The sequence below is a fragment of the Shewanella sp. SR43-4 genome, assembly GCF_014163845.1.
Taxonomy (GTDB): Bacteria; Pseudomonadota; Gammaproteobacteria; order Enterobacterales; family Shewanellaceae; genus Shewanella; species Shewanella vesiculosa.
Genome location: NZ_JACJEB010000013.1, coordinates 1 through 57,671, shown reverse-complemented (window position 1 = coordinate 57,671; position 57,671 = coordinate 1). Strand labels below are relative to the sequence as shown.

Genomic DNA, 57,671 nt, shown 5'->3' with positions numbered 1-57,671 from the left:
GATGATGGCGCAGCGTTTATACGAAGCGGGGCACATTACCTATATGCGTACCGATTCAACCAATTTAAGTAAAGAAGCGGTTGAAAATTTACGTGAAATGATTGCTTCTGAGTTTGGTGATAAGTATTTACCGGCTGAACCTATCCGTTATGGTAGCAAAGAAGGTGCCCAAGAGGCGCATGAAGCGATTAGACCGTCGAACGTTGCTGTGCAGTCTGCATCGCTAACCGATATGGAAAGAGACGCTCAGCGCTTGTATGAGCTCATTTGGCGTCAATTCGTGTCGTGTCAAATGACCCCAGCTCAGTATGACGCAACACGTTTAACCGTTACTGCGGGTGATTACGAATTAAAAGCCAGTGGTCGCACATTACGCTTTGATGGTTGGACGCGTGTTCAACCACAGATGAGTAAGAAAAACGAAGACGATAAAACACTGCCAGTAGTCGAAAAAGGTGACAAGTTAGTGCTTGAAACCTTATCGCCTAAACAGCACTTTACCAAGCCTGCACCACGTTACAGCGAAGCTTCTTTAGTTAAAGAGCTCGAAAAACGTGGTATTGGCCGTCCGTCAACGTATGCGACAATTATTTCAACCATTCAGGATCGCGGCTACGTCAAAGTGGATAATCGCCGTTTCTTTGCTGAAAAAATGGGTGAGATAGTTAGCGAACGTTTAGTAGGCAGTTTTAAAGAATTAATGAGTTACGACTTTACCGCAAGCATGGAGCAAACATTAGATGATGTTGCTCAAGGTAAGCTTGACTGGAAAAAAGTACTCGATGGTTTTTACGGTGACTTTACCAAACAATTATTGTTGGCTGAGTTAGACCCAGATGAAGGCGGCATGCGCCCCAATGAGATGGTATTAACAGACGACATTAAGTGTCCTACCTGTGGCCGTCCAATGGGGATCAGAACCGGTTCTACTGGGGTGTTTTTAGGCTGTTCTGGTTATGCTTTACCACCTAAAGAACGTTGCAAAACCACGCTTAACTTAACCCCAGGTGAAGAAGCGGTTAGCGACAATGAAGATGGTGAAACGGAAGCGTTACGGGCTAAACATCGTTGTGGTAAGTGTGGCACAGCGATGGACAGTTACCTGATTGATGAGACGCGTAAATTACATGTTTGTGGTAATAACCCCTCATGTGATGGCTACGAAGTGGAAGCCGGGCAATTTAAGATTAAAGGTTATGAAGGTCCAATTATTGAGTGCGATCGTTGCGGCAATAATATGGAACTGAAAAATGGTCGATTTGGTAAGTATTTTGGTTGCACTAACAGCGAGTGTAAAAATACGCGTAAGTTGCTAAGAAGCGGCGAAGCTGCGCCACCAAAAGAAGATCCTATTTTTCTACCTGAATTAAAATGCACTAAGTCAGATGCGCATTTTGTGCTTCGTGATGGTGCTGCTGGCATATTTTTAGCGGCAAGTACTTTCCCTAAATCGCGTGAAACACGTGCGCCATTAGTGGAAGAGTTAGTTCAGTATCGTGATCTGTTATGGCCTAAATATGCGTACCTTGCTGACGCACCTACAGAAGATGATGATGGTAATAAAGCCTCGGTTAAATTTAGCCGTAAAACCAAAGAGCAGTATGTTGCTACTGAAGTTGATGGTAAAGCCACCGGTTGGTCTTCTAAGTTTATTGGCGGTAAATGGGTCAGTGAAGCGACTAAGAAAAAAGCCAAGAAATAGTTTCTAGCTTTAGTTACTTCATCGTTGTTGATAAACGCTACCCGATTGGGTAGCGTTTTTGTTTGCGCCAGATAGGGGGGTTATTGCATTTTTGTATAGTGAATAGCTGGGCCAACGTGTTGTTTAGACTCTGACCAACAAGTTAATTTAGCCAAGCAGACACAAAAAAGCACTGATAATAATCAGTGCTTTTTTAGTGATAAAGTATTGCGTATTACCTCAGCGTTAAACCGAAATATCGCAAATTATTTGGCACTGTTTTGCGCAGCTTGAATCGCGGTTAATGCAATTGTGTAGACAATATCATCGACAAGTGCACCTCGTGATAAATCGTTAACCGGTTTACGCATACCTTGAAGCATAGGACCGATACTGATCAAATCCGCGCTCCGCTGTACGGCTTTGTATGTGGTGTTACCAGTATTTAAGTCTGGGAACACAAACACAGTAGCTTTGCCGGCAACAGGGCTGTTAGGCGCTTTAGATTGAGCGACGTTAGGCATCACTGCGGCATCGTACTGCAAAGGGCCATCGATAATTAAATCTGGACGTTTTTCTTTAGCAATTCGTGTGGCTTCGCGGACTTTATCCACATCAGAACCTGTACCAGAGGTGCCCGTTGAGTAACTGATCATCGCAACGCGAGGTTCAATACCAAAGGCTTTAGCTGATTCCGCTGACTGAATCGCAATATCGGCTAACTGCTCAGGATTAGGATCTGGGTTAATCGCACAGTCACCATAAACAAGCACTTGATCAGGCATCAGCATGAAGAAAATTGACGATACTAAGCTAGAACCCGGTGCCGTTTTAATCAATTGCAGTGGTGGGCGAATAGTGTGGGCTGTGGTATTAACAGCGCCAGACACAATACCATCGACCTCATCTTGTGCCAGCATCATAGTACCAAGCACCATGTTGTCTTCAAGTTGCTCACGGGCGACGACTTCGGTTAAGCCTTTGCTGCGACGTAATTTAAGCATTGGTTCTACGTATTTTTCACGCACGGTTTCAGGCTCAATGATCTCAATGCCATCACCTAAAACGACGTCTTGCAACAATGCAACGCGTAAAATTTCTTCGCGGTTACCTAATAACACACAGCGAGCGATACCGCGTTCAGCACAAATCGAGGCCGCTTTAACGGTTCTCGGTTCTTCACCTTCCGGAAGCACGATAGTTTTACGCGCAGCACGGGCTAATTCAGTTAACTTATAACGGAATGCTGGTGGCGATAATCGGTGTTCACGGGGAGAATCTTGAGTAACACTTTCAATCCATGTTTGGTCGATATGGCTGGCAACGTACTCTTGCACTTTCTCAACCCGTACAGCATCATCAACAGGCACTTCATGATCAAAGCGTTGAATATTGAGCGATGTCTGCCATGTATTTGAATCGATTAAAAATACTGGCAAACCAGTTTCAAATGCTTGCTCACATAGGTTCATGATTTCTGGTTCAGGCGAATAGCCACCAGTCAGCAATAATGCACCAATTTTCACACCATTCATGGCAGCTAAACACGCTGAGACTATGACGTCAGAGCGATCGCCTGAAGTCACTAAAAGTGAGTTGGTTTTGATGTGAGTGACCAAGTTTGGAAGACTGCGAGCACAAAATGTCACCCGGCGCATACGACGAGTATGCATTTCACCGGCATTAATGATTTTTGCATTTAAGTGCTTAGCTAAATCAGATGCGCGTGGGGCAATTAACTCTAAATTATATGGCACACTACCTAATATGCGCAGTGGACTTTTACCCGGCAGTTGGAACATCCCTGAGCTATCAACCGCGTTCATGTTTTTATCATCAAAGACTTCTGATAAATCAGGACGTGTACGACCTTCGTTGTCAACGGGGGCACCAATTTTATTGATGATAGCGCCAATTAAGCGTTTATTTTTCTGCCCACCCCAAGAGTTAAAGGCGATTTCTAAGCGATTCATTAATCCATTAGGCGTATCGTTGCCTGGGGTTGCGATGAAAATAACATCTGCATCTAATGCTTTAGCAATTTCGTAGTTAATGTCATCAGCAAAAGGGTGACTTCGTGTTGGCACTAAGCCTTCAATCACTAAGGTTTCAGTATTGTTGGCGCATTCCGACGCGCGGGCAATAATCTGTTCCAATAGGACATCAGTTTGCTCTGAGCGGATTAAAGCTTCAGCGTGTTCCATTGAAAAAGGCTCTAACGGATTAACCGTAGGAGAAGTACTTAAAATAGTGGTCGAACGCTCAGGACCTGTATCACCAGATCGAATTTGTGCAATAGGTTTAAAAAATTGCACTTTAACGCCTTTGCGTTCTAGGGCGCGAACCATACCTAAACTAAGCGATGTTAATCCTACTCCAATACCAATTGGAATAAGCATAATATTACGAGACATGACGACCTCTTATGTGCGTAGTGTTCATGATAGTTAACCGAATATAAACCTAATAGAGGTTTTACTTAGCTGTGATCAGCTTAATGGCATCTTCGGCAATAACCCACTCTTCATTTGTTGGTATGACCATAGCAATAGGGGTACCTGCTTGGGTTATTACACCCTGTTGGCCAAAACGAGCAGCTTTATTCAAGATGTCGTCAACTTTGAAGTTAAATATTTCTAATAAATTAAGGACTTTTTCACGAATAAGATTCGAGTTTTCGCCAATACCGCCAGTAAAAATGATGGCGTCTAAACGCCCTAATGGCACAGTGTAAGAGGCAATATATTTAGCTAAACGGTAGCAGAAAATATCCAAGGCTAACGTGGCCCCTTTATGGCCATCATGATACCCTTCTTCAATTCCACGACAATCATTAGTAAGCTCTGAAATGCCCAGTAAACCACTTTGTTTATTCAGTAGGTTGTTTACTTCATCCAGGGTATAGCCAAGTTGTTTGACTAAATGAAAAATAATCGATGGGTCTAAATCGCCACAACGGGTGCCCATGACTAAACCTTCAAGCGGGGTTAAACCCATTGAAGTGTCGACGCTTTTACCGCCTTTAATGGCTGCAACTGATGCGCCATTACCTAGATGAGCACAAATAACATTGATGTCTTTAACATCTTTGCCTAATACTTTGGCCGCTTCACGGCAAACGTAAAAGTGGCTAGTTCCATGCATGCCATAACGGCGAATACTATGTTCACGATATAATTTGTAAGGTAGGGCATAAATATACGCTTTCTCAGGCATGGTTTGATGAAATGCGGTGTCAAACACTGTCACTTGTGGCAACTGAGGAAAAGACGCTATCGCTGCGCGAATACCAATTAAATGGGCCGGATTATGTAGCGGTGCTAATGAGGCACAATCTTCGATGCCTTGGATGACTTCAGGGGTGATAATGACAGAGCGGGTAAATTTTTCACCACCGTGAACGATGCGATGGCCAATAGCCTTAATTTGTGCCGCCAGTTCTGGATGTTCCGCCAAGATGTTATTAACGATGAATTCTACTGCTTCGCGATGTGCAGTAAAGGCGCCTAATTTGGCTTCATTTTTACCGCCATTAAATTTCCATTTAATGCGCGAATCTTCTAAACCAAAACATTCAGCTAATCCAGAAATTTTATCATCGCCTGATTGAGCATCAATGATGGCAAATTTTAATGATGAGCTACCGCAGTTGAGCACGAGTACTAATTTGTCTGACATGTTAACGCCTTTTAAGTCAATGAAACTAAATAAAATAGTAAAATTCCATTTTGATTAAGGTTTATGAACATCATTCATAAACGCTACACTTTGGTGTTCTTTTGCTGATTGGCACAGTAAGCTAAATCATTAAAGTGTCAAATCGGCCAGTGCATTTTTGGTACGACACTGTATTATGGTAATGTTTCACTCATGTCCTAAGCAGTAAAGGTAACCGTATATTGAACATGAATCTGGTTAAATTACTTGGCGACGGTCAACGTTATATGAAGACTTGGCCAATGGTTAGGCAACTTGGGTTTTATTTCCCCGAGTACCGTGTCGTCAAAGCGACTCAGTTAGCGATCATCGCCATGCCGATTTTGGCATTAGTGGTTGCGGCCAGCCAACTCTACGTTTTAGGCTGGAATTACTTACCGCAAGCATTAACAACACTGCTCTTTTTTATTAGCCTGCCACTACAAGGCTTATTATGGTTAGGCTGGCGAGCGAGCCATCCATTGCCTTTATCGTTATTCGAGTGGGGCAATCAACTCAGTGCTAAATTGACCGAGATGGGTATCTATTGCCAACCCCTAGGTGCCAGAGCCTGTTATTCAGACATGGCCGCCATCTTGAAATTGGCTTTTGAACGTTTGGATCAAAGTTACTGGGAAGAACTCTAATCTATCTGCTTGGTAATCTGTTGCTCATTTAAGTCGGTTTATTTTTGTTATGACTAAAATGTAGCGCTAATGCCTCGATCTAAAAACACTTGTTGAATTTTTTGCATCGTCTCAGTACTTGGCGCTGCAATATCAGCCAAGGTGTATGCTTCGCCAAAGGCTTGCCATTTATGTTGACCTAACGGGTGATAAGGCAGTAGCTCAACTTTCTCAACATTATTCATCGGTTTAATAAACTCAGCTAATGCAATGGCCGACTCTACGTCTTCGGTAAATCCGGCGACAACGACATATCGGATCCAGGTTTTTATGTTTCGTTTAGCGAGATATTGAGCAAATTGTAATGTTCTATGGTTACTGACTTTTGTCAGTTCGATGTGTTTAGCATCATCCATTTGTTTTATATCAAGTAATACTAAATCGGTATTGTCGAGTAACTCATCAATCACAGGTTCGTATTTGCGCACAAAACCGTTAGTGTCTAAACAGGTGTGGACACCCTGATCTTTGCAGGCTTTAAATAATTCACTGACAAATTGAGCTTGTAAAATTGCTTCCCCACCACTGGCCGTAATACCACCACCGCTAGCGTCTAAAAAGGGTTGATAAGCAATAACTTGTTTCATTATTTCATCGACAGATATTTCTTTGCCGCCATCCAAATCCCACGTATCACGATTATGACAATATTGGCAGCGCATAAGGCAGCCCTGCATAAAAGTAATATAACGGATCCCCGGACCGTCTACGGTTCCGAATGATTCCACTGAATGAATGCGACCTAAGGTCATTATTATTCCTCAAATATCTATAAAAAAGGCTGTATCGATAATTTGTTACACATCGATACAGCCAATTTTAGCAGAGACTACATACTTTTAGTAAATGTACGAGTAATCACGTCTTGTTGCTGCTCTGGAGTGAGCGCATTAAAGCGAACGGCGTAACCTGATACACGGATTGTTAATTGTGGATATTTATCCGGATGAACAATCGCATCTTCTAACATTTCACGGTTCATCACGTTAACGTTTAAGTGTTGACCACCTTCACGATTTGGCTTGCTTAAGAAGTAGCCATCCATTAATGACGCTAAGTTAGTACGACGACCAGTGTCATCTTTACCTAATGCATTTGGCACGATAGAGAAAGTGTAAGAAACACCATCTTGTGCGTGAGCAAATGGTAGCTTGGCGACTGATGTTAATGAAGCAATTGCGCCATTTTCATCACGGCCATGCATAGGGTTTGCACCTGGAGCAAATGGTGCACCTGAACGACGACCGTCTGGAGTGTTACCGGTTTTCTTACCATAAACCACGTTTGAAGTGATGGTTAAGATTGATTGAGTTGGAATGGCATTACGATACATTTTCTTATCGCGAATTTTTGCCATAAAACGTTCAACTAAATCGCAAGCGATGTCATCTACACGAGCGTCATTGTTACCAAATTTTGGATAGTCACCTTGAATATCAAAATCAACGGCAATACCATTTTCGTCACGGATAGGCTTAACTTGAGCGTACTTAATTGCAGACAATGAATCGGCAGCAATTGATAAACCAGCAATACCACAAGCCATAGTGCGGCGCACATCGCGGTCATGTAATGCCATCAACGCAGACTCGTAAGAGTATTTGTCGTGCATATAGTGGATGGCGTTAAGTGCAGACACATATTGTGTTGCAAGCCAGTCCATTAAACCGTCAAGACGAGACATCACATCATCAAACTCAAGTACATCGGCAGTGATTGGATCTGCTTTTGGAGCAATTTGAGTTTTAAGTTTTTCGTCAACACCACCGTTAATGGCATATAACATGGTTTTGGCTAAGTTAGCGCGAGCACCGAAGAACTGCATGTGTTTACCCACAATCATTGGGCTAACACAACAGGCGATAGCGTAATCGTCAGACTCGAAGTCTGGACGCATTAAATCATCGTTTTCATATTGAATTGAGCTGGTGTCAATCGATACTTTTGCACAGTAGCTTTTAAACCCTTGTGGTAATTTTGTTGACCACAATACGGTAATGTTTGGCTCTGGGCTTGGGCCCATGTTGTACAAGGTATGTAAAAAACGGAAGCTAGATTTTGTGACTAATGTACGGCCATCAAGACCCATACCTGCGATAGACTCAGTTGCCCAAATCGGGTCACCAGAGAATAGTTCATCGTATTCAGGTGTGCGAAGGAAACGAACCATACGCAATTTCATTACGAAATGGTCAACCATTTCTTGGGCTTGCTGTTCAGTAAGAACACCATTTTTAATGTCACGTTCAATATAAGCATCAATGAACGTTGAAGTACGACCCAGTGACATTGCCGCACCGTTTTGGCTTTTCACTGCAGCAAGATAACCAAAGTAAGTCCATTGAATGGCTTCTTTAGCATTTTTGGCTGGTACAGAAATATCACAACCGTATTTAGCTGCCATGACTTTCATTTGGCCTAAAGCACGATGCTGCTCAGAAATTTCTTCACGTAATTGAATCACACTTGATAAGTCTTCGCCTGCTTCAAACTGCGCTTGCAGTGAACTGAATTGGGCAAACTTATCTTTCATTAAGTAATCAATACCGTATAAAGCAATACGGCGGTAATCACCAATAATACGACCACGGCCGTAAGCATCAGGTAAACCCGTTAATATACCTGATTTACGACAAGCCATAATTTCAGGGGTATAAACATCAAACACACCCTGGTTGTGGGTTTTACGTAATTCAGAATAAATGTAATTAACATCGCTGTTAAGTTCACGGCCATATGCTTTACATGAACCTTCAACCATACGAATGCCGCCATTAGGCAACATGGCACGTTTTAATGGTGCATCAGTTTGTAAACCGACAATAGTTTCAAGCTCTTGATTAATGTAACCGGCATTATGAGAAGTAATGGTAGAGACCATTTCAGTATCGAAATCGACAGGAGCATGAGTTTGGTTCTCTTGCTTGATGCCTTCCATAACTTTGTCCCACAAAGTTAATGTTGCATCTGTTGCACCTGTTAAGAATGACTCATCACCCTCATATGGTGTGTAATTTTGTTGGATAAAGTCACGTACATTAACTTCTGTTTTCCAATCGCCAGCTACGAAACCTTCCCACGCGTTGGCAAATAGTTCGGTTTTATCTGTCATTTACTTAACCCTCTGGTTGATTTTCAACGGATACTGTCTCAATTAGCACGAGCTGGTATCCGTGAGTATTTACATTCTGTCATCTAGGCGCATTCGCTAGATTGAGCTGTTAACATCTTCTGCGACATTGGTGGCAGAAATGTTCCGCCTGGTTTTTATAATGACGCTAATCGATATTGTTTTAGTCAATGAATTAATTGGTAAGACCATTTATCCATGAGTTGATAATAGCACAGCTAAATGACGATATCGGCAGCTTTTGATAATTGAATAACAAAAGTGTTAACTGGCTAACATATCTGTTTAGAATTAAGAGTAGCACACATTAATATTAGCCAATAAAAAAGCGAAATCGTTGCCGATTTCGCCTTTTAAGAGTGATATTACCAAGCACAACGCGATTATAAGAAGGCTGGGATACCTTCAATCATGCCTACTGCTAACATCGCCGCTAAACAAATCACGAATGCTAGCGTTGGGATCACGATACGGTCGGCAAACGATAATGTTTTAGGACGTTCTTTGTCACCAATTAAGCCGTTGTTATCAAGCAACATGGTTAATGCCCATGCTAATACCGGATTGGCTACAAATGAGGCAAAAATACAGATCCCTGCAGCTTGGCTACTGGTGGTGTCTTTAACCATCTGTAAGCCGGCTTCCAGTAACGGTAGGAACACACCGACTAACAACGCAATTGACATAACCGGGCGCCATACTGTGATATCCATAGGATAACCAATGACAGCGACAATAATACATAAGCTACCAAGCAAGATTGCGCCAGCAGGAATAGGACGTTTGGCTATTGCAGCAGGGATCATATAGGTTCCCCAAGAAGAGGTAATGTTACCGCCACCTACTGCTGTACCTACGATCTGTCTCACTGAACAGGTGGTCATGGTGTCATCGACATCCATCAGTACTTTTTCAGCCCCTTTTGGGTAATTTAATTCTTGGAAAATACGATGACCAAGGAAGTCTGGTGACCACATGGCAACAGCAAGAATAGCAAACGGTAATGATGCAATAAAATGGGCCATATTAGGTAAACCTAACTGCCAACCGTGTTCAGTTGAGCCCCACCAATACACAGGGTTTAAATTAGGAATCCCAGGCGCCGTGGTAAACTGCAAATCTAAGCCTGCACCAAAAGCAAATGCCAGTGCGACTGCTGCAATCGAACACAAAGGAATGGCTAACCAGCGTTTACCAAATTTAGCTAATGCTGCATAAATGATCACATTGATTAACAATATGGCAAAGGCAACATAACCGAGTGAGTAGTCCAAGTTATGCTTGGCTTGCAGCCCGCCAGCCCAGTCGAATAACGAGCCTATTTGACTTTTCGCTCCCATGAAGCCTAAGAACACTAATAAGCCGCCAGCCACGCCGCTACTGGTGAGATTGACCAGTTTCGAGCCACCTTTGAAATAACTTAAAATTAAGCCAAATATACCAATGAGAATTGCTAAGGCTAAAGGGTGGGCACCGGCGAGTGCGATAGTACCAATCAACGGGATCATTGGTCCATGGTTGCCGCCGAGGTTTGCCCTTGGGTTAATAAAACCTGAGCTAATAATACAGAACAGTAAAGCAGGGATGAGCATTTCTACCCGCACGACTTGGATAGCAAAGTCAGCGCCAAGATTGATGTGGTCCCACTTTTCGCTTAAGCCAGCAGCCCAAGCAGCCATTACTGCTGAATACATCACAGTAATACCAATGGTTCCTGCGATAGCTGGAACTAAGTCTTCCCATTCAAAGCGAAAATCACGCCCAGGGAGGTTAAGTCCCCAGCGTCTTGGTTTCATTATTTTTAGTTCGTTTTCTAAATAGGCATCGCGAGTATCAAATTCACTCGCAGGGCGGTGAAGTTCGCGATAGCTCGCTTCTTGTGCTTGTTTTTCTGAATTGCTGACAGTTTCTGACATAATTTCTCATTCTCCGAAAAGAACAGGTTAATCCATCAAATGATGAAGTTTAAGTGTGTTCCCTTGAAGTGATGGCGATATCCATAAGAGCTGCTTGCCAGTGAGCCGCTAATAGCTCTTATCACTTTGCTCATCTGCAATGCCTTTCATTTCTGAAGCATTACAGTGATGTCCTTATTTAAGTCTTTCTTGGTAAGACCAATTTACCTCACGAATTTTAGCATAGTGATTTGATTGCATCACTTGGTATCAATAAAGTTGATGTTTTGTTTGTTGGAAGTGAGAGCTGGATAACAAGTTGACTGCATTATTAGACGAAGAAATGAGTCTAAAAGTTAGCTCGCTTAGCCCTTTGCTGTTAAAAATATCATGCCACATCAATATAATTGATACAAAGTATCGTCATCGTTCAATCGTAGTTGATATCAAAGCAGGTTATAGCATCAATACTAGACAAAAAAATTTTGTTGAGATAAAAATTATCTCGGCTTATGCAAATCGTTTGAAGGTAAAACTGAGTATCGAGAAACTTGATACTGATGATAATGTCTAATCTTACTGTTGCTTAAAGCTCAATATTATTTTAATTAATATGACTGTTGCAGGAATAATTAACTCGAGCTGACGTTAATCGAGTTGACGTTTAAATACAATCGACATCTGTTAGCTGAGTTTACACCAACTTAGCCTGCCACAGCGTGATGTTATGAGGCAGGTTAGTCGGTCGTATCAAAATAGATGCAGCAAAGCAGGCGAGCATTACCTGTTACTATTGCGCTTAGCGCTAATGGAGTGGTGTTTAAGCTGCGAAGATAGAGGCCATGCCGATTAACAACCGGCACTAAATATGTTGTACAAGTTCTTGGTCAATAATGAAGCTTAACTGCGAGTAACACACTTTGCTTCTGCAATAAGGCAATCTCTGAGTGGGTTATCACCAGTATCTTGGCGCCAGATAAATGATAAATGTCGTTTTAAGTTTAATTCAGGCGTAGTTAACACAACTAATTCGCCATTGGCGACATCTTGTTCGACATCCAAATAGGGCAAGCAGCTTAAATACACGCCATTTTTAACTAAAGCTTTTAATAATCCGACGTGATCGTATTCTTTCCAGACATTTAATTTAACAATTACCCCATGGATGGCGGCATCAAAAATACGCCGAGTGCCAGCACCTGGCTCTCTTAAAACCCATTTGGCTTGTTCAAGTTGAGCGATGCTAGTGCGTTTGTTTTGCGCAAACGGGTGGTGCGGAGAGACAACAACAACCAGGTGATCATCAATCCATGGTTCTTGATGCAATCGACTGTCGTCAATTCGACCTTCAATAACCCCTAAATCAAATTGATAATCAAGTACCTCTTGTGCTACATGGTCGCTATTTTCAACGGCAATTTCGATTCTGAGCTCTGGAAAATCGTTATCAATTTTACTGATCAAGGCGGGTAATAAATGCTCCGCAGCGGTTTGGCTCGCGCACAGTTTTACTGTGCCACTAATAATATGTTGATCGTGAAGGCCCAGAGAGATTTGTTGTGCGTCTTGCAGTAGTTTTTGGGCCCTTGGACGTAACCATCTTCCCCAATGACTCAAGATAAGTCGATTTCCCTGGCGGATAAATAATGGTCGGCCCAATAAATGTTCGAGTTGGCTTAACGACATGCTAACCGCTGATTGACTCATTGACAGTTTCTTGGCTGCTGCGCTAACGCTCTCTAAACTTGCAACAGCATCGAAAACGGCTATTTGCTTAAGCGTATAATGCATGAGATCCCTTATTGGTGAAAAACAAGATATAAAACAATGTTTCCATGATCAGCTATTTTTGATCTTAGGTATACTTAACACTATAAAATTTGTGGCCTTGCTTCAATAATCATTATTTATCCGTTGGAAAAATCGCCATACCTGCTATCTAACAATGTTCACTTTTACAATGCTTAAATCTAAATGATGAAATTAACTGGCGGAGTGAGTAAGACAAAGGTTTACGATCTCTATAAGACGTTGCCTGAATTTTGATGGGCATCAGATTGTAATTGAATGAATTAACGAATAAAAAAACGGCATCCTAAGATGCCGTTTAACCTATCTAACCTTAGTGGTTAGATAAATAGCTAAGCGATCAATGTTTAAAACTTATAGCTAGCGGTAGTATGGAAGAAGCGACCAACGTTATCGTAAGCTGAGCTGGTGGTATCTGTACCTGTATAGCCGTAAGGCAAGTCACGGTTAAATACGTTATCGATACCAAACTTCAAGGTAATACCTGAGTTAAAGTTATATGCAACTGCCATATCACTGATAAAGTAATCACCAAATTCCATGTTGCTGTTTGGATTCGCATTTAATGCTAATTCTTTATCGGTATAAAGGCTTACACCCTCAACAAAGCGTGTTCTCCAGCTAATATCCCAGCTATCGATTGAGTAACCTAAGCTCCAGTTTGCTTGCCATTTAGCATAACCGGCAGTGCCTGCAAGTTCTTCAAATGTATCTGGCTCATCCTGGAATGAAAAGTCTTTACGTTTTAATAGGCGAGTCGCAATAAGGTTAGTGCGTACATCACCACTAAAGGCTTCAAAGTTATAACCAATATCAAAGTCGATACCAGCAGCTTCGAGCGACGCAATGTTTAACGAGAACTGTCTAATTTGAGTAATTTCATGGCTCGCTGGATCACGAGTAATTAAGCTACAGTACTCGTTATTCACACCAGTTTTAGAATCGACACAACGGTCAATAATATCTTGAGCACCAACGGCACTGATTGCGTTTTCGATCTCAATATTCCAGTAATCGGTAGTGATCGATAATCCATCGATAAAATCAGGTTGATAGACAATCCCTAGGGTAAAACTTTTCGATTCTTCTGCTTTTAGCTCGCGGTTACCACCACTTAATCCTTCAAGGGTTTTATCGTCGTAGTCTGCATCAAAGCCAGCTGGGATCCCTAAAGCGGCACAATTTGTCTGACGTTGAGTTGGATCTTCTAAATCATTTAAGTATTTAGCACGGCAAGAATCATTTACTGAGAAGAATGTTTGGCTTTCTGCACCATACAACTCACTAATGTTTGGCGCACGCATGGCTTCAGAGTATGTTGTACGAACGCGGAGTTGATCGTCGACCTCCCAGCTTAAACCTGTTTTCCAAGTCGTTGCATTGCCAATAGTACTGTAATCGGCAAAACGAATCGCAAGATCAAGATCTAATTGGCGCATCATAGGTAAATCGGCTAATAATGGTAGCGTGATTTCAGCAAAAACCTCACTGACATCAAAATCACCTTTATCTTCACCTAATGCATTAAAGAAAGTACCTGCCGCATTTGATGGTTCAAAAATCTCGCTCTCTTCTTTACGGTATTCAACACCGGTAGAGAAGCCTGCATAACCGGCAGGTAATTCAAATAAACTCGAGTTAGTTAATGAGCCACCAAGTACAGTTTGCTTAATAACTGAAGTACCTGTTGAAGTGGTATTTATATAATTGATTGCATCTTGACTTGGCGCGCCAAAACCAAAGATGTTAACCGGCACACAGCCAGCATCTCTAGCGGCTTGATCTCGACATACCGCAACACCATTTTCTAAAACTGAATCAAGTGCGTTGGTATAATTATCATAGATTAAGTTATTTTTATTAACCCGTTCTAAATCCGTTTGACCGTATATCGCATAGGCGTCGTAATCCCAATCTTGAAATACTATGCCTTCAAGACCGACAACATAGCGTTGGGTTTCACGAGTATCATCTTCAATGCGTGCACCCAAGTCCGTCATAAAACGACGGATATTGAGAGTGTCTAATGGCACAGCATTTCCGTCGCTATCTTTGTTTGCTTTCATTAAAGCAACAAGTTCAGGATTGATAAAAGCGTTATCAATTTTAATATTGTTAACCGGGTTACCAAAGAAAAATGCCGGTTGACCTTCATCTGTTGATTGGCTGTTAACGTATTTAGCTTCAAAATAAACGTTATGGTTATCATTAAGCTGGTAGTTTGCTTTGAAGTTAATATTGTAACGTTCAAATTCGGGTTGTAACTCAACAAATTGATTCAAGTTGGTTACATCGCAATTAGCACAACGAATGCCATCAACATTTTGACCACTATAGACATCTCTTAACGAGCCATCAGGATTAAAGCTTTTCCAACCGTCTAAATTGAAAGTGCCCGCATTACTAATGGTGTAATGACCAGCATTAGGTGTCCATATTTTATCTGGATCTGATGGGTCATTATTATCGGTAGGACGATTTTTATTTGCTAGACTCGAAAATGAAGTTGATGTTTGATCGCGATCAAAGGCGCGAAGTTGCTCTTGAGCACTGTATTCAACTGCGAAGGCAACATTACCATCACCTTGGGCGAAGTCAGTTCCATAAGATAAAGAAAAACGATCCTTATTGTGGCCGCTGTCATCAGCCCAACCTTTGGTTGCTGATACATCTAAACCGTTAATGTCTTTCTTTAAAATAAAGTTAACTACACCAGTTACCGCATCAGCGCCATAAATAGCAGATGCACCGCCGGTAATCACTTCAACTCTTTCAATCCAAACACTTGGGATAGTATTAACATCAACAGAGGATGTACCAGCAGAGCTTGATACATGACGTTTACCGTCGACTAATACTAGTGTTCTGGCGGTGCCCATGCTTCTTAAATCGAGCAAGTTAAGACCAGATGTACCAATAAATCGCCCAGAGTTGGCTAGCGAGTAGGTATTACCGAGTGCAGGTAATTGGTTTAGCGCTTCACCAATATTAGTTACACCTGTTGATAATAACTCGTCGCCAGTAATTACTGTAACCGGTGTTGGTGCTACAGCGCCTTCACGAATAATACGTGACCCCGTTACAGATATTCTTTCTACCGGTGCAGCAGCAGTGTCTTCTGCTGCAAAAGTATTAAAAGTAGTTGCAGCAGACAGTGCCGCACCACCGATTAGCGCTACGCGAATCGCATTGGCTAGTTGTGAATTTACTTGCATTTATCTCTCCCAGAATTATTTTTTATTATGTGATGATTTTTTTAAACATTTTTAATATAAAAATGAAACAAAATTACACCAATATGGATATAACCATAATGAGATTAAAATACAATACTTATAAATCAGCATGTTACCTAAATAGGCGTTAACACATTAAACATCTTTAATTAACAAAAAATAAGCAATTCAGTGTCTAAAATACTTGGATGTGAGTAATTTGATGCTAATTGGTTTCGTTATTTTGGTTTATTGTTGTATATATGTTTATTTGCTGAGGTGTTGAGCGGGTTTTAATTACTGGTTGTTATAGGATTGTAATTTTTGTTGGTGTAAAAAAAGATGAAATTATTTAATTACGCTGAAAATGATAGGGTAAATAATCCTTTTTAGACTAAGCAGTATTAGTCATTAATAGAGTTATGAATAACGCTATTAATAACTTAAGTGACTCATGCGATATTATTTTCTTACTAGGAAAGATAATTGAAGTGGTATTTATGCGGTTATCTTGATTTGTTATTCCTGTTTAATCGGTTGTTGATTAGTGGTTAATTTTTATTCGGTAATATCTAACTCACAAGAGCAGAAAAGTAGGCGAGGGGGTATTAGTATTCACGATAAAAAATGCCAGCAATTTGCTGGCATTTTTGGGTTAATTTAGTGCTTAACAATTAAATTAAGCTAACCGGTATTACTGCACGTTTTCACTGTCACTAAATTCACCAGCAAATAATGCTGTTGATAAATATCGCTCTGCGGCAGATGGAAGAATAACCACAATCATTTTATCGGCAAATTCTGGTAATGCTGCAATACGGTTAGCAGCAACAACAGCAGCACCAGAAGAAATACCTACAAGGATACCTTCTTCTTTCATTAAACGACGGGCCATTTCAATTGACTCGTCATTTGTAACGGCTTCTACGCGATCAATAAGAGATAAATCTAAGTTACCAGGAATAAATCCAGCACCGATACCTTGAATTTTGTGTGGACCAGGCTGTATAGGCTGTCCAGCTAAAGCTTGAGCAATAACAGGTGAGTCAACAGGCTCAACAGCGACAGAGGTAATGGTTTTACCTTGTGCTTTTAAGAAACGACTGACACCGGTCAATGTTCCGCCAGTACCTACACCTGCGACAAATACATCAACTTCACCATCAGTATCATTCCAGATCTCTGGACCCGTGGTTTGTTCATGAATTGCTGGGTTAGCAGGATTATCAAATTGGCCAAGTATTAGATATTTTTCTGGTGCTGATTGGCGAATTTCTTCAGCCTTCTCAATAGCACCTTTCATACCTTTAGCGCCTTCTGTTAGCACTAAGTTAGCACCTAATGCCTTAAGCAGCTTACGACGTTCTAAGCTCATCGTGTTTGGCATAGTTAAGGTTAATTTGTAACCACGCGCTGCAGCAACATAAGCAAGTGCAATACCTGTGTTACCAGATGTAGGTTCAATTAACTCGATATCTTTAGTGAGTAGACCTTTTTTTTCAGCATCCCAAATCATGTTCGCGCCAATACGGCATTTGATACTGAAACTAGGATTACGTGATTCTACTTTTGCTAACACATTGCCATTGCTGACGCGGTTTAAACGAACTAGCGGTGTGTTGCCTAAAGTGTATGAATTATCTTCGAAAATTTTGCTCATGGATTATTTGCTCCTATGGTTGCATTGTCTAATCATAATCTGCTTAGCAGGATTTAGAAGTGATAATTTGTTCTTCTTTATTCCTTTTAGTTATTAAGGTGTAAACCTTTATTCTAAAAAACCTCTATATGCTGCTATATTAGGCTTTTGGGGCGAATTATCATCATTCAATGGTCTGACCATCAGATAAATTTAATTTAGTATGCCAAGAATAAATCATAAAATACTAGAATGGCGTTAATCAGCAAAATGTTTCTATGTCGTGCTACCCAATTGACGAGCATGGTTTATTGATAAGGGAGAGTAAACCTTTCAATAAATTAGATCGATGAATTGATGTCGATCTCTCTGGCGCAGATGAACTTTCGCTAACTCATTCACTAAAAATGGTAGAGCAAAATGAATAAAGTTGTGATTTCAGGCAGTGGTTTATACACACCACCTTACAGTGTCTCTAACGACGAACTGGTTAACAGTTACAACAGCTATGTAGACCTATTTAATCAGCAAAATGCAGCAGATATCGAAGCCGGAGCCACGGTTGCAATGGCGTACTCTTCAAGTGAGTTTATCGAAAAGGCCTCTGGGATAAAAAGCCGTTATGTGATGGTGAAAGAGGGGATTCTCGATACCGATATCATGATGCCATTAATTGCTGATAAGTCTTCTGAATTATTATCTATGCAAGCTGAAATGGGGATTAACGCAGCCAAACAAGCCCTAGAGCAAGCAAACCTAACGGCTGAAGACATTGATTTAGTGATTGTTGCTTGTGCTTATACACAGCGGGCTTACCCGGCGATTGCGATTGAGATCCAGCAAGCTATGGGCACTAAAGGATTTGCTTATGACATGCTTGTGGCTTGTTCATCAGCGACTTTTGCGATTGTGAATGCGGTTAATGCGATTCGTGGTGGTACGGCAAACAGAGTATTGGTCATCAATCCTGAATTAACCTCACCACAAATCAATTTTCGTGATCGTGACAGTCATTTTATTTTCGGTGACGTTGCTACCGCAGTTGTGGTTGAGCGCGAAGAGTTATCGACCTCAAAACGTGCCTTTAGCGTATTGTCTATGCGTTGTTTAACTGATTACTCTAGTAATATTCGCAGTAATTTTGGCTTTGTAAATCGTTGCGATCCTGAAAATGCTACTACGGCTGATAAATTGTTTCATCAACAAGGTCGTAAAGTATTTAAAGAATTATTACCGATGATTTACCAGCATTTAGATGCCCAATTTACTGATGAGCAAATAAAGCCTGAAGAATTTAAGCGTTTATGGTTGCATCAAGCCAACATTAATATGAATTTGTTTGTGGTGAAAAAGCTTCTTGGTGACAATGTTGAAGCAGATAAAGCACCAATAGTACTCGATGAGTATGCCAATACCGCCTCTGCGGGATCGGTTATTGCTTTTCATAAATTTAATCAAGATTTCAAAACCGGTGACTTAGGTTTATTGTGCTCATTCGGTGCGGGTTATTCTATTGGTAGTATTGTACTTGAAAAGTGCTAATTGGCTGATAGGCCGTCATAAAGATGCCTACCTTGCTAGCGCCGATTGATTCAATATAATAAAAGTAGCTCTTGTTCTATGGCTAAGTGAGCCGATAAGATCTGTAATGAATAAGGCCGTTGATACTCAGTATCAACGGCCTTATTGCGTCTACAGCAACTTGCTTGGTGCTGGGGGTATTTCGTCATGGCAGAAATCTATCGCATTAGCTTACCCGTCACGGTTTTGTGATTAATGCTTACAGTAACCAAGCGTAGCTGACTTTCATAAAGTAGGTCTTTTCGTCTTGGGTTAATGAATCAATGTCATCATTAGCAATAAAGGCATCTGAGTAACCGAGATAGAATACGCTTTGGGGGTTGAGTTTATAGCCATACAGTAATTCATTACCCATATCTTGATAAAGTGAATCAGGGCGTTGGTAGCGGTATAAATCAGCATCGCGCTCAATACGCGTGTACACACTGCTAAGGCGGATAAAACTGTTTAGCGTCAGCTGCCAATTTAGGCGAACGTCACTGAGATTGGCTGTAAATAAACGTCCATCGTCAACGTCTAATACCTGGTAACGATGCGAGAGATCCAGCACAAGAGATTCGGTTAGTTTCCATTCCACACCTGGATTGAACATGGTAATTGTTGCCGGACGATCGTTGGCAAAATCAATATCATCGCCATAGTTTACATCCAGCTCGAGTTTGAGTGAACCAATGGGAGTAAAGTTAGTGTAAAACCAGCCTAAGGTTTCTTCAAACATGGTGGTATTGCCATCAATGTTGATGATGCTTGGATTATGACGCCGACCCACTCGTTCACGTTGTACGATACCTGAGGCGATATAGCTTTGTAGACCACCTTCGAATTCAACAAGCATTTCTGTTTCTTGTTCCAAACGCTCATTATCTTGGCTATGGCTAATATCCCAGTCGCCACCAAATGTTATTTTGCTGAAGAAGTTATTTTCTGGGTACCAAATATAGCCGCCGCCAGCAACAAACTTGCTCACATCGACTTTATCAATGAATCCCAAATCGGCCCTAAAATCGCGGCCAATAGATTGGTATTGTGTGTTGGCATACCAATTACGGCGTTCATGCTTGTAAGTGATGCTGTACATAGCATCACTAAATTCACCGTCTTTACGAGTACGAAGCACGCGCTCATTTATCGCACAATCTCCTCGGTCACAATCAAGTTGGCTTTGGCTACAATTATCGCCGCCACAAAATTGATTAAATAGCGCATCAGGATAGGCGGTTTGTGAGTGGGCATATTGAGCCGTTAATGTATCTTGCTTTGTCGGTTGATACTTGATGTCGGCGCTAGCGACATAGTTATGGTATTCATTCGCCTGCTTCAAAGTCACTAAACCACCGACTGAAAATTGCTTACTAGGATCGAAACGATATCGGGCTGCTAAGTTATGGCTTGGCTCGTCGATAACGGCAATGTCTGAGCTTAAATTACCGGGCACTAAAAACTGACTTTGGACATCATTGGCTGCCAGTATTGCAAATGTATGGTCGTCGGTTTTGCTCGTGAGTTTTAAGCCATAATCTGGCGAACTAATATTACGGGTGTGCAATAAATCCAGTTGAGTATCAAAGTAATCTTTATTATCGAGAAAAAAGGCTCGTTTTTCTGGAAAAAACAGCGCAAAGGTGTTGTTAACATCAAGCTGGCCAGCATCGGCTTCTACTTGAGAAAAGTCAGGGTTGAGGGTGGCATTTAACAATGTAGTCGGGGTGATTCCCCAACGTAAATCAACTCCAATATCAACATTATTTTCATCATTCCAAGGTTGGGATTGACCGACATCTCTTTGTTGACTTTGGTTAGCAACTATCGATGGTGTGAGCTGTAAATCTTTACCTTGAGTGGCACCTGCTAGGCCTGATGCCGTACCTAATTGGCATAACTGACATGATACATTGCGGTCAATTTGGTGGGTGGATAAACGATGGGTTTCATTGCGAGGGTAAAAGCGGATCAGCTCAATGCCCCAGGTTTGGATAGGGTTAGTACCATCAAAATTAAATAATCTTAATGGCAGCTGCACTTCAACTTGAAAGCCGTTCGCGGTGAGCTTGCCTTCACTATACCAAATACCGTCCCAGGCATCACTTTCTTGGCCTGTGAGTTCATTTTCAATGGAGTCACTTTGGACGCCATAAGGATTAATAAAAAATTGATACGCTAAACGAGCATTGTTGAAGGTATCCAGTTTAATCCCCACCATGTCATCGCCCCAGGATTTATCGCGGTCACGTAAGTTGACCCGAATATTATCGGGATTAGGGTCTTGGGCAGTAAATGCAAAATATAGGCTGGTGTTTGACGCATATACCTTGACCTTAGTACTGACTGGCGCGGCAGTGTTTTCTCCAGGAGAAGTTTCGTAATTAAGCATCACTTCAGTGGCTTGTTGCCATGCTGCTTCATTAAAGTCGCCATCAAGTACTATATCTTCATTGATGGTCGGAATGTCGAGGTGAAACTGTTGGCTGGAACCTGCAAGTGCAGCGAAGGATAGAAAACTGCTCAACATTAACCCGCAAGCAAGGTTATTCATTTGGCGTAAACGGTTGATTGGACGTGGGCTCTTGGCTGAGGTTAACAAGTTGGTCACAGGTACTCTTTGATATTTTTGTTATTTGCGACATTATCTCAAAAAACCTATTAAAGCGGAGGTTTCGCCCGTGTTAAAATTACCGGTAAATTGTTACCAAGTGTTAAATCTTAATGGTAAATATAATAAAAAGCCCGCTGCTAAGCATCGGGCTGAGGGAGTATCAAGTCGATCTATTCTCCAATGACACCTTACTCATAAATCATCTCTGAAGGTATGCCATTAGACTGTTAGATTAGTATTTATTCATCGAGGCCAATAACAGCCGATTAATCCGGAGCGATAATATTGTTTTTGTAGGCTTGACGATATTTATCTACCCACATCGCAGTTGCGCCGCAAATGGCTACAGGCATAACGATAAAGTTAACAATAGGGATCATCGAAAATAAGGTCACCGATGCCCCGAAACTGTAGCTTGAACCTTTAGTGTTCTTAAGGGCAAACTTCATATCATCAAAACTGACTTTGTGGTTGTCAAAAGGATAGTCACAATATTGAATCGCCATCATCCAAGCGGTAAATAAAAACCATAAAATAGGTGCAGCTGTTTGACCAATGACCGGCACCCAAAACAACACTAAAAATAATAATGCTCTGGGTAAATAGTATTTCAGTTTGATCCATTCTCGGCCTAACACACGGGGCAAATCTTTCACCATATCGACAGATGTGCCGGTATTTAAATTTTTACCTGTTAAGTGTTGTTCAACCTTTTCGGCCAATAAGCCATTAAAGGGAGCTGCCAGCCAGTTCATCACTGAGCTGAATATAAATGACATGACCACTAACATGGTTAACAAGGCTAATGGCCATAAGAAAAAATGTAACCAACTTAAGTAGTCAGGGAGTTGGCCATTCATCCAATCGAATAGCTCAGTCAATTGGCCCAAGGCAAAATACATTGCCCCAGCAAACAGCAGTAAATTTATCATTAACGGGATAAACACAAACGAGCGTAACCCCGGCTGTTTAATTAATTGAAAGCCTTGCATAAAATAATTTACACCGCTCTTTTTAACGGTCTGAGTGTTGTTTACCATTTAACGCGCCTTTTTTATGACTCATAACATTGATTTTGACCAGCCAGAGACAATAAAACAAGTGATAAACAGGATCAATAGGATAAAAATCGTTACAAAATGCGGCTCAATTGCTAAAGTGAACTGCTTTTTCCTTTTAATGCGTACCTGAACTGGCAACATGAGATTAAAACAAATAAAACTTGCTGGATTTAAGTCGTTTGTAGACCCAACAAAAATCCCATTTGATAATGCCTTATCGGCCATTATTGGCCCTAACGGCTGCGGCAAATCCAATGTGATTGATGCTGTACGCTGGGTACTTGGGGAAAGTAGTGCCAAGCATTTACGTGGCGATTCGATGACCGATGTTATTTTTAACGGTTCATCTTCGCGCAAGCCTATTTCGGTGGCTGGGGTAGAGCTTGTATTTGAAAATACCCAAGGACGACTTACTGGTCAGTACGCCAGTTATCAAGAAATATCGGTTAAGCGCCAAGTCAACCGCGATAGTGAATCAAGTTACTTTTTAAATGGTCAAAAGTGTCGTCGCAAAGACATTACCGACTTATTTATGGGGACCGGTCTTGGGCCACGAAGCTACGCAATTATCGAACAGGGGACGATTTCACGTTTAATTGAATCTAAACCTCAAGAGTTGAGAGTATTTATTGAAGAAGCCGCCGGTATTTCGCGTTATAAAGAACGCCGCCGTGAAACTGAAAATCGGATTCGTCATACCCGTGAAAACCTTGAACGTTTAAATGATATTCGGGTTGAGCTCGGCGCTCAGTTAGATAAATTATCGCAACAAGCTAAAGCGGCGTTGCGCTATCGCGAATTAAAACACAGCGAACGCCAGTTACATAGCCAGCTCCTCGTTATGCGCTATCAACAACTATTACAGCAAACCGACAAGCTCGACACCGAAACGGCTGCAGGTGAACTGAGAGCTGAAGCGTTAGCCAAGAATGCCCAGCAGGGCGATACCAGTGTTATTCAGCTGAAACAGCAATTGGCTGAACTCAGTGATGCCGAACATAAACTGGTTGAACAGTATTACCAAGCTGGCAATACCACCACCAAGCTTGAGCAACAGCTTGCGCATCAACAGCAACAAGATAACCAGCTGCAACAACAAATTCAGTCGTTACAACAGCAAGTTGAGCAAGCTGAGGAACATATTGTCAGGATGACTGACGTTCACCTGCAGTTAGTTGAACAAGTGAATACTCATCAACCCGCTTATGATCAGGCAAACCAGGCGCTTGAGCAGATCGATGAGCAGGTGTTTGCTATTGAAGAAGCTTGTGATGATCAGCAACGCCAGCTAACCCAGTATGCCGAAACCTTGGCGAGCAATAAAATGCAGTTGGCACTGAGTCAATCAACCCTCAGTCATCAACAGCAAAGTGTTCGGCAAGACGAGCAGCGTTTATCTCAATCTCAAAGCGAATTCGCTGCTTTAGCACAACAGAATAACCATCAAGAATTGCAACTCAGTGAGACCCAATTAGCCAAATTTGATCAACAACTTACTGATAAACAGCTACAACACAGTCAACTTAAATTGACCTTAGTTGAACAGCAGCAAGCTGTGACTGAAGCAAGCGAAACCTATCAAAAACTCAAGCAATCGGTGACTCATCATCATTCGCGCTTGCAGTTTATTGACGAGCTATTGGCTGAGCACACTCAAGATGAGGGTCAACAATTATGGCAAGTGATTGAGGTGGTGCCCGGCTGGGAAAAAGCGGTCGATAAAGTCTTACAAGGGTTAAGTCAGTTACCTATTTTAGCTGAGGACATAACGTCTTTGGTAGATGAAACCAGTCCAATCGTGGGGTTTGAACAGCAAGAAACCGTGGTTTATCCTGCTTTGACCACGCCGGTGAATTTAGCGCCTTGGTTACAACACGTGGTGTGGGCGACGAGTATGGCTGAAGCCAAAGTGTTATTGCCGACATTAGCCCCCGAACAATATATTGCCACCCAAGAAGGTTTTTTGATTGGCCATGGTTTTGTGCTTAATCATACTCAGTCGGGGCAATCAGCTATTGTGCTCAGCCAAGAGCGCTTAAGTTTAAGTCAGCAGCTAGCAGAACTTGAGCAACAGCAGGTATCGTCTCAGCAATCACTGACATCATTAACTCAACGGGCCGCAACTACTCAGCTAGAACTGAATCAATGCCAACAAGCCTGTCATCAGTTACAAATAGAGCAGACAAAACTGCACTCTTTGGTCACGAGTTTAACTCAGCAAGTCGCTGATAAACGTCAAAAGCAACAACAATATAGTCAGACTATAAGCAAACTTACTCAGCAAATAGACGATAAACACATACAAGTTGATGCGTTTGAAGAGCAGATCCTTATTCAAGAAGAAGCATTGTTACAGGCAATGAATCAACACGAGCTGGCCCAACAAGCTTGGCAAACGAGTCAAGCTAAGCTTCGAGAAACCAAAGCTATTCGCTCTGATGCTGCTAATCGTGTTAAGCACCAGCAAGCACAAGTGCAACAGCATGTCACTGAACAAGCATTGAGCGAGCAAAAATTAAAGCAAAAGCATGAAAAAAAGACTGAATTAATCAACCAATTGACTCAGTTACAACAAATGTTACTCGACAATCAGCAGCAACGCGGTCAACATGATTTGAGCCAACTTTCAACTCAGTTAGCTCAAGTACTCGAGCAGCAGCAAGCTCTGCAGCAGCAATTACAGCATAATCGTTCTCAACAAGCAGAGCTGCAAACCAGCTTAGACAGTTTAGTATTGATGCAAAAACAACAGCTTGTAGTGCTACAGGACTTGACTCAAAAGATAAGCGCGTTAAAGTTACGTCGTGAAGGTTTAAAAGGGCAGGCCAATGGTCAGCTGCAATTACTCCAAGAACAGCAAATCCAGCTGCAACAAGTGATTGCCGACATGCCAGAGCAGGCATCTATTGACGCTTGGTCGCAACAGCTTGAAAAAGTGAAACAGAACATTTTACGTCTTGGTGCTATCAACCTTGCAGCCATTGAAGAATTTGAATCGCAACGAGAGAGAAAAGCGTATTTAGACAGTCAGGATGACGACTTAAATAAAGGGTTAGCGATATTAGAAGACGCTATCCGTAAGATAGATAAAGAAACCCGCAGTCGTTTTAAAGCAACATTTGAAACGGTAAATCATGATTTAGGTCTGCTATTTCCTAAAGTCTTTGGTGGGGGAAAAGCGTACTTGGCCTTAACGGGTGATGACCTTCTCGAAACGGGGGTTACCATCATGGCGCAGCCGCCAGGTAAGAAGAATAGCACCATACATTTACTTAGTGGTGGAGAAAAAGCGTTAACCGCTTTATCATTGGTCTTTGCCATTTTTAGACTGAATCCAGCACCCTTTTGTATGCTAGATGAAGTTGATGCACCTTTGGATGACGCCAACGTCGAACGTTTTTGTCGGTTACTGAAAGAAATGTCACAAAGTGTGCAATTTATTTATATCAGTCATAATAAAATAACAATGGAAATGGCTGATCAACTTATTGGCGTTACTATGCATGAACCTGGCGTTTCAAGAATAGTCGCAGTGGACATTGAAGCCGCAGTCGCCATGGCTGACGCGGTATAAATTAGGAAGACAGGGAATCTATGAAAGATCTACAACTGGTGTTATTCGTATTAGGCGCAATCGCAATCATTGCGGTGTTAGTGCACGGTTTTTGGTCGATTCGTAAGCAACAACCTAAGTCAATGAAACAAAGTCCTATGGCTGGGTTTTATAAAGAACAAGCTAAACGTATCGACTCTGACGGTTTTGACGCCGATGGTATTGGCCCGGTGCGCGTGCGTAAACCTGGCGAGGTTGAAGAGACGGTCATTAAGCCGATATTAAAAACTAATTTAAGCCAAAAGCCTCATTCAAGTGATGCAAAGCTTTCCAACACACCCTTGCAAGACTCGCTCCGTCAGCCCGCGATTAAGCCATCTGAGCCTAGCCATGCTGAAGCTAAAACTGCGCAACCAACACAACAGACATTGTTTGTTGAAGATGATCTTCAAGCTGCTGTGACGCCAAGCGTATCAATGAATACGCCTAAAAAGATATTTAATCCTTCAACCAGTACAGCCAAGTTAGAAAGCTATACCGGTAAGCCTCTGGCAGCCAAAGCCGAACCCCATAAAGCAACGCAAATGGCAGAGCCAACACCTGCCGCTGAGATTAACCCTGAGGTTAAGTTAGACAATAACGCTAATTCAACTCAGCCAGCTGATGCCCCGGCTGATGAACCGCTAGAGCCGACCGATGTATTAGTACTGCATATCGTGGCAAAAGAAGGTGAACAAATTAAGGGCGCTGAATTGTTACCAAGTTTGTTATCGCTTAATTTTAAATTTGGTGACATGGACATTTTTCATCGTCACATTGATAACGCTGGTACAGGTAAAGTACTGTTTTCACTTGCCAACATGTTAAAGCCAGGCGTGTTTGATCCAGATGAAATGGAGCAGTTTGTGACTCAAGGTGTGGTGTTATTTATGACCTTACCTGGATACGGCGATCCAATGATGAACTTTACCATTATGTTGAACTCGGCTTATCAAATTGCCGACGATCTCAATGCACAATTACTAGATGGACAACGTCAACCTTGGACCGATGGGACCAAAAAAGAGTATTTACGACGACTCAATGCGGCGTAGGTTGATGTTTTTATTAAGGCCGCAGCAGCGGCCTTAATTGTTTTATACCTGTTCATTTTTATAAGAAAATTACGGTTACAACTCGTATTACGGATACCACAATGCACGCTATTCAAACTGAAATGGATCAACTCACTCATACTATTAATCAGCATAATATTCGTTATTACGTTGATGATGCTCCGTCAATTCCCGATGCTGAATACGATAGATTAATTAAGCGCTTAACTGAGCTAGAGCAAGAGTATCCGCAATTTAAGTCAGTTGACTCACCGACACAGCGAGTCGGTGGTATGGCCTTGCAAAAGTTTGCTCAAATTACCCACCTTAAACCAATGCTAAGCCTTGATAATGCTTTTGAACAAGCCGACTTTGCTGCCTTTAACAAGCGTATCACTGATAAAGTCGATAGCGTTGATTATGTCTGCGAACCCAAACTCGATGGTCTCGCGGTGAGTATTACTTATCGTTTGGGTCTGTTTGAGCGAGCAGCAACACGGGGTGACGGCAGTGTCGGTGAAGACATTACTGAAAATGTGCGCACTATCCGTTCCATTCCTCTTAAATTACGTGGTGAAGGATTTCCCGATCTTGTTGAGGTGCGTGGCGAAGTGTTTATGCCTAAAGCGGCGTTTGAGGCATTAAACCAACGTCAAATCAGCAAAGGTGACAAAGTGTTTGTGAATCCGCGTAATGCGGCTGCAGGGAGTTTACGCCAGTTAGACAGTAAAATTACCGCTGCACGCGCACTAGGGTTTTATGCTTATGCACTCGGTGTGGTTGAAGGTGAATCACAACCGATGCAAACCACTCATTTTGGCCAGTTAACACAGCTAAAACAATGGGGGATACCGGTTAGCAATGAAGTGAAAGTGACTGAGTCATTGGAGCAAGTGTACGCTTATTATGCTGACATTATGGCCAGACGCACTGCACTTGAATATGAAATCGATGGCGTAGTCATCAAGGTTAACGACATTGCTAAGCAGCAAACTCTTGGTTTTGTCGCTAAAGCCCCTCGATGGGCCATAGCCTATAAATTTCCTGCTCAAGAAGAAATGACTTTACTGGAGTCGGTTGACTTTCAGGTCGGCAGAACTGGCGCCGTTACCCCAGTAGCCCGTCTAAAACCAATATTTGTTGGTGGCGTGACGGTATCAAATGCTACCTTGCATAATGCAGATGAAATCGCTCGCCTTGGGGTTAAGATTGGCGACACTGTGATCATTCGCCGCGCTGGCGACGTTATCCCACAAATTGTTGCGATAGTCCCAGAGCAGCGCCCTGATGATGCTCGAGATATTGTGTTTCCTCTGCATTGTCCTGTTTGCCAAAGTATTGTTGAGCGTTTAGAGGGCGAAGCCGTTGCGCGTTGCAGTGGTGGTTTATTTTGTGAAGCGCAACGTAAAGAAGCGATCAAGCATTTTGCCTCGCGTAAAGCGTTAAATATTGATGGTATGGGCGATAAAATTGTCGAGCAACTTATTGATAAAGAATTAGTTAAAACCCCTGCCGATTTATTTACCCTAACGGCTTCTGCGGTGACCATGTTAGATCGCATGGCAATGAAGTCGGCGACCAATATCGTGGCGGCAATTAAAGATGCTAAAACCACTACCTTGGCGCGTTTTTTATATAGCCTAGGTATTCGAGAAGTCGGTGAAGCAACCGCAGCTAATTTGGCACAACACTTCGCTGATTTTGAACTAATCCGCAGTGCCAGTGTGGAACAGTTACTTGAGGTGGCAGATGTTGGTGACATTGTTGCAAAGCACATTCGTCAATTTTTTGCTCAGCCACACAACATCGAAGTAATACAACAATTGCTTGCTGCGGGTATTACTTGGCCGGTTATAGAACAAGCCGATGAGTCACAATTAAGCCTAAAAGGTCAAACATGGGTATTAACTGGCACATTGACTCAACTTAATCGTAATGATGCTAAAGCCCAATTACAGGCCTTAGGTGCAAAAGTGGCCGGCAGTGTGTCTAAGAATACCGATTGTGTTGTTGCTGGTGAAGCTGCTGGCTCTAAGCTTGCTAAAGCACAGGAGTTGGGGGTTAAGGTCATCGACGAGCAAGGTTTGCTGGATTTACTCAATGGATCAAACTAACCGAGCTGATATTGATGCTAATAAAGATGTTTTATTTATACTTGTGACAGCCGATAAGAGGCTATTGTGAATTTTAGTAATATTACTTGGCTTGATGATCGCGGTCATATTAAACCACCGTTGTTTTTGTATTTAATCTTAGTTTTTTTAGCCCGTGGTTGGTGTATTTTTATCGCCTCACTCACCCAGTTTAATGACCGCGCTGGTTTAGTTCGGTTGTTTTATCCTGAAAAAAGCGACTTTGTCTTAGCATTAATTGCTGGCGTTGGCGCCGTGTTGCTTTATGGACTTATTATTGCCGAACGAAAACGCAGTTGGCCGATACTCATTCCACTGTTTAAGAACAGTGGTTGGTTTTTATGGGCATTGCTTATCCTTGATGGCATATTTTTATTCCAGCGGATGATGCACGATGACTTTTTGTTTAAAATTGGCTATTCAATTGACGCACTTTTTCTTTTTTGGTCAGTGATTTATGTATTAAAGTCAAAACGATTATACTACTACTTTGCCGATTGGACTGAAGATGAGACCGAGGCGCAAGTTGCAACGTCATCAATAGATGAGAGTAAACAAGATACGAAATAATGTACGCCTAGGCATAAATGCACTATATTTGATCATCACCAAAGGTAAAGATGTAAGACCTTGATACACATAAGTCTATTTGTGAAAATGTCAGTGTAACAATGGCACTTTCATTACCGCCATCATTCGGCGAATGTGAAAAGGATCGATATTTTGGCTAAAGCAGAATTACTAAAAATACCTGTTTCGCAAATGGTGCTCGGGTTAACCGTTAAGCTGCCTTTATCTTGGACTAGCCATCCTTTTTTCCGCAGTAAAGTTAAGCTTGAAAAACAAGTCCAAATTGAGATGATAAAAGGTCTCGATTTGTCATACGTTTATGTGATTGAAGGTCATGATTTATTGCCGCAAATTGCAGAACCTGAAGACATCGAATTACCTGAAGAAGTGGTTGCTGAAGAAATCGATTATCGGCCATTAGCAAAAAAGAGTATGCGCGTTAGCCAACAACATTTTCTTAAATCAGTTAATGATAGTCGAACCGTGTTTGGCAAAATCGTTAGCGATCCTGAAGGCGCTTATCGGGAAGCGGCCACTTTAGTCGAAGATTTAGTTGATCATTTGTATGAAAGCGAAACCCCTCATTTAACCTTAGTGGGCAGCGGTGAAACCGATATCAGCGTCACACAGCACGGTATTTCAGTGGCGGTTATTTCTATGCTGATTGCTCATACTTTATCACTGACTAAAAGTGAGGTGCGTGACATTGCATTAGGCAGTTTGTTTCATGATATCGGTAAACTCAAAGTGCCTGAAACCATTAGGCGCAAGCGGGGTGAATTAACCGATCACGAAAGTAACTTTTTGAAAATGCATCCTAACTTTGGTTATGACATTCTTAATCGAACCGGATTGTTTCCTGAAGCCATGCTGGATATTGTGCTGCATCATCACGAGTTTATTGATGGCAGTGGATTTCCTAATCATTTAACCGAAGCAAAAATTTTACAGACAACCCAAATAGTGTCTTTGGCCAATAGTTATGAAATCCTTTTACATCAACATCAGAGTCCACAAATTGCATTGGGCATATTATTTAAAACTCAAAGCAGTAAGCACAGTAACAATTTGATTTCGGTGTTAGTTAAAATATTAGGTATTTATCCACCAGGCACAATAGTTCGCTTAACCGACGACAATATTGCCAAGGTGATGATGACGACTACCGATGTCAAACAACCTCATGTATGGTCCTGCCATGACAGCGGTTCAGAGCCAAGCTTTCGATTTTTAATTGATGAAGATGTGCAAATAAAAGAAGTCATTAAGCTAGAAGACTTATCAGAAGGCGCGATTAAAACATTACAAGCTAACAGCCCAATCAGCTTTTATTTTAACCACTTTAATCACTAATACATCACCTAGTTACACTGAGAACACATGAATACAATTACCATTATCGGATGTGGTTGGTTTGGTTTCCCACTAGCCACACAGTTAGTTAAACAAGGTTTCAAGGTAAAAGCTTCAAAGCGTGATCCTGATGATTTAGCTCAGTTACAGCAAGCGGGTATCGAGGCTTATCAACTCGATTTGGCCCATATTATTGCTGATGCAAAACACTCATCTTTATTCGATGCCGATGCTATCGTGATTAATATACCGCCTGGACTAAGGCGCGGTGATACTGACTATCTTGCTTATTTAACTCAATTGAAAAACTTTATCGGTGAACGCCAATACCAAAAAGTGATTTTTATCAGTACGACAGGGGTTTATCCGTCGCTAGATCAAATCGTCACCGAACAAGATGCGGCGGCATTTAATGATAGCAGCGATATTTTACTACAAGCAGAAGCGATATTTTCTGCAATGCAAAACAGCTGTATTGTGCGATTTTCAGGCTTAGTTGGACCGAAACGTCATCCTGGACGCTTTTTTGCGGGTAAAACCGATGTGAGTGGTGCCAATGTTGCGGTAAATTTAGTGCATTTAGATGACTGTATTGCTGCCGTTAGCTTGATTTTGTCACGTAAAGATACCTCAGCTATTTATAATCTTACTGCAAATGAGCATCCTACTCGCGGTGAATTTTATGTTGCTGCGACCAAGCATCTGGGATTAATTGCGCCGCAGTTTAATCAACAGGAACAACCCAGTAAAATTATCGACGGTCAATTAATCAGCCATCAGTTAGGCTTTGAATATGCCTTTAGTAGTCCATTTAAAATGCTTGATGCTTGCTAAACTGGCATAGGCTATAATAGCCGATATATTTTGATAAAAAGGCGATTATTGTGACGACTCAAACTCAAGCGTTTGCATTACTTCAAGGTGATGAATTCGTAGAACTGTACAAAGTACTCAAAGTACTTGGTTTAGTTAACGGTGGTGGTGAAGCAAAGCATGTCATTACCGAAGGTCAGGTTACCGTTAATGGTGAAGTTGATACGCGTAAACGTAAAAAGTGTGTTGTTGGCGATATGGTATCGTTCAATGGTACAACAATTGAAATTGTTCCAGCAGAGTAAGGATTGATAAATGCAATTCCCAGAAGATGATAATGGCCAAATGTTGGCAGCAATGGCGGATGCCGGTATTGATCTTACTAAGTCAATAGAAGTCGATTTCTTCTTAGTGTTTGATGATCAACGTGATGCAGAGTCAGCGTTAGAGGCATTAAGCCAAACCGATATGCAAGGCGAGCTTGAGCTAAATTTTGATGAAGAAAACACTAAGTGGGAAGTGATTGTTTGCTTGCAAATGGTGCCAGAATACGCGGCACTGGTTGGTAAAGAGACCGAGTTAAATAGCTTTGCGCAAGAATTTGACGGTATTTCTGATGGTTGGGGCGTAATGCAAAATCAAGGTGGCGATGATGAATTTGCTGATGATGACCATGTACACGGTGAGCATTGTAAACACTAATATCGCCATTTAGTCATGATTAAAAATTGAATTGTCCAATTCAAAAAAAGCCGTTAATGCCCCGCATTAACGGCTTTTTCTTAGTTTATACAACGGAATTTAGTCATCTTCTTTTATGTCATTAATGACTTCTTTAGTTTCGTGACCAATGGCCTTTACGGCATCGCGCGTACCGTGACCGATTGCTGTGGTCACTTTTTTTGTGGTGTGACCGATTTCTTTGCCAGTGTGTTTTAATTCAGCGCAAGCTGACAAGCCAAGAAGCAGGTTGATCGACACCAGTATTACGACGACTTTTTTACACATTGTGGTGGCCTTATCAATAATCTAATATTAAATGTATCATCAGTTAACGATATTGCTATTTCAGCATAACGGGCTTGATGATTAAAGGGTAAAATCATGAATTTAAATGCCACATTGATTGGCCAAATTATTTTCGTTCTAACCTTGGTTGTGGTGTTTTTCACCTTAAAGTTTGCCAAAGGTAAAACCACTAATTTACCGCTAGTCGGATTTTATGCCTTAGTGTTAAACATTGTTTTTGCTCCAGCAGGTTGGATATATTGCTGGTATTGGTCAACAAAGCCAACTCTTTAATCAACAAACGGCTTGTTAACTACGATTAAGGGTAATGTCCGACACATAACCATGCTCAGTAGCGATTAAAGCTTGTTTAAGCATCGTGGCGGCTTCTGCTGCAGTCATAAAGCTTGAAGTATCGATGTCTTTGCCACTGGTTTGCCAAAAGTCGGTTGCCATGCCTCCGGGATAAACGGCAACTAATTTCATGGGACTGTCTTTTAATTCTAGTCGCAAGGATTCAAGCAACCCTTTTACAGCCCACTTAACAGCACAGTAGGTTGACTCATTTGCTTTGCCAGCCTGCGCTGCCGTCGACATGACTACAACAACCGTCACCTTGTGATGACGATAACGACTTACTAGCTCTCGTAATAGTAGAATGCTTGAGGTGAGGTTATTGTTAATTAGTTGATTAATCGCATGTGGAGATTGTTGTTCAATTGGGCCAAAGTAACCACTACCTGCACAATGAATTACCCGACTAGGCGGCGTCGATAAACGCGAAAATAAATCACTAACATCCTGTGCCACACATAAGTCTGCTGCGTGAGCGGTTACATTAGCTTGTTCAAGTGGGGTTAAGTCTGCCATGACATTAGCCAATTTTTGCTCACTGCGACCAGTGATCAACAGACTGTGTTTTTCTGCAGCGTAAAGATGGGTCAATGCGGCACCTAAGCCGCTGCTCGCGCCGGTAATAACAATCATAATAAAGCCTTCAGCTAGTGTTCATTAGGTCGGCTACTATATCAATGCACAACTGAAGCGCAAAGTGCCAGTGTCCTAAAACGATAATCAATGCAAACATTGAGCTGTTTGATAATCATTTATTTATGCGAGTTGCGATTAGTTAAGTTAAATCGAATAAATAACTCGGAACGCTTTGTATTTTGACGTTAAAGATTGTCTAATAACGCCTTATTATTGTCTTACTGACTTCACATTTGTTGCCATTATAGAGAACTTTCATGTTTGAACTCACGCTCCAACTCGGCGTTATTTTGTTTGCTGTTGCTTTAATTGCAGGTTTTATTGACGCAATAGCTGGTGGGGGTGGTTTACTCACCATTCCTGCATTGATGTGGGCTGGGCTGCCGCCAGCAGCGGCTTTAGGCACCAATAAGTTACAAGCCTGTGGTGGGAGTTTTTTTGCAAGTCTATATTTTGTCCGTAAAGGCTTGGTCGATTTACGCAGTATAAAACTGTCGTTGATTTGCGCCTTTATCGGTGCCTCAATTGGCACCATATTAGTACAAATGATTGACGCTAAACTGTTAGAGGTAGTGTTACCTTTTTTGATTTTAGCCATTGGTTGTTATTTTTTATTGTCTAAAAAAATCAGTGAGCAAGACCGCCAACAAATCCTCACGCCAAGCGTATTTGCATTTACTGCTGCATTAGGCGTTGGCTTCTATGATGGTTTTTTTGGCCCAGGTACTGGGAGCTTTTTTGCCTTGGCATTTGTCTCATTAGCCGGTTTTGGTTTAGCTAAAGCCACTGCGCATGCAAAACTGCTCAATTTTGCCACGAATATTGCTTCGCTCATTTTCTTCTTAATTGGTGGTCAAGTGGCGGTGATATTAGGATTAATTATGCTGGTAGGCCAGGCCATTGGTGCCACATTAGGTTCACGCCTTGTGGTCACTAAAGGAGTTAAAATTATTAAACCTTTGGTGGTGATCATGTCATTGGGAATGAGCGGTAAATTATTGTGGTCGCAATATATGTGATCGTAATAGCGGCAATTCGGGTTTACTCACGCCATTATTAAGCGTTTTTGATTAAAAGGGATGTTATGCGCATTATTCACACATCAGATTGGCACCTCGGCCAATATTTTTATGGCAAAAGCCGCGCAGCCGAGCATCAAGCTTTTATGGCATGGTTACTTGAGCAAATCGACCTTCATCAAGTTGATGCCCTTATTGTTGCGGGTGATATTTTCGATACTGGCACGCCGCCAAGCTATGCCCGCGCCTTGTATAATCAATTCATTGTTCAAATTCAACAAACAGGTTGTCAGCTAATTTTACTGGGTGGTAATCACGATTCAGTATCAACCTTAAATGAATCTAAAAACCTGTTAGCCTGCCTTAATACCGTGGTTATCCCAGGGGCTCTCGAACGTGTTGAAGAGCATGTCTTTACCCTAAAAAATCGCATGGGTGAAGTAGGAGCTATTTTATGTGCGTTACCTTTTTTACGCCCACGAGATGTGGTGTTAAGTGAATCTGGTGAATCTTCAATCGATAAACAACGCAAATTAGGTGATGCCATTAGTGAGCTCTATCAAAGTTGTTTTGAGCAAGCAAAGCTTGTTAATACAAGGCTGGCAACACCAGTGCCTATTATTGCGACCGGCCATTTAACCACTGTTGGTGCAAGTACTTCTGAATCCGTACGTGATATCTATATTGGCAGTTTAGATGCCTTTAACGCGGCACTTTTCCCGGCCGCAGATTACATTGCCTTAGGCCACATTCATCGGCCACAAGTGGTGGCGAAATCTGCCCATATTCGTTATAGCGGCTCACCTATTGCACTCAGTTTTGATGAGCTATCAAGCGACAATACGCCAAATAAATCGGTATTTCTGGTTGAGTTTAGCCATGCCGCACTCAGCCAGGTTACGCCGTTGCTTGTACCCATTTTTCAGCCGATGCAGGTGCTCAAAGGCGACTTAGACAGTATTGAACAACAGATAAGTGCATTTGCTGTGCAAGCCGATGCCACAACCATGACTTGGTTAAGCATTGAAGTCTCGCAGCAAGATTACCTCTCAGATCTGCAATCGCGTATCGCCGACATGACTCAAGGTCAAGCGGTTGAGGTATTGCAATTAAAACGTGCCCGTAGCCAACGTCAACAACATATTAAACAGTTAGATAATGAAACCTTATCTGAGTTAAGTGTTGATGAGGTCTTTGCTCGACGTTTAGCTCAAGAAACATTTGACAGTGAGTTGCAGCAGGCGCAGTTAGGTCGCATTAAGCAGCGCTTTAGCCAAGTGGTTGCTGAGGTTGAGTCTGAGCGACATACTCAAGAAACCGCTGCAAGTCATGTGTTGCAAGAGACTATGTCTCATCAGGTTAACACTGAGGTTGTTACACAAAGTGCGACAGACGGTGAACAGTCATGAAAATTTTAAGCCTTCGTTTTAAAAATATTAACTCGCTTAAAAATGAGTGGAAAATCGACTTTACCCAATCACCTTTTGCTGAAAACGGTTTATTTGCCATTACTGGGCCCACAGGTTCGGGTAAAACCACCATACTGGATGCTATTTGCCTAGCGCTTTACCATCGCACGCCACGGTTAAATAATATCTCTAAAACCACTAATGAGTTAATGACTCGCGGCACCGCTGAATGTTTAGCCGAAGTTGAGTTTGAAGTTAAAGGCGTTGCTTATCGTGCTTTTTGGAGTCAAAGGCGCTCGCGTGATAAAGCCGATGGTAATCTGCAAGATGCACAAGTGGAGCTGGCACAGCTAAGTGACGGTAAAATTCTTGCCAGCCAAATAAAGCGTAAAACAGAATTAATTGAACAAATTACTGGGCTCGACTTTGCTCGTTTTACCAAATCAATGATGTTGTCTCAAGGGCAGTTTGCGGCCTTTTTGAATGCCGATGCCAATGATCGTGCTGAATTGTTAGAAGAGCTCACCGGCACCGAAATTTATGGACTGATCTCAGAACGAGTTCACCAGCATTTTAGCGAAGCCAAAACCAATTTGAAATTGCTCGAGGCAAAACTTGGCAGTGTCGAGTTGTTTGATCAACAGCAAATACAGCAACACAAAGACCAGATTGAACAATATAGCCAAACCTTGCAGCAGCAACAATTACAGCTGACTCAATTAAGTCAGTTTATTACCTGGGCCAATAGTTCTGAGCAAGCCCAGCAGTCATTAGCTAAGCTTGAGGCTGAGCAGCAACAGGCGCTAACGAATCAGCAACAACACAGTGACGCGTTAATGCAATTACAGCGCAGTGAACCTGCGCAGCAGATTTTGCCATTATTTGAACAACAGCAGAAAGCGCACGAAAAAGCGCAACTATTAACGGCGCAGTTGAGTGAATTAAGCCAACAAACCGAGCAAGCTGAAACGCTACTGCAAGAGCATAAACATAAGCAGACTCAAAGCCTACTACAGCTTGAAAATGTTAATCGGGCACATAACGTTTTACTGGCATTAATTGATGAGCAAGTGTTGCCGTTGGATCAGCAGATCCATCAACACAATTATCAATTAAACCACATTAAATTAACTCATCAACAAACCCATGAGCAGCAACAAAAGACGCGCGAGCAACAACAAGATTTATTAGTGCAGCAACAGACACTGACCGCCGCAAAACAACACATTCAGCACCAGCTCGAGAGTTTGCCACAAGGCCAGGAAGTGGCTAAAAAGTTTGCCGCTTGGCAAAACCAGTACACACAAGTTGTGCAACTTAGCGAGCAGCTGGGCCAGATTAATAGCCTATGTACGCAGCAACAAGATGCGATCAAGCACAACCAGGTGAAGCTAGGGGCGTTCGCGCCGCAAATACAACAAGCTCAAACTGAGCTTGCTCAAGCAAGATCACAGCAAGAAGACAGCCAAAAAGCATTAGCAGCATTATTGGCCGGCCAAGATGAAGCACAAATTAATGCTGATTATCAGCAACTGATTGAGCAGCAAGCGGGACGCTATCAATTAACCCAGTTGTTGAGCCAATTTATCCGCCAGCAACAGCAATGCCAGCAGTTAACTGCTGATTCGGTGCAATTTGAGACTGAGTTGCAAGCTCTGGTGCAGTCTCTTTCTGGGGTAAGAAGCCAGTGGAGTGATAAAAATCAGCAAGTTAAAGATGTGCAAATGTTATTGCACCAAGAACAGCAAATTGCCAGTTTAACCATAGAGCGTGCCAAACTTAAAGCCGGTGAGCCTTGTGCTTTATGCGGTTCAACCGAGCATCCCTTAGTTGAGCGCTACCAAACACTCAATGTGTCAGCGACAGAACAAAGAGCACAACAGTTGCAGGCTGAGCTTGACGCGATTAAACAACAAGGTGAGCAAATTAAACATCAACAAACGGCGCTGCAAATTAATTATGACAATACGCAACAACAGTTAACTCAAACTCAAGCAGACATCCAAACCATAGTTCATCAGTGGCAGCAGCAAACAGAGGCTTTATCAATATCTCTTGAATTGGATTTGCAGCAGCAGTCCGCATTAAGCGATTACATCGACCAAACTGAAACCAAGCAACAGCAATTAGCGCTCACAATCTCTCAGCTTAGCCAATGTCAAAAAACCTTACATAAGCATCAGCAGTATGTGGTGCAAGCTCAACAAGTGCTTGCTGAGTTGATTAATCAGCAAGCGCTGTTACAACAACAGCTTGATAACTTGCAGCAAGGTTTACTCAGTCGTCAGCAGCAAGTGGAGACGGTGACTGCGCAGCAAACGTCATTACTCAACGGGCTTGAAAAACAGATTATCGCCACAGGGTTAACGGCGCCGACAATAGCCGATGCCGTAGATTGGCTAAACCAGTTACAACAGCAACTCGAGCTTTGGACTCAAGCGCAGCAGCAGGCTAATGATAATCAGCAGCAATTGAGTATTACGGCTGAAAAGCTCATGGCCAATAATCTGCAAGCGGAGGATTTGAGTACAAGGTTAAGTGCAGTGACAGAGCAATTCGATAATGCACAACAGCAGCTCAGCAACCTACAGGCACAACGTAAGCTTATTTTTGCAGATAAAGTGATTGAGGATGAAAAACAGCTAAGCCAAACAGCATTAGAGCAAGCTCAGCAACAATTAGCGACAGTACAGCTGCAATTACAAGCAGCGGATAAACATCTTGCTAGCTTAAGTGCGCAGCAAAGCGCCACCCAAACTCAGACAACACAAGTTAATCAAGAATGGCAGCAATTACACCGCCAATGGATGAGTGCCTTACATGCTAGTCCATTTGATGATCGACAGGCTTTTGAGCAAGCGTTACTTAGCGCGGATGAACGTTATCGATTGCAACAACTTAAACAGCAATTAGACAATGAAATTGTTAAAGCCAAAACCTTGGTTGAGCAGGCCGTTGCGCGCCAAACTGAGTTGATGCAGCTTGGGCAACAACATCGTTATGATTTAGCCCAACAAGGTGAAATATTACAGCAGCATCAGACGCTCGATTCAGAGCATCAACAATTAACCCAAACTTTGTGGCGCTTAACGCACGAGCTCGAACTTGATGCCAATAGGCGAGAAGGGCAGCAGCAACTGTTAAAACAGCAGGCACAATCACTGCAAGTTTATGACGATCTTGTCTACTTGCATGCTCTCATCGGCTCACAAAAAGGCGATAAGTTCCGCAAATTTGCTCAAGGGCTTACTTTAGATCATTTAGTAGCGTTAGCTAATCGACAGCTTGAACGTCTCCAGGGCCGTTACTTATTAGAGCGCAAAGAGTCGGATGCATTAGAGTTACAAGTGCTCGATACCTGGCAAGGTGATGCAGTTCGCGATACCCGAACCTTGTCCGGCGGTGAAAGCTTTTTGGTTAGCCTAGCGCTTGCGTTAGCGCTATCTGACTTGGTAAGTCATAAAACGAGCATTGACTCACTGTTTTTAGATGAAGGCTTTGGTACCTTAGACAGCCAAACTCTAGATACCGCACTCGATGCATTAGATAATTTAAATGCATCGGGCAAAATGATAGGCGTGATTAGCCATATCGAAGCGATGAAAGAGCGGATCGACGTGCAGATAAAAGTGAATAAAATGAATGGTCTTGGTATAAGTAAATTACAGCATGAATTTGCGATTAACGGCAGTTGATCTACCTCAAACTCCCGTAATGACTGCCATTGAGTTCAAAATTAATATTAATTAAATAACATTTTATATTTGTAATATGATTTTTTTTTGATATAAAAGAGCGTTGAAATGCAATTTGAGTACAGAAGCCCGCGTTTTAAGCTGTTTTTACCGGACTGCGAAGTATCAAATATTAGGCCATATTGATGACAAAAATGACCTAAACGTAACGTGTTAGCTCATTTTATTCTCAGTATCGCAATAACAGTTTGCAGTAAAAGAAAAAACAATAAATATAAAACGTCATCTTTTAGGGTGGATTAAACATTGCTAATGAGTAAAATAATGGCCTTCCAACGGCCATCGGTAAGTCAATTGAACTTACCAAACTTGCACAAGAAATTCTTGCTAGCAAGCGTGTTTGTTGTCGGTGCCGCCTTATTATGGCCAACACAACAAGAGTTTTCATCTCAACGAATTCCCGTGGCTATTGATATCGATTCACTATTGCCACATATCGCTCAGCAAGACAGTACCTTGAAAATTGTTAAGCCGACATCGCCAATTTTAGACCGCGTGATCCAAAGTGGTGATACTTTAAGTCAGTTATTTGAGTTAGCTGGTATCGACCAACGAACCATGTACAAAGTCCTTGAGGCTGATTTAGAAGTGTTAGCGTTAGATACTTTGTTACCCGGTAACCGTATCCAGTTCTGGGATAACGCGAACGGCGAACTTGATAAGTTAGAGTTATATTTTAATCCTGCTCATCAAGTGGTTTTCACTCGTTTTGAAGATGGAACTTACGCTGTAAATGACATTAATATTGATGGTATTTGGCAAAATCGTATCGTCGGCGGCGAAATTAATGGTTCTTTTTACGTGTCAGCTAAAAAAGCCGGTTTAAGTGCTGCTGAAATTCAAAAAGTCGAGTCATTACTAAAGTCGAAATTAAACTTTTCACGCGAGTTACATGCAGGTGATACCTTTTCGGTTTTGGTAAATGATCAGTTCGTTGAAGGTGAACTAACGGGGATGACAACGATTGAAGGTATTAGGATTAATACCAGTCGTCGCGACATAACCGCATTTCAAAACACTGATGGCAACTATTACGACATCCAAGGCCAAAGTTTAACCCCAGCTTTTCAACGTGTACCGCTTAATAGACAATACCGTTTGAGTTCTCGCTTTAACCCTAATCGCAAACATCCTATTACAGGCCGCGTGCGTCCTCATAATGGTACCGACTTTGCGACTCCAATTGGCACTCCTGTTGTGGCTCCCGGTGATGGTGTGGTGACCTTGGTGACTAAGCATCCTTTTGCGGGTAACTATGTTGTGATTCAACACGATAATAAAGTCAGCACTCGCTACCTACATTTGTCGAAGTTTTTGGTTAAAAAAGGACAACGAGTGACTCGCGGTCAAGTGATTGCCCTATCGGGTAATACCGGTGCTTCAACAGGCCCTCATTTACATTATGAATTCATTGTAAATGGTCGTCCTGTTGACGCGATGAAAGCTAATATCGCAGAAGCCAAAGTATTACCTAAAAAGCAATTGCAAGCCTTTCAAGCTTTGGTTAAAAGCCGAAGCATGATGATGGATTTAGGCTAATTAACTTCGATTAATCCACGCTATTTATCACAATTGCTTAGCGTTAGTACAAAATAAAAATGCAGCCTGATGGCTGCATTTTTATTTTATTTCTTAAGTTTAATCATACACCGTATTTAGTTACGCTGATGTCATGATTCATGGGCATGTATTTCCTGGCCATTAGCAAATAGCCATTACAGTATTGCCGCTAAACTGGCATTTTTATGTTTGGTTGAGTCGTGTTTAGCTGAGTGGGTATTGGTTAAATGGGTTTGAAGCTTGTAGTTTCATTGTAGTCAATCACCTGCATTGGGCTGATGTGCAGATACTGCTGTGACACGCTTTACGCCACTTAACGAAGACGTTCCTGTTTTCGATACCTTCAGTCGCATCTTCACTGGTTCATGCTATCTCTTCGATTTAGCTTCATTTGGTACGAATGTTAAGTTAACAGCTAACTTGGTTTTGCCTCGTTCCAAGTTAGGAATAGCGTTCTATTTCATTTATGGGTCATCATTTCTCGTTAATAAAAAAGATCATAATTCCTCTGTAGCAAAGACCATTTATGGTTAATTTAATGAACATATTGGTTAACTGTTTTTATATACAGTTATAATAAGTTTTTAGGGCAAATTGAATGAGAACGATGAATAAGTAAACGAAAGTAGTATGATGGAATAATCTCGTTACCCCCTAAGTTGTTGATAGTTATTTATTTAAAATAATTATCATTTTTTAGCCACTTTTATCGTGCAACCTCGATTTGTTTTTATGGTTCAATAATAACTTATTGTTTTACATCAATAAGATAAAAAATGTAGGATGTTATTAATCAATAATTTGAACAGCCGACTTTATCGGGTGAGCCGTTCAATAAGCTGTTATAGCTCTCAAGGAAAGTATGCGTAAGATTCTCGTTTTTCTATCAATCATGCTAGTAGCAGCATGTGCAGCAAAAACCGAAAACATGTCACATCATTATCCTGAATATATTGGTGGAGACTTTTATCTTACCGAAGACATGGCATTGTTTGAAAACAACGAACATAACTTTAGCTTTTTTAAAAGTGCGTTAGTGCGCCAATCAGACTGTTGCGCTAGCGGGAGACTGATAGTTTTATTACCTAAAGGTACTAAAGTCCAAATAAACAACATTCTGAGGTACATTAAATTTACCAAGGATTGCAACGAAGCTGTTGGCAACCTAACAATTAATGGTAAACGGTTGGACTTTGAATATTTTGTAAATTGCAATTATCAGGGTGTAAAGGTAGCTAAAGATATACCGTGGGAACGCGAGCTATAACAAGTTACTCAAAAGGACGCAAAACGCTTGGCTTGTGCTCCTTCGTCGCTAATTTTAGCCAAGCATTTATGCGCCCATTAGTAAGGCGTTAAATGGCAATAAATATGTGCAAGCCTAAACTGATTGGAGAAGTAACATTGGAAGATCTACAGTCTCATCGATGGTGCTTTTACCAAAATGACGAAGAAGGCTTCGATGCTTTTGAACATGTAATTCCAGATACCCATCCTGATTTCTCAGCAGACACCATTGAGTTAGAGTTGGCTGAATTTAAGTTCGCAAATGGAAAGGTAGCCTTAGGTATTTACGATGGTGCGTCATCATTTACTTTAGTAGCAAATGATCAAGGGTTTTCATTTTGGTATGGCGTCGTCAAACCTGAGCAAAAAGATATTGAAAGTATGTCTAATTTTTTGTTAAGTAATGACTACCAACTTCCTGTTGAGGCAACCGCTAAATGGTCAAGAACAACTAAAAAATATAGTGGCATTCAATATATAAATAAAGATGGTGAAATCATTGAACTCAGCATTTAACAAGGTAATCTTGCGGAACTCCGTGTGCAAATTGCGGCGTTATACGAATAGGCATTTATCAAAGCGTCGTTTTATCAAATATGGGATGAATTTTGTGATTTTCGAAATATCTATTTGGAAAGTTTAAATTTTACCGATGACAGATCAAAATTTATTTTGGCTTTATGGGTAAGAATAAATTCACTTTGTGAAGAAACCATTGTATTAGTTAAGAGTGATTGTTTTGTTTCACCTCAGATTTTAATGCGGAGTACTCTGGAGTCATTCGTTGATCTTCGGTGTTTAATTTCAGATGAGGACTATGTAAAAAATATCATGGCAGCGGAAGCTGACTCTATGTATAAAAACTTAAAAAAACATTCTGAGTCTAACCCTTATTACAAGGGTATAGCTAAAGCAAGTCCCAAACATATTGAAAACTTAAAAGAAGAAAAAACTAATAGTATTAATATCTTTGAACGCTTCAAAAAAGCTGGTTGTGAAGATCTTTATTCAACTGTTTATAATACTTTGTGTCGTTATACCCACGGAAATATAAGTGCATTAGCATCTAAAAATTTTGAAAATGATAGAGTAGTTATGACCGCTAAAATTAGTGATGCTGATTTACTCTTTATTTTGTCATCCACAATTAATGTTGCAATATCTTCAACTCACGATGTTTTAAGTTTTTATAATACTTCAGAATCCGAGCTTGTAAAATGTATGGATAGTCATGATAAAGTTAAGGCTCTATGCAGAAAATTCGTATAACAAGTTACTTAAACTGACACAAACAGCTGGCTGTGCTCGTTCCTCGTTATTATAGCCAGCCATTTATAGCCGCTTAGCAAAGCGTTATGCACTTGGAGGATAGATGGAACTTAATCAGGTAACTTTACCCGTTAAAAATATGGAAGATGCTGTTCAGTTTTATCTAAAGCTGGGCTTCACTCAAATAGTTGATACCCCCCATTATGCTCGTTTCTCTTGTCCAGACGGCGATTCTACCTTTTCTCTTTCTCTCGAAAACGACAAATTTGAAAATCATTCAGTTATCTATTTCGAGCACGAAGACCTTGAAGAACTATGTGAAAACCTAGCACAAAAAGGTATTGTCTTTGAACAAGAACCAACAGAACAGCGTTATCTTTGGAAAGAAGCGATAATTAAAGATCCGTCTGGTAATAAAATAAAGCTTTATTGGGCTGGTGAAAATCGTTTAAACCCACCATGGAAAGTAGACAAACGTGCATAACAAGCGCCTTATATTCACCCAACAAGTTGGGCTTGGACATTACTCGCTGCAACTTCGTTGCAAAACACTCATAATTGCAGCATCGGCGGGCGTTATGTGTTACTGGAGGTTTTGTGACAATAATTTTTGACCTTAAGTCAGAATCTTGTGAGTGGGCAACAGATATAAATGAAGAAATTGCTGCTGCCTTTCCCAGCTTTTTCGATCAAAACCCTCTTGTGGGTTCAGATGAGTGGTGGGAGTCTTCTGAATTTGAAATTACAAACGGGAAGATTAGCCACGCAGGTCCCTTGCTTGAAGATGGTGAATTGGTTGATGTTATTTCCATCGAAATATTAGATAACGACTACCACAGTGCCGGTGGATATCCAGAACAACTTATTGATCGTGAAGACTTCTGGTTGCATGAAGCTGTAGCGGTCGATAAATTAGTTGAAACCAAGTCAATTACAATTATGCCATCTGGAGAGTTGGACGAAACCTCCATTTATTTAGAAATAAAGGTACGAGTTTGGTAACACATAACAAACCAAGTTATCGGACAATCAGTCACTGGCTGCGCCACAGCGTTCGCGCTTTCCGCTGCTTGGGGTGTTATGAGTAAATCTTGTATTAAGGAGCTTCATCAAGTGTCAGAAAAATCAAAAATGCTAGCAGGGGAATTGTATGATCCTAGCAATAAAGAACTTGTTGAGATGAGATTAAGTGCTCGCCTAACGACAGAGAAGTTAAATCAAACCTCTTTAGCAGATTTACAGGTAAGAACTAAATTATTAAAGTCTCTGTTCGGTAGTACGGGTAAAAATATACATATTGAGTCAATATTTAACTGTGATTACGGTTCTAACATTCACGTTGGAGAAAATTTTTACGTTAACTTTGGGTGTGTTATTTTAGATGTAGCAGAGGTTCGAATTGGCGACAATTGTATGATTGCACCACAAGTAGGCATTTATACTGCAACCCACCCCTTAGACCCAATTGAGAGAAATAGCGGACTAGAACTTGCCAAACCAATTACTATCGGAGATAACTGCTGGATTGGGGGGCACGCAACAATTAATCCTGGAGTGACTTTAGGTGATAACGTAGTTGTTGCTTCAGGGGCAGTAGTTACAAAGAGCTTTGGTAGCAATGTTGTCATCGGTGGTAATCCTGCGAAAGTAATTAAACAGATTACAACTACGGTGTAACTTACTCATAATAAGTCGTTTAAAAGGACAAAAAACCGTTGGCTTTTGCTCCTTCGTCGCTAATTTTAGTCAATAATTTTTTTCCTCTTAACTATTCGTTACACATAGAAAATTTAACCTGAAACTCACGAATTAACATTAATGTTCCAACTCGGAAATGTCCAAAAGTGAGTTTGAAAGTGATCAAACTTTATAATCAAAAAATGATATTCGGTTGTCTAATCTTTGTTGATATAAGTTATCCAATAGCCAGTTTGGTTGATGGATAACGCAGCTTGGTAGTCCGAGGGCTCGCGAGGAAATAGGCCAATGTTAACGGTCCTAAGCGTCCCATAAACATCAGGAAGATAATGATAAGTTCGCCAGCGCTAGACAGATTGGCAGTTAAACCTCTTGATAAGCCAACTGTACCTAGGGCTGAGATTGCCTCAAAAATGATATCCAACATGGGGGCTTTCTCACTGAGTAACAGAGAAAATATGGCTAAACAACTGACTCCGATAGACATGATGGTTAACGCAAACGCTTTGCTGACGGTTTCTTTTGGAATTTCACGTTTAAACACGTAAACCGCTTCATCACGTCTAAAATAGGAGTAAGTGGCTAATATTAAAATCATAAATGTCACTACTTTTATGCCACTTGCGGTACTCATCGAGCCGCCACCGATAAACATTAACATCAACATGACTGCCGTAGTTGCATCTTCAAGTTGATCAATCGCCAGTGTATTAAAGCCCGCAGTTCTGGGGGTTAATGCTTGAAACCAAGACGCTAACCATTTTCCTGACTCGCTCAGTGGCGCTAATGTATTTGGGTTATCATATTCAATAAGGTAAATCAGGATAACAGCGATTGCGTTAATTAAGATGGTTCCCAAGATCATCATTCTGCTATAGACAGTTAAACGCGCCCATTTTCGATTTCGATTAAGATCAATCCAAACAGAAAATCCTAGTCCGCCAATAACAAACAGCGACGTAATCGTTATATTCACCACTACATCATCAACGTAAGGCATCAAGCTGTCCGCACTGAGTGCAAAACCAGCATTGTTAAATGCACTTATAGTATAAAAAAAGCCATGAAATAGGCTTTTTTCCCAACCTAATTCATTACGCCAATACAGGGTCAAAATTAGCATACCAATGCATTCAACAATGAGCGCAAAAATGATCACTGATTTCGCTGTTGAAACTAAGGTTGACGAGTCGGTTTGATTAAATGCTTCTCGTGCGACAGTACTTTGTAAAAAGCCAATCTTACCCCCTAATGCGATTAAGGTCACAATGGCAAACGTCATCAAACCTAAACCACCACATTGAATTAATATGGCAATAACAATCTGACCAAAAGGCGTGAAAGCCGTGCCAGTATCAACAACGACTAATCCTGTTACCGTTACCGCTGAGGTGGCAGTGAAGATACTTTGAAGCCAGCTTATTGGGACATCAGTGGCTATCGGTAATTTTAATAACACTGACCCGAGCAAGATTAATACGACAAAGCTGCCACATAAGATAAGCGGCGGTGCTGCAAATAATTTCTTACCCGCTTTGGGTTTTCGCTCAATAGGCGTGATAGAGGGATGCCATAAAATCATGTTATACCAGCCTTGGCGCAACGTATTTTAATTGAGCACGCGTGCCACACAGCAGCAAGATGTCGTTAGCCTGTAATACAAATAAAGGCTCGAGCTGAGAGAAAATAGTTTCCTCCCGTTTAACCATTATTGGCTTAATGGTGTTTTTTACGTCGCCTAATACTTGCGATAATGTCTGACCGTTGAGGATCTGTTTTATATGGATCTCCACAACATAAATGCCATGACCAATGGCAAGATAATTATTCACCATAGGATAATTGAGTGACTGAGCCACTCGAATGCCCATTTCATCTTCGGGATGAATGATCCTTTGTACTCCGAGTTTAGACACAATAGTATGATGGGCTTTGGTACTGGCTTTTACCCATATATTTTTAACACCAATATTTTTAAGGGCCAGAGTACAGAGCAAACTTGATTGCATGTCCTCTCCAATTGCCACCAACACCGCCTCACTCGTACACAGATTAAGCTCCCTCAAAACGCTCTCATCTGAAGAGTCGCATATAACCGACTCGGTTAGATCTTCTGCGTATTTCTCGACAATTTTAGGGTCAAGATCCACGCCTGTTACCGTGTGCCCTAAATGGATCAGCTCTAAAGAAGCTGACACTCCAAAACGGCCTAAGCCAATTACTGTAAAATGTGCCATTTATGACCTGTATTTTTGTTGATAAAAAGAAAACGAAATAGCCCGATCGATAACTTGATATACCGAGCGATCACTGATCATCAGGTTCCGCCACTATATTTAATCGATAACCTAATCCGGCTTCGGTTTTGATAAATGGTTGCTCAACAGTGTTATTGAGTTTTTTACGTAATTGGCTAACCATAATTCTCAGATAATGAGTGTCCTCCTGATGACTTGGTCCCCAAATCCGTTTGAGCAGGACTTCTTGCTTAACCAGATTTCCCGGCTGAGCCAGTAAAAGCTCAATAAAGGCGAACTCTTTTTTTGTTAGCGCTAATTCATTACCATTAAGCCAGAACTGATGGGTACTTTTTTGTAAGCTTAATGCCCCATGTTTGATTACATCTGTGACAGGCTCATTGACGACTAAATCTCTCACTAATACCTTAATACGTGCGATTAATTCTCTTACACCAAAGGGTTTGATCAGATAATCGTTTGCTCCAGCCTCTAATAAGCGGATTTTTTCGTCTTCTTGATCTCTTGCTGTCAAAATAAGCACAGGTGTTTTGCTGCTGTGGCGGACATAGTTAAGGAAATCTATGCCATCTCCATCAGGTAAACCTAAGTCTAAAATAATCACTTCAGGACGCTGTTGATTGAATATAGTTTTAGCTTCTTCAATAGACTGCGCACCAACATAGCAATAACCTTCAGCCGTTAACGAAATACGAATAAAGGTATGAATTTGCGGTTCATCATCAACGACCAGTATTTTATAAGTCATTTATGCCTCACGTTTACTTATGGGGAGCGCAATGCGGATTAAACAGCCTTGCTCAACAGGAATGAATGAAATATGGCCTTGATGCGCGGCAATTATCCCTTTTGAAACGGCAAGTCCAATACCCGATCCACTGCCAGAGTCACTAGGTTGGTGATCGTGGCTTGAATAAAAAAGCTCAAATATATTGTCTGCGTATGTGGGATCAATGCCTTGGCCATGATCTTGGACATCAATATGAACATAATCTTGGGCGCAATAAAGGCTGATACTGACAGATTTATTTTTCGGGGAATATCGGAGGGCATTATCAACAACATTAAATATCGCCTGCTCAATCAATGAGCTACTAATGTATAACTGCGAAACCTTTTCTGTGTTCAAGGCAATTCGGTTCGAGCCATCGCTAAAACGTTCAACAACACGATCAATCACACTAACAATAGACACAGGCAGTTTTTTAAACGTTAATGTTCCATGCTGCATCCTGGTTGCTTGCAGTAAGTTTTCAATGTATTGATGTAATCGATGACTTTCAGCTGTTGCACTATCGAGCAACTCCTGCTTTTCAAACTCGCTAAGTTTAGCCATGTATTCTTTGAGTGTCGTTAATGTGCCAATAATGGTCGCCAGTGGCGTTCTCAGATCGTGAGACACAGACAACAAGATACTATTTCTAAGTTGCGCCTGCTTTAATTCATGCTGTTGACGACGGTAATGTTGCGCCAGTTTGCTGGTAGCAAATGCCACAAAAATAAACACCAGTAAATTCATTATGTCGTTAATGTTGAACATTTGTAGTGAATAACGCGGCGTGGTGAACAAAAAATTGAAGCTTAATGCTTCAATGATGGCAGAAAAATAGGCAAGCTTGATGCTACATTGCAACGCGATAACCACGATGGCCAATTGTAATAGCAATAATATTACAGCTGGTGAACCCCATACATAATCGATAATCCAGGCACTTGTTAATACCAAAAATAGCACTACAAAACTAAAAATATAGCGAGTTGAAATTAAATTTGCCCACATAATGCTGTTTATCACTTAAAATTCAGTGAAGTAACAATATCAAATGACAAGCAGTATATCGCGTAAAAAAACCGTAAAATTATCAATTGTACTGAATACAATAGAGCAGTAGGCTACACTGCAAAATAGCGTGTAACGGCTATTTTTATCGTGGTGATAACCTAAGTCGCGTTGAATAAGTTAGAAACCACAATGAGGTAGTACGATCTTAGATGGATAAATTACTGGCGTTGAAAATGTTTGTTGAGACAGTTGATGCGAAGGGATTTTCATCGGCGGCACGCAATCTTTCGGTGGCTACGTCATCGGTAACCCGCATGGTCGATTCGCTTGAATCTGAGCTCGGTACCGTGCTGTTAAACCGTTCAACTCGTCAAATTACTGTGTCTGATGCGGGCATGGCTTATTACATGAGTGCGAGGAAAATTCTCGACAGCGTGTTAGATGCCGATGAACAAATAAAAGACAGCCAAGATGAGGCATCAGGTCCACTGCGCGTGACAGTGCCAACAACATTTGGCGGTTTTGTTATTGCACCACACATTGGCCGTTTTTTGCATCAATACCCCAAATTAGATTTGGATTTGCAGCTCAGTGATGACATTACTGATTTATTTACCCAGCGCATCGATCTCTCCATCAGGTTGGGCTCTGCTGCACCGACCGAAGAGTTAATCAGTCGACCCCTAGGTCAGTTTCGACGGCTAGTGGTTGCCAGTCCAGAGTATATAAAACAATATGGCCTGCCACAGCAACCAACAGATTTGTTACATCACCAATGTTTGCGCTTTAGTAGTCAGCTGGTCTGGACATTTTTGTCCGAAGACGAAGAGCAACGGATCCCTATTAAAGGTAAGCTAAAGACCAATAATGTTGAAGTGATCAGAGAAGTGGTGTTATCAGGCCATGGTATTGCTTTATTACCAGATTGGTTAATTCAACAAGACATTAATAGTGGCCAAATGATCAGTTTACTGACGTCATATCAAGTAAATCCCAACAGTTCGAGTGCAGCAATTTCGGCCTTATATTTACCTAATCATCGTGGTTCGAGAAGGGTTAATGCGTTTATCGATTTTATTAGAGAGATAGTTACATAATCAGCGATTAACTCACTGGTTCATAAACTGATATACGTTACGGGTGAGTGTTGCAAAATAAGCAATAGTGTTTTGCGTCCAGTCGATATTCTGCTGTGATAGTTATTCCTTTATCATGTCTGATTAAAATCATCACTACGCTTGAGCTCTCGTCTCTGGGTCATAATCTCTTCGTTAGCGTGATTATTACCAGCTAAGCTATGGCACAATTTAACTTATCAACCTCTAAGCCACTTGAAACAATTTTATCAACGGGTTAACAGTATTTAGCTGATTGTTGATAAATAGGCTAATGGTGTAGCGAAGAAAAATAAGACTAAACCTAAGTCGTTTAGATCTATTGTTACCACGAATATATATTTACTACTGACGCCGATCCATGAGTCACTTGTGTCACCTTATATCAACAAGGAAACCTTTTTATGAGTCATTTGTTTGAATCCCTGAAAATGGGTCAGTTAACTTTGGAAAACCGGGTCATTATTGCGCCAATGTGTCAGTATTCAGCAGATGAAGGCGCCGCAACAGATTGGCATACTTTGCATTGGGGACGATTAGCATTATCAGGTGCAGGATTGTCCATTCTTGAAGCCACGGCAGTCAATCCTACTGGGCGTATTACCTATGCCGATTTGGGATTATGGGACGACAGAACAGAGCAGGCAATCGCTAAATCATTGGCTGTTGCTCGCCGTTATTCCACTATGCCCATTGCCATTCAGTTGTCACATGCTGGCCGTAAGGCATCAACTCAAAAACCATGGGATGGTGGCAATATTATCGCTGTTGATCAACCGAACGGATGGCAACCCGTTGCCCCGTCACCAATACCGTTTACCCTTGATGGACCGCGACCAGAAGCCGCCAGCATTATTGATATTGGTCATATTGTGGCAGATTTTGCCGCAGCGGCTAAACGTGCAGAGCGATTAGGCATTGATGCCATCGAAGTGCATGCTGCCCATGGATATTTAATCCATCAATTTTTATCTCCATTGTCGAATCAGCGTGATGACCAATACGGTGGTAGCATTGAGAACCGTATGCGTTTATTGCTCGAGATCATTGATGCCATCCGCGCTGCAGTATCCGATAAGATCACGCTTGGGGTGCGTATTTCAGCTACCGATTGGGTCGATGGTGGCTGGGATCTTGAGCAAAGTATTATATTAGCCAAAGCCCTTAGCGTTAAGGGCTGTCAGTTTATTCATGTCAGCACAGCAGGATTAAGTCCTCAACAACAGATCCCCGTTGCACCAGAGTTTCAGGTGCCATTTGCTGATGCCATAAAACAAGCTGTTGATATCCCGGTTATTGCGGTGGGCTTAATAGACAAGCCAAAGGCGGCCGATGAGATCATCGCCACTGGCAAGGCCGATGCCGTGGCATTAGCTCGAGGGATCCTTTACAACCCACATTGGGTTTGGCATGCGGCCGCTGAATTAGGGGCGCAAGTGACTGCACCACCGCAGTATCTTCGCTCGTCACCTCATGGTATGCCTTCGCCTATTAAGTAGTGCCATTTAAGCGCTACCCCTTATTACGCCAGCGTGCTTTGTATCAAGGGTTAATGTTTGCATCATTCAGCTTGTTTTGGACCGCTGCGCCATTACTGTTGTCATCTGTCTACGGGTTAAGCCAAACGCAAATTGCGTTGTTTGCATTAGTTGGTGCAATAGGTGCTGTTGCTGCGCCTATTGCAGGACGAATGGCGGATGCGGGGCACACCGAAAAAATGTCAAAGTTTGCCATGGTGTTAGCCGTGATTAGTTTTGTTCCGGTTTTTTTTAACCTGGAGCATGGCGTGATATTTCTGGCGCTAACCGGCGTATTACTCGACTTTGCCGTGCAAATGAATATGGTGCTAGGTCAGCGAGCCGTCTACATACTTGATCCACACAGTCGTGGTCGTTTGAATGCACTATATATGACGAGTATTTTTATTGGTGGCACCCTTGGTTCTATATTGGCCAGTGTTGTGTATGCCCATGGTGGTTGGATTTACGTCGCGGCAATTGGCAGTGCTTTGCCATTGTTGGCACTCATCCTATTTGTGAGAATATCAGCGCTAAGTAGTTCAAATAGTCAAAAACAGGTGCATGTCTAAGTTCATATAACCGAGAGGGGATACACCAACCGTTTGCCCTCAAACTCAGTCATCTTTGCCACCTCATTGTTATGTCTCAAAGCTTGTTTAGAGCATCAATTAAATACAATCAATTGCTGCGGCAGGGGGGTAATAAATATATAAGTATTTATAAATTTGATTTTTTAAATGAATTTAATGGATGGATCCTGAAGGTTTACTGTTTTCGACCGCCTCAGAGATATGGCCTCAATCACTTAGCTCTGTAGCTTTTATCCGTTTTCGGTACTCATCACCTTAAGAAAAAAATCGCAAACGGTGTTCAATTTATTTGACCGCTAAAAGTACAAGCTAAGCACTTTTAAAAATAAACCGCCTCACCGTTTCACGCACAAACTTAGACGCTTTTTATCAACAAACAAAGGTCTGCGCTAATAAAGTCATCATATTTAGGCCAAAGGTAGGCTTAATGGATAAATTACTGTCCCGCAGTGATTGAGTTGACATACTTGTCTGCTTAATTCGTCTACAATCAATGCATGCATAATAAAAAGCTCACCCAATGAAAAACCAAAGTAAAACATTGACTAAGCCACTTAAGGATTACAGTAGGTTGGCTGTGGTGAATACACCTATCATTGTGGGTATTGGAGCTTCAGCTGGTGGCTTGGAAGCATTGGCAGATTTTTTTTCCCATGTATTAACTCCCAGCAGCATTGCATTTGTTGTTATTCAACACCTTGACCCAACTCGCAAAAGCATTATGCCTGAGCTTTTGCAACGCACCACCTTAATGAAAGTCACCCAAGCCAGCAATGGGATGGAAGTTAAGCCGAACTGTGTATATGTGATACCACCTAATAAAGATTTATCTATGCTTCACGGATCGCTATTTCTGCTTGATCCAATCGCCAGTCGCGGATTGCGTTTACCGATTGATTTCTTTTTTCGGGCCTTGGCTAATGATCAGAATGAGCGGGCTGTAGGGGTTATTTTGTCTGGTATGGGGTCTGATGGCACCCTAGGTTTACGCGCCATTAAAGAAAATGCTGGGGTGTCTGTGGTGCAGTCACCTGAGTTTGCCAAATTTGATTCAATGCCTTATAGCGCGATTAATACTGGACTGGCTGACATCGTTGCTCCTGCTGAAGCTTTACCAGAACAGATTATCGCTTTTCTCAAACATAGCCCTCGCGGTGTACCAAACAATTTTGAATCGAGTGCGGAGCTCATGTCAACAAGCGCGCTTGAGCGGATCATTATTATCTTACGTGGACGCAGTGGTAATGACTTTTCACTGTACAAGAAAAATACTATCTATCGTCGTATAGAAAGACGTATGGATTTGCATCAGCTTAAAAACATTGAACTCTACGCGCACTATTTGCGTGATAATCCGCAAGAGCAAGACCTGCTGTTCAAAGAAATATTGATAGGCGTTACTCATTTTTTTCGAGACCAAAAAGTGTGGGCGCAGCTTAAGCGCGTCTCACTTCCTGCACTGTTAGCCCATTATCCACAAGGTAAACAACTTCGAGCATGGGTAACGGCTTGTTCTACCGGCGAGGAGGCTTACTCGCTTGCGATGACGATTATGGATGTATTGGATGATGTTAAGCCAAAAGGGCATTTCACATTACAGGTCTTTGCAACTGATCTTGGTGAGGATGCCATCAATGTTGCACGAAAAGGTTATTACCCAGCAAGTATTGAGGCTGATGTCTCGCCAGAGCAATTGAATCGATACTTCATTAAAGATGGAAGTGGTTATCGCATTAATAAGCGCATTCGAGACATGGTCATTTTTGCGCCACAAAATATCATCATGGATCCACCGTTCACTAAGTTAGATATTGTTACCTGTCGTAATCTGCTGATTTATTTGGGACCGGAATTACAAAAAAAGTTAATCCCCTTGTTCCACTACTCATTAACTTCTCAAGGTATGTTAATTTTGGGAAGTGCTGAAACGATTGGTCATTACACCTCGTTGTTCTCAGAGCTCAAAGAAAATACACGCATATACACCCGCATTGATGGCCCTGCACCGCAGACGGAAGTCGACTTTTTACCCAAGATATTTCCGATTATATCTTTGGTAGAAAATGAACCTGAGAGAACCAGTAAGATGACTACAACGATTACTAATCTACAAATGCAGGCAGATCAACTTCTCCTACAGCACTTTTCTCCAGCAGCGGTTCTGGTTAATGCGGCAGGTGACATAATTTATATTAATGGCCGCACTGGAAAATATTTAGAACCCGCGGCAGGAAAAGCCAACTGGAATATTCATGTGATGGTGCGTGAAGAACTGCAATATCAACTTGATCTGGCTATGAAGAATGCCCAGATGCAAGTCGATCCCGTAATCATTAAAAACCTAAGCATAGACACATGTACGATCAATTTGACCGTACAAGCTATTTCTAAACCAAAAGCTTTGCTCGGCTTGATGATGGTGGTCTTTACTGAGGTGGCGACACCGCCCCCATATCCGCGTAGAAAAAGCGATTCACTAGCCAAAGAAACTCAGGCCGAACTGCAACAGGCCTATGACGAAATACAATCGCTTCGCGAACAAATGCAATCTTCTCAAGAAGAACTAAGGTCTGCCAATGAAGAGCTGCAATCTGCCAATGAGGAATTGCAATCCACCAATGAAGAATTGACCACATCCAAAGAAGAGATGCAGTCAATGAATGAAGAATTGCAAACCGTCAATAATGAGCTGCAATCAAAAGTGGATGATTTGTCATGGGTCAATAACGACATGAACAATCTGCTTAATAGTACCCAAATTGCCACCATTTTTCTGGATAACGAACTGCATGTTCGCCGCTTCACTAACTATGCGACGCATTTATTTAAGCTTATCCAAAGTGATGTGGGCCGTGCGTTGTCTGATATCGTTACGGAATTAGATTATGTCCTGCTACAAGAAGATTCAAAGGAAGTATTGAAGACGCTTATCTTCATCGAAAAAGAAATAACTGCTAAAAACCAACGCTGGTTCAAAGTCCGTATCATGCCTTACCGTACCCAAGATGATGTGATTGATGGTGTGGTGATCACCTTTACCGATATCAGTGAAGCCAAGCTGCTTGAATCAGAGTTACGTAAGATCAGGCCTAGCTTATGAAGACTACTCCTAAGTCAGCCAAGCTGTCTACCAAAGTGCTACGTGAGCGTGCGGAAGCTAAACTGAAAAAACAAACTAGTGATACGCAATCTCCTTCTAGTGACTATGAAGCCAAAAAGATGCTCCATGAGTTGCAGGTTCATCAGATTGAATTGGAAATGCAAAATGAGGAGTTAAAGCAAGCTCGGATAACAGAACGGTTATATTATCGTTACACCGAGTTATTTGAATTTGCACCGATTGCTTACTTTGTATTTGATCTCAATGGCATGATTAGTCAAGTCAATTTACGAGGTGCCAGCCTATTGGGTATTGATCGCGATCACTTAGTCGGCAAACCGTTTTCACACTATGTCACAGCACAATATCGGGAAATTTTTAAACGTTGCTTAGGAAAAGCCTTTAGCGGTAGTGGTATTCAATCTTGCGAAGTATTAGGCCAAGTGAGTAATAATACGCTTTGGCTCGATATTGAGGCTAATCTCGGTATCACTGGCACAGACTGTCTTGCCGCTATGATTGACATCAGTGATAGAAAACAAGCTGAAGATAGTCAAAACCGAGCTAACATAGAGCTGGCCTTTCAAAACCAAGAGAAAGATAAGCGGGCAGACGAGTTGGTTCTGGCCAACGCAGACAAAGAACAGCGCGCCAACGAATTAGCCCTTGCTAACATAGAGCAGGCTTGTCAAAACCAAGAGAAAGATAAGCGGGCAGACGAGTGGGTTCTGGCCAATGCAGAAAAAGAGCAACGTGCTAATGAGTTAGCCCTTGCTAACAAGGAGGTGGGCTCTCAAAGACAAGAGAAA

The 57,671-nt window shown here is 41.6% G+C and carries 44 protein-coding genes (1 of these 44 running past the window's edge); 28 read left to right on the top strand and 16 right to left on the bottom strand.

Annotation, left to right across the window (positions count from 1 at the left end; translation table 11 throughout):
- On the top strand, positions 1 to 1,702 hold the 3' portion of the coding sequence (gene topA, locus H5123_RS15015) for a type I DNA topoisomerase (protein WP_124016138.1). The gene continues 938 nt to the left of window position 1, outside the view; the window shows 1,702 of its 2,640 coding nt (coding positions 939-2,640); the start codon falls outside the window, past its left edge; its stop codon occupies positions 1,700 to 1,702.
- A 245-nt stretch (positions 1,703 to 1,947) separates the two neighbouring features.
- On the opposite strand, the gene pta is transcribed toward topA, so the two are convergent.
- Complete coding sequence (gene pta, locus H5123_RS15010) at positions 1,948 to 4,095, bottom strand: phosphate acetyltransferase (protein ID WP_124016137.1); 2,148 nt, start codon at positions 4,093 to 4,095, stop codon at positions 1,948 to 1,950.
- 61 nt (positions 4,096 to 4,156) lie between these two features.
- Positions 4,157 to 5,359: an acetate kinase gene (ackA, locus tag H5123_RS15005; protein WP_124016136.1), complete on the bottom strand. Its 1,203-nt coding sequence runs from the start codon at positions 5,357 to 5,359 to the stop codon at positions 4,157 to 4,159.
- 227 nt (positions 5,360 to 5,586) lie between these two features.
- On the opposite strand from ackA, the gene yfbV reads away from it, so the two are divergent.
- Entirely contained in the window at positions 5,587 to 6,024 is a 438-nt protein-coding gene (gene yfbV / locus H5123_RS15000; RefSeq protein ID WP_182698518.1) for a terminus macrodomain insulation protein YfbV, read from the top strand.
- Between the two features lie 53 nt (positions 6,025 to 6,077).
- Here the strand turns inward: yfbV and pflA are convergent, their stop codons facing one another.
- The 3 genes from pflA to H5123_RS14985 all read right to left on the bottom strand — a co-directional run bounded on the left by pflA (position 6,078) and on the right by H5123_RS14985 (position 11,109).
- Positions 6,078 to 6,818 (bottom strand): pyruvate formate lyase 1-activating protein, encoded by a 741-nt coding sequence (gene pflA, locus H5123_RS14995; RefSeq protein WP_124016134.1) that lies wholly within the window; start codon positions 6,816 to 6,818, stop codon positions 6,078 to 6,080.
- 74 nt (positions 6,819 to 6,892) lie between these two features.
- Positions 6,893 to 9,175: a formate C-acetyltransferase gene (gene pflB / locus H5123_RS14990; RefSeq protein ID WP_124016133.1), complete on the bottom strand. Its 2,283-nt coding sequence runs from the start codon at positions 9,173 to 9,175 to the stop codon at positions 6,893 to 6,895.
- Between the two features lie 401 nt (positions 9,176 to 9,576).
- Entirely contained in the window at positions 9,577 to 11,109 is a 1,533-nt protein-coding gene (locus H5123_RS14985) for a DUF3360 family protein (protein ID WP_124016132.1), read from the bottom strand.
- 298 nt (positions 11,110 to 11,407) lie between these two features.
- Between H5123_RS14985 and H5123_RS14980 the strand changes: the two genes are divergently transcribed.
- The gene (locus H5123_RS14980; RefSeq protein WP_182698482.1) at positions 11,408 to 11,662 is read left to right on the top strand and encodes a hypothetical protein; all 255 of its coding nucleotides are present in this window, start codon (positions 11,408 to 11,410) and stop codon (positions 11,660 to 11,662) included.
- Positions 11,663 to 11,988: 326 nt separating this feature from the next.
- On the opposite strand, the gene H5123_RS14975 is transcribed toward H5123_RS14980, so the two are convergent.
- From H5123_RS14975 to cysK, 3 genes are all read right to left on the bottom strand, one after another.
- The gene (locus tag H5123_RS14975; protein ID WP_182698481.1) at positions 11,989 to 12,879 is read right to left on the bottom strand and encodes a LysR substrate-binding domain-containing protein; all 891 of its coding nucleotides are present in this window, start codon (positions 12,877 to 12,879) and stop codon (positions 11,989 to 11,991) included.
- A gap of 365 nt (positions 12,880 to 13,244) precedes the next feature.
- Positions 13,245 to 16,112 carry a TonB-dependent receptor domain-containing protein gene (locus H5123_RS14970; protein WP_182698480.1) on the bottom strand — a complete coding sequence of 956 codons (2,868 nt, stop codon included), beginning with the start codon at positions 16,110 to 16,112 and terminating at the stop codon, positions 13,245 to 13,247.
- 694 nt (positions 16,113 to 16,806) lie between these two features.
- Positions 16,807 to 17,772, bottom strand: a complete 966-nt coding sequence (gene cysK, locus H5123_RS14965) for a cysteine synthase A (protein ID WP_124016128.1) — start codon at positions 17,770 to 17,772, stop codon at positions 16,807 to 16,809.
- A 399-nt stretch (positions 17,773 to 18,171) separates the two neighbouring features.
- Between cysK and H5123_RS14960 the strand changes: the two genes are divergently transcribed.
- Positions 18,172 to 19,293, top strand: coding sequence for a beta-ketoacyl-ACP synthase III (locus H5123_RS14960; protein WP_124016127.1), 1,122 nt, complete (start codon positions 18,172 to 18,174; stop codon positions 19,291 to 19,293).
- A gap of 238 nt (positions 19,294 to 19,531) precedes the next feature.
- Here the strand turns inward: H5123_RS14960 and H5123_RS14955 are convergent, their stop codons facing one another.
- Together H5123_RS14955 and cysZ are read right to left on the bottom strand one after the other, a co-directional pair.
- Complete coding sequence (locus H5123_RS14955; RefSeq protein ID WP_182698517.1) at positions 19,532 to 21,865, bottom strand: carbohydrate binding family 9 domain-containing protein; 2,334 nt, start codon at positions 21,863 to 21,865, stop codon at positions 19,532 to 19,534.
- 326 nt (positions 21,866 to 22,191) lie between these two features.
- Positions 22,192 to 22,965 carry a sulfate transporter CysZ gene (cysZ, locus tag H5123_RS14950; RefSeq protein WP_124016126.1) on the bottom strand — a complete coding sequence of 258 codons (774 nt, stop codon included), beginning with the start codon at positions 22,963 to 22,965 and terminating at the stop codon, positions 22,192 to 22,194.
- A gap of 160 nt (positions 22,966 to 23,125) precedes the next feature.
- Here cysZ and smc point away from each other — a divergent pair, with 160 nt between their 5' ends.
- The 8 genes from smc to H5123_RS14910 all read left to right on the top strand — a co-directional run bounded on the left by smc (position 23,126) and on the right by H5123_RS14910 (position 33,203).
- Positions 23,126 to 26,560 (top strand): chromosome segregation protein SMC, encoded by a 3,435-nt coding sequence (gene smc, locus H5123_RS14945; RefSeq protein WP_182698479.1) that lies wholly within the window; start codon positions 23,126 to 23,128, stop codon positions 26,558 to 26,560.
- 20 nt (positions 26,561 to 26,580) lie between these two features.
- Entirely contained in the window at positions 26,581 to 27,633 is a 1,053-nt protein-coding gene (gene zipA / locus H5123_RS14940) for a cell division protein ZipA (protein WP_182698478.1), read from the top strand.
- A gap of 101 nt (positions 27,634 to 27,734) precedes the next feature.
- Positions 27,735 to 29,747 (top strand): NAD-dependent DNA ligase LigA, encoded by a 2,013-nt coding sequence (gene ligA, locus H5123_RS14935; RefSeq protein ID WP_182698477.1) that lies wholly within the window; start codon positions 27,735 to 27,737, stop codon positions 29,745 to 29,747.
- Between the two features lie 66 nt (positions 29,748 to 29,813).
- The gene (locus tag H5123_RS14930) at positions 29,814 to 30,335 is read left to right on the top strand and encodes a DUF2919 domain-containing protein (protein WP_124016123.1); all 522 of its coding nucleotides are present in this window, start codon (positions 29,814 to 29,816) and stop codon (positions 30,333 to 30,335) included.
- A 153-nt stretch (positions 30,336 to 30,488) separates the two neighbouring features.
- Positions 30,489 to 31,688, top strand: coding sequence for an HD-GYP domain-containing protein (locus tag H5123_RS14925; protein ID WP_182698476.1), 1,200 nt, complete (start codon positions 30,489 to 30,491; stop codon positions 31,686 to 31,688).
- A gap of 27 nt (positions 31,689 to 31,715) precedes the next feature.
- On the top strand, positions 31,716 to 32,522 hold the full coding sequence (locus tag H5123_RS14920; RefSeq protein ID WP_182698475.1) for an SDR family oxidoreductase: 807 nt from the start codon (positions 31,716 to 31,718) through the stop codon (positions 32,520 to 32,522).
- A 50-nt stretch (positions 32,523 to 32,572) separates the two neighbouring features.
- On the top strand, positions 32,573 to 32,806 hold the full coding sequence (locus H5123_RS14915; protein WP_124016120.1) for an RNA-binding S4 domain-containing protein: 234 nt from the start codon (positions 32,573 to 32,575) through the stop codon (positions 32,804 to 32,806).
- Between the two features lie 10 nt (positions 32,807 to 32,816).
- Positions 32,817 to 33,203 (top strand): ribonuclease E inhibitor RraB, encoded by a 387-nt coding sequence (locus H5123_RS14910; protein WP_182698474.1) that lies wholly within the window; start codon positions 32,817 to 32,819, stop codon positions 33,201 to 33,203.
- Positions 33,204 to 33,302: 99 nt separating this feature from the next.
- Here the strand turns inward: H5123_RS14910 and H5123_RS14905 are convergent, their stop codons facing one another.
- Positions 33,303 to 33,509, bottom strand: coding sequence for a hypothetical protein (locus H5123_RS14905; protein ID WP_182698473.1), 207 nt, complete (start codon positions 33,507 to 33,509; stop codon positions 33,303 to 33,305).
- Between the two features lie 96 nt (positions 33,510 to 33,605).
- On the opposite strand from H5123_RS14905, the gene H5123_RS14900 reads away from it, so the two are divergent.
- Positions 33,606 to 33,803, top strand: a complete 198-nt coding sequence (locus H5123_RS14900) for a hypothetical protein (RefSeq protein WP_124016117.1) — start codon at positions 33,606 to 33,608, stop codon at positions 33,801 to 33,803.
- Positions 33,804 to 33,818: 15 nt separating this feature from the next.
- On the opposite strand, the gene H5123_RS14895 is transcribed toward H5123_RS14900, so the two are convergent.
- On the bottom strand, positions 33,819 to 34,496 hold the full coding sequence (locus H5123_RS14895; RefSeq protein WP_124016116.1) for an SDR family NAD(P)-dependent oxidoreductase: 678 nt from the start codon (positions 34,494 to 34,496) through the stop codon (positions 33,819 to 33,821).
- A gap of 260 nt (positions 34,497 to 34,756) precedes the next feature.
- Between H5123_RS14895 and H5123_RS14890 the strand changes: the two genes are divergently transcribed.
- The 10 genes from H5123_RS14890 (at position 34,757) to H5123_RS14845 (ending at position 46,475) form a co-directional block, all read left to right on the top strand.
- Entirely contained in the window at positions 34,757 to 35,518 is a 762-nt protein-coding gene (locus H5123_RS14890; protein WP_124016115.1) for a TSUP family transporter, read from the top strand.
- A gap of 65 nt (positions 35,519 to 35,583) precedes the next feature.
- On the top strand, positions 35,584 to 36,927 hold the full coding sequence (sbcD, locus tag H5123_RS14885; RefSeq protein WP_182698472.1) for an exonuclease subunit SbcD: 1,344 nt from the start codon (positions 35,584 to 35,586) through the stop codon (positions 36,925 to 36,927).
- The gene (locus tag H5123_RS14880; protein WP_182698471.1) at positions 36,924 to 40,622 is read left to right on the top strand and encodes an AAA family ATPase; all 3,699 of its coding nucleotides are present in this window, start codon (positions 36,924 to 36,926) and stop codon (positions 40,620 to 40,622) included. The genes sbcD and H5123_RS14880 overlap by 4 nt, the downstream gene beginning before the upstream one ends.
- A gap of 312 nt (positions 40,623 to 40,934) precedes the next feature.
- Positions 40,935 to 42,221, top strand: coding sequence for a peptidoglycan DD-metalloendopeptidase family protein (locus tag H5123_RS14875; RefSeq protein ID WP_124016112.1), 1,287 nt, complete (start codon positions 40,935 to 40,937; stop codon positions 42,219 to 42,221).
- An 883-nt stretch (positions 42,222 to 43,104) separates the two neighbouring features.
- Positions 43,105 to 43,509, top strand: coding sequence for a hypothetical protein (locus H5123_RS14870; RefSeq protein ID WP_182698470.1), 405 nt, complete (start codon positions 43,105 to 43,107; stop codon positions 43,507 to 43,509).
- 92 nt (positions 43,510 to 43,601) lie between these two features.
- The gene (locus tag H5123_RS14865; protein WP_182698469.1) at positions 43,602 to 44,045 is read left to right on the top strand and encodes a hypothetical protein; all 444 of its coding nucleotides are present in this window, start codon (positions 43,602 to 43,604) and stop codon (positions 44,043 to 44,045) included.
- Positions 44,046 to 44,159: 114 nt separating this feature from the next.
- Positions 44,160 to 44,798 carry a DUF5677 domain-containing protein gene (locus H5123_RS14860; RefSeq protein WP_182698468.1) on the top strand — a complete coding sequence of 213 codons (639 nt, stop codon included), beginning with the start codon at positions 44,160 to 44,162 and terminating at the stop codon, positions 44,796 to 44,798.
- A gap of 103 nt (positions 44,799 to 44,901) precedes the next feature.
- On the top strand, positions 44,902 to 45,282 hold the full coding sequence (locus tag H5123_RS14855; protein WP_182698467.1) for a VOC family protein: 381 nt from the start codon (positions 44,902 to 44,904) through the stop codon (positions 45,280 to 45,282).
- A gap of 113 nt (positions 45,283 to 45,395) precedes the next feature.
- Positions 45,396 to 45,800: a hypothetical protein gene (locus H5123_RS14850; protein WP_182698466.1), complete on the top strand. Its 405-nt coding sequence runs from the start codon at positions 45,396 to 45,398 to the stop codon at positions 45,798 to 45,800.
- 111 nt (positions 45,801 to 45,911) lie between these two features.
- Positions 45,912 to 46,475, top strand: coding sequence for a sugar O-acetyltransferase (locus H5123_RS14845; RefSeq protein ID WP_310736144.1), 564 nt, complete (start codon positions 45,912 to 45,914; stop codon positions 46,473 to 46,475).
- A gap of 238 nt (positions 46,476 to 46,713) precedes the next feature.
- Here the strand turns inward: H5123_RS14845 and H5123_RS14840 are convergent, their stop codons facing one another.
- From H5123_RS14840 to H5123_RS14825, 4 genes are all read right to left on the bottom strand, one after another.
- Positions 46,714 to 48,078, bottom strand: coding sequence for a TrkH family potassium uptake protein (locus H5123_RS14840; RefSeq protein ID WP_182698464.1), 1,365 nt, complete (start codon positions 48,076 to 48,078; stop codon positions 46,714 to 46,716).
- A 1-nt stretch (position 48,079) separates the two neighbouring features.
- Positions 48,080 to 48,733, bottom strand: a complete 654-nt coding sequence (locus H5123_RS14835) for a TrkA family potassium uptake protein (protein WP_124016106.1) — start codon at positions 48,731 to 48,733, stop codon at positions 48,080 to 48,082.
- Positions 48,734 to 48,803: 70 nt separating this feature from the next.
- Positions 48,804 to 49,502 (bottom strand): response regulator transcription factor, encoded by a 699-nt coding sequence (locus tag H5123_RS14830; RefSeq protein WP_182698463.1) that lies wholly within the window; start codon positions 49,500 to 49,502, stop codon positions 48,804 to 48,806.
- Positions 49,503 to 50,534, bottom strand: coding sequence for an ATP-binding protein (locus H5123_RS14825; RefSeq protein ID WP_182698462.1), 1,032 nt, complete (start codon positions 50,532 to 50,534; stop codon positions 49,503 to 49,505).
- Positions 50,535 to 50,746: 212 nt separating this feature from the next.
- On the opposite strand from H5123_RS14825, the gene H5123_RS14820 reads away from it, so the two are divergent.
- From H5123_RS14820 to H5123_RS14800, 5 genes are all read left to right on the top strand, one after another.
- Entirely contained in the window at positions 50,747 to 51,634 is an 888-nt protein-coding gene (locus H5123_RS14820) for a LysR family transcriptional regulator (protein ID WP_182698461.1), read from the top strand.
- Positions 51,635 to 52,056: 422 nt separating this feature from the next.
- A complete protein-coding gene (locus tag H5123_RS14815) occupies positions 52,057 to 53,151 on the top strand; it encodes an NADH:flavin oxidoreductase/NADH oxidase (RefSeq protein WP_182698460.1) in 1,095 nt (364 codons plus the stop codon).
- Between the two features lie 53 nt (positions 53,152 to 53,204).
- The gene (locus H5123_RS14810) at positions 53,205 to 53,741 is read left to right on the top strand and encodes an MFS transporter (RefSeq protein WP_182698459.1); all 537 of its coding nucleotides are present in this window, start codon (positions 53,205 to 53,207) and stop codon (positions 53,739 to 53,741) included.
- A gap of 541 nt (positions 53,742 to 54,282) precedes the next feature.
- On the top strand, positions 54,283 to 56,862 hold the full coding sequence (locus tag H5123_RS14805; protein WP_220487659.1) for a chemotaxis protein CheB: 2,580 nt from the start codon (positions 54,283 to 54,285) through the stop codon (positions 56,860 to 56,862).
- The coding region (locus H5123_RS14800) for a PAS domain S-box protein (RefSeq protein WP_182698458.1) at positions 56,859 to 57,671 on the top strand (813 nt) is incomplete at its 3' end. The genes H5123_RS14805 and H5123_RS14800, both read left to right, overlap by 4 nt.

Bases quoted from the DNA above. Each gene is read 5' to 3' on its own strand.
- pta (WP_124016137.1), bottom strand. From the start codon at position 4,095: ATGTCTCGTAATATTATGCTTATTCCAATTGGTATTGGAGTAGGATTA.
- ackA (WP_124016136.1), bottom strand. From the start codon at position 5,359: ATGTCAGACAAATTAGTACTCGTGCTCAACTGCGGTAGCTCATCATTA.
- yfbV (WP_182698518.1), top strand. From the start codon at position 5,587: ATGAATCTGGTTAAATTACTTGGCGACGGTCAACGTTATATGAAGACT.
- pflB (WP_124016133.1), bottom strand. From the start codon at position 9,175: ATGACAGATAAAACCGAACTATTTGCCAACGCGTGGGAAGGTTTCGTA.
- H5123_RS14985 (WP_124016132.1), bottom strand. From the start codon at position 11,109: ATGTCAGAAACTGTCAGCAATTCAGAAAAACAAGCACAAGAAGCGAGC.
- H5123_RS14975 (WP_182698481.1), bottom strand. From the start codon at position 12,879: ATGCATTATACGCTTAAGCAAATAGCCGTTTTCGATGCTGTTGCAAGT.
- H5123_RS14970 (WP_182698480.1), bottom strand. From the start codon at position 16,112: ATGCAAGTAAATTCACAACTAGCCAATGCGATTCGCGTAGCGCTAATC.
- cysK (WP_124016128.1), bottom strand. From the start codon at position 17,772: ATGAGCAAAATTTTCGAAGATAATTCATACACTTTAGGCAACACACCG.
- H5123_RS14960 (WP_124016127.1), top strand. From the start codon at position 18,172: ATGAATAAAGTTGTGATTTCAGGCAGTGGTTTATACACACCACCTTAC.
- H5123_RS14955 (WP_182698517.1), bottom strand. From the start codon at position 21,865: ATGAATAACCTTGCTTGCGGGTTAATGTTGAGCAGTTTTCTATCCTTC.
- cysZ (WP_124016126.1), bottom strand. From the start codon at position 22,965: ATGGTAAACAACACTCAGACCGTTAAAAAGAGCGGTGTAAATTATTTT.
- smc (WP_182698479.1), top strand. From the start codon at position 23,126: ATGAGATTAAAACAAATAAAACTTGCTGGATTTAAGTCGTTTGTAGAC.
- zipA (WP_182698478.1), top strand. From the start codon at position 26,581: ATGAAAGATCTACAACTGGTGTTATTCGTATTAGGCGCAATCGCAATC.
- ligA (WP_182698477.1), top strand. From the start codon at position 27,735: ATGCACGCTATTCAAACTGAAATGGATCAACTCACTCATACTATTAAT.
- H5123_RS14920 (WP_182698475.1), top strand. From the start codon at position 31,716: ATGAATACAATTACCATTATCGGATGTGGTTGGTTTGGTTTCCCACTA.
- H5123_RS14910 (WP_182698474.1), top strand. From the start codon at position 32,817: ATGCAATTCCCAGAAGATGATAATGGCCAAATGTTGGCAGCAATGGCG.
- H5123_RS14905 (WP_182698473.1), bottom strand. From the start codon at position 33,509: ATGTGTAAAAAAGTCGTCGTAATACTGGTGTCGATCAACCTGCTTCTT.
- H5123_RS14900 (WP_124016117.1), top strand. From the start codon at position 33,606: ATGAATTTAAATGCCACATTGATTGGCCAAATTATTTTCGTTCTAACC.
- H5123_RS14895 (WP_124016116.1), bottom strand. From the start codon at position 34,496: ATGATTGTTATTACCGGCGCGAGCAGCGGCTTAGGTGCCGCATTGACC.
- H5123_RS14890 (WP_124016115.1), top strand. From the start codon at position 34,757: ATGTTTGAACTCACGCTCCAACTCGGCGTTATTTTGTTTGCTGTTGCT.
- sbcD (WP_182698472.1), top strand. From the start codon at position 35,584: ATGCGCATTATTCACACATCAGATTGGCACCTCGGCCAATATTTTTAT.
- H5123_RS14880 (WP_182698471.1), top strand. From the start codon at position 36,924: ATGAAAATTTTAAGCCTTCGTTTTAAAAATATTAACTCGCTTAAAAAT.
- H5123_RS14875 (WP_124016112.1), top strand. From the start codon at position 40,935: ATGAGTAAAATAATGGCCTTCCAACGGCCATCGGTAAGTCAATTGAAC.
- H5123_RS14870 (WP_182698470.1), top strand. From the start codon at position 43,105: ATGCGTAAGATTCTCGTTTTTCTATCAATCATGCTAGTAGCAGCATGT.
- H5123_RS14865 (WP_182698469.1), top strand. From the start codon at position 43,602: ATGGCAATAAATATGTGCAAGCCTAAACTGATTGGAGAAGTAACATTG.
- H5123_RS14855 (WP_182698467.1), top strand. From the start codon at position 44,902: ATGGAACTTAATCAGGTAACTTTACCCGTTAAAAATATGGAAGATGCT.
- H5123_RS14840 (WP_182698464.1), bottom strand. From the start codon at position 48,078: ATGATTTTATGGCATCCCTCTATCACGCCTATTGAGCGAAAACCCAAA.
- H5123_RS14835 (WP_124016106.1), bottom strand. From the start codon at position 48,733: ATGGCACATTTTACAGTAATTGGCTTAGGCCGTTTTGGAGTGTCAGCT.
- H5123_RS14830 (WP_182698463.1), bottom strand. From the start codon at position 49,502: ATGACTTATAAAATACTGGTCGTTGATGATGAACCGCAAATTCATACC.
- H5123_RS14825 (WP_182698462.1), bottom strand. From the start codon at position 50,534: ATGTGGGCAAATTTAATTTCAACTCGCTATATTTTTAGTTTTGTAGTG.
- H5123_RS14820 (WP_182698461.1), top strand. From the start codon at position 50,747: ATGGATAAATTACTGGCGTTGAAAATGTTTGTTGAGACAGTTGATGCG.
- H5123_RS14815 (WP_182698460.1), top strand. From the start codon at position 52,057: ATGAGTCATTTGTTTGAATCCCTGAAAATGGGTCAGTTAACTTTGGAA.
- H5123_RS14810 (WP_182698459.1), top strand. From the start codon at position 53,205: ATGTTTGCATCATTCAGCTTGTTTTGGACCGCTGCGCCATTACTGTTG.
- H5123_RS14805 (WP_220487659.1), top strand. From the start codon at position 54,283: ATGAAAAACCAAAGTAAAACATTGACTAAGCCACTTAAGGATTACAGT.